We start from the raw sequence: 56,928 nt of genomic DNA on the forward strand, positions 1-56,928 counted from the left end.
TCACACACTGCAGGTGGTTTTGACGGCGGACAGGCAGAATATGTCCGTGTACCCTACGCCGATGTTGGCCCTACTGTCATTCCGCCAGATATGGATCCGGACGATGCTGTACTCTTAACCGACGTGGTACCAACCGGATACCAGGCTGCCGAGATGGGCGGGATTAAGGAGGGTGACACTGTAGTTGTGTTTGGCGCCGGACCTATCGGTATTATGGCGGCAAGATGTGCCTGGTTTTTTGGTCCTTCGCGTGTAATTATCATAGATCATGTCGACTATCGCCTGGAATTTGCGCGCAACTATGCCAAGTGCGAGGCCTATAACTTCAAGGAAATGAACGATCCGGTCGTGTTCCTTAAAAAGATTACCGACTGGTACGGCGCTGATGTTTGTATCGATTGCGTGGGCTGCGAGGCTGAAGGGAACACCTTACAGACCTTCAGCGGCAGGGTGATGCTGATGCAGGCTGGTGCAGGTACGGCTTTGCAGTGGGCGATAAACTCCGTGAAAAAAGGCGGAATTGTCTCTATTGTAGGGGTGTACGGCCCGCCGTTCAACCTTATCCCAATCGGAAACGTGTTGAACAAGGGAATCACGATTCGTGCAAATCAGGCATCCGTTAAACGGCTGTTGCCCCGATTGATCGACCATGTGCAGTCGGGCCGGCTTAATCCCAAAGAACTGATTACCCATCGTATTCCGCTCGAAGAGGTGTCGGACGCCTACCGGCTGTTCTCATCCAAGCTAGATAACTGTATTAAAACCGTGCTGATCCCATCGGCTAAACCTTAAGATTATGGAACCGTTAAACACTAATTACAAAGATATACCAGGTTGGGGAATGGACGCTGATCCGGAGAACGAACCCACCTATCCAATGAAGCATTATACCGGAGACGATCATAACCGGATAAATTATGAGCGCTCTGAGCAGCAACCCGTCGACGTGGAGCTGCTGATGTCTATAGAACGCCCTGCAGTGCCGAGAGTATTCGGAAATACCCTGCCGCCAAGCGGACTAAGCGGTATGATCAGACGCTATGCCTTCCAGCATAGTGAAGACAGGTACAGGCACTGGCTGCCGCTGATACTGGCCGATCGGATAAACGTGGTGGAAGGGCTGGTCGACGATATAAAACGCGGGCACTTCCCTAACATCATTGCCGAACGAGGCTGGAAAGCCGAGTGGAAGCATAACAAAAAAGGTATGGTGGTAAAGATAGCCACTTTCGCTGCCTTGAGTTACATCATCTACTTATCGTGCCGAAAAAGCAGGCGCTAATACGGAACTAAGCAATAAAAAAGCCGGCATGTTGCCGGCTTTTTTATTGCTGTAAAATTATAGCTTAATTGGTGTGGCCTGGGGCCGGACTCATGCCCTGCGGATCATCTCCATTGCCGGAATTGTTCAGGTTCATGGTTTTGCCAATTTTAAGCGCCTCGTTATAGTGTGCGGTAAGTACCGGCAAAGTTTTGGATGCGAACGATTTCACATTTGCGTCCGACAGTCGGGCGCCTTCAGTAAACAGTTTTACCGTGGCCGAATGGTCTTTGATCATCATAAGCATGTACTGCTCATCGAACTTTTTGTCATTCAGACTTTGCATGCCCTTTAGGTGTGCCTGCTTATCCTTAGGTAATGATGTAGGCAGCTGTATGCCTAGTTTGGACGCGATAGTGGCCAGTTCGGCGTTGGCTTTGGTATGATCCCTCACCATCATCTCAGCAAATTTTCTCACCGACTCATTTTTAGAGATGGTTAGTGCCGCTTTGCCTGCTTCAACCTCCATCAACCCGCCTGTAGCGGCAGCATTGATAAAGGTCTTTTCATCGCCGGGCAAATCTATGTCGGCCGTCATAGCCTGCGCACGTTCTGTTGTATCACTGATAGAATCAATCACTTGGGTGGAAGCCGCGTCGCGGTCGCCACGCTCCGCATTTCCGCATGAGTAGGCCATCGCAGCGGCAATAGCCAGCATTGGTAATCTGATAGAGTTTTTCATAGTGTAGTAGTTTTCCTTTAAGCAAACATCAGCAGCGGCCAATTGGTTTTGATGAAAAATTGCTATTATTGCGAACCAGACAAAACCAAATACTAATGCTCAAACCTATTACCTTGCTCTCTCTGCTTTTCGTCTTCATGTATTCGAATTTAGCCTTAAGCCAGCATCTCAGACGACACGACATTGCCAACTTAACCGCTGAAGATTATAAAGGTGCTGCTCCCGAAAGTAACGCAAGAACCGCTTTTACCGACGTGCGGATTTATTATCGGTTAGATTCCATTACGACGCTGGCAGACAATAAGGTTAAGCTTTCATTCATCACGAAGGTGGATCAGAAAAAAGAAAGCAGTTACTTGAACCGCGACAAGTTTAGCAGTCCGCCTCTCGATAAAATGATCAGCCATGAGCAAGGTCATCTGCTCATCGGTTTCATCTGTGCAAACAGGGCAGAAAAGCTTTTCACGTCGAAGGTATGGTCGGCAAACTATAAGGAGGAAATTCGATCAGCTTTTGCGCAATACCTGAGAAATCATTTTCACGCGCTGCAGTCTGACTACGATGAGGCAACCAGTCACGGTTCCGACCTGAAGCGCCAGGAAATCTGGGCGGCACGATTGAACCTGATGTTTGAGGAAACATATAACGGAAGTGTTGAGGATGTGGGCTTGCCGACAGGCGATGCAGCAGTGGCCACAAATGTCGAGTCGCAGCCGGAGTTTCCGGGTGGAGCTCAGGCGCTGTATAAATTTATTGGCGACAGTTACAGCTATCCGAGCGATCTGCGTCCTCGTCCGGAAGGACGCATAGTGGTTCAGTTCGTTGTAGATCAGGATGGCTATGTCGTAGAACCGAGAATACGTGAAAGCCTTCACCCGCGTCTCGATGCAGAGGCGCTTCGGGTGGTAAAACGCATGCCCAGATGGACACCTGGGGTACAGGGGGGAAGGGCGGTGCGTGTCCTGTACAATTTGCCCATCAATCTTAAATAGAACTGGACAAAGGACCCGCCTATAGTGAAAATCTGACATGATCAGGCTGAAAAATTTTCATCATTGCTGAAAAAAATTCATCTCCAGCCGTCGTTTCTGGCTGGGAACAGCATTGGCATGCCTGTTGTAAATTGCTAAGCGGAACTGAGGTTCTGAGTTTAATTAATCAAAGTTTTAATCGTTAATAACATTTAAGGAGGAAAAACCTATGACATTGGTTAAATTTAATCCAGCACAAAAAAACAATGCATTAATGCCAGGCTTTAATGACGTTTTTGACTCAATTTTCAACGACACCTTTTTCTCAGATCGAATGATCAGCCGGGTACCCGCTGTAAACATCAGTGAAAGCCAGGATCATTTCCATATTGAGCTGGCCGCCCCAGGTTTGAGTAAAGGCGATTTTAAGCTGAATCTTGATCGCAACATGCTTAATATTTCGGTTGAGCAGAGCATGGAAAACAAGGATCAGGAAAAGAACTACAGCAAGCGTGAGTACAGCTATAGTTCGTTTGTAAGGTCGTTCACACTTCCTGAAAGCGCCGATCCGAATCAGATAGATGCAAGCTATACAGATGGTATTCTGAAGATCGATATCGCTAAAAGAGAAGAGGCGAAATCCATCGCCCGGCAGATCGAAATTAAGTAAACTGCCGATACAGCATACCATATGTACCAAAAAAGGATGTCGGCCGACATCCTTTTTTTATTTCTATTACCTGTTATGAAAGCCTCTCGGTTATGAACCCTTAGGCACATCATTATCGAGATCGCCATCATCAAGGCCCAGGTCTAAGGCTTCCTGATCGCGGTCAAAGCCTTTTGATGTGTCATTTGCAGCCATTTCAGGATTTGCGGCATCCTCATCGGTTGAGTCGTCGCCTGCCGTTTTGGGATCAGTACCTGAAAGTGCACCGGTCAGGTCGTCATTGCTGCCCATCTCGCTGTTGCTCACCGGCCCGTCTGAAGGCAATGAGCTGTCGTGTTGTTTTTCGTTTTCCATATGATGTTTATTTTAGGGGTGGTTATTCACTATCTGCCTCTGTTTAGCCGGGCGTCATCGAAGTGCTGGTGCTCGTAGAAATCGGAAGGATGCGTATCGTAAACCACCGCTTCGGCATGCGGTAAGGCATCCTCGCCCAGGAAAGCATACCGGATGGCAAGTTCTGCTGCGGGCGACAATACTTTACCCGGTTCATATTCAGGCAGCGACTTTAAAAAAGCTTCAGATACGCCGGGTACGATCACTTCATCATCATCCTCATCCAGATCTACCACGCCGATCGGCATCAGCACAGCTTTTGAACTGGAACTGATTTCCGCCGACAGCCTCACAATCAGGTACCTTACCTTAAGTTCATTGCTGTCGAAGATCAGGTCTTCAACTTCGCCGATATCATTACCATCGGTATCGACCACTTCCCAGCCGGTAATGTCCGATTGATGATCTGCGATTTCAAAATCGCTCCCGCGGAGCGGCTCGAGGTAAGTCGTGCGGTGTTGTTCTTCCATTTCCATTGATATATGTTTGTCATTAAACAACCCGGCAGCATATAGAGTTTTGGCTAAAGTAAGAAGTCGCGCGGCCGACGGTATCTGCCCCTGCTTTTGTCTTAATCGCACCCTCCTAAATCCGTTGATATTTGCGAACTTAGGGATTAAGATCAACCATTTAAAAGTTTGTATATGACAGCAAAAAATCCGTTTGTGTGGACCGAGATCAGCGTTTCTGATCTGGCAAGAGCAAAGAAATTTTACGAAACCGTACTGCAGGTGCAGCTATCTGACCTCCCGGTGCCGGAGAGCATGCAGGCCGAGCCCGGGAGCGACGATTATTTTGAGATGGTAGCCTTTCCCGGCGATATGATGGGGCCAGGCTGCAGCGGTACATTGGTACGTTCTGGTATGAACCGGCCAGGTCCGGGCGGTACTATGGTATATTTTCATAGCGAGGACTGCGACATTGAGACGGGCAGGGTGGAGGCTGCGGGCGGCAAGGTCATCGCCGGAAAGATGTCGCTGGGCGAGTATGGATTTTGTTCCATCTGTGAAGACTCCGAAGGCAATCCCATCGGTTTTCACTCCATGAAATGATGCCTGCCAGCAACAGGTTTCTTCTGGGCACTGTAGATTCCGGCGGTGCCGCTAAAAAGATAAGCCGTAAAACAGGCCACAGCAAAAAACAGTGTATACTGACTGCCGAAAAGTTCGACGCCCATAATGGTGCATGCTAAGGGCGTGTTGGTAGCACCAGAAAACACCGCAATGAAGCCGAGGGCGGCAAAGAGGCTTACTGGTGCGTTTAGTATGGCCGACAAGGTATTTCCGAGTGTAGCCCCGATATAGAACAGCGGGGTTACCTCGCCGCCCTTAAAGCCGCTGCCAAGCGTTATGGAGGTGTAAATCAGTTTCCAAAGCCAGCTCCAGGCATCTGCTCCTCCTGCCTCAAAAGCTGAGGAGACCGTCACAGCCCCGGGATATTCGGCTTCCACGCCCAGCCCCAGATAATCGGGTTTACCAAGCGCAAAACTAAGCGCAATGATGGTAAGTCCACCTAAAACCGGAACCATCCATTGATGCGTAAAGAAACGCCCGAAAAAAGCTTTGACGCCATTGAGCGAGGCAATGAACAACCAGCTTACCAGTCCGAATACTACAGAGGCTGCAATAACTTTCAGGAGCAATAGAAGATCTATCGCGAAATACCTGGCGTAGCTATAATCAGACTGTGCTGCAACGTTGATATGATATGCCGTATGATGGAGCCCCCAGGCCGATACGGTGAGATCGCCAACTATGCTTGCAATGAGCGCCGGAAGCAGCGCATTGTATCGCATCCTGCCCAGTACCAATACCTCAAGCGCAAATACTGCGCCTGTGAGCGGTGTGCCAAACACTGCTCCAAATCCGCCAGCGATACCGGCAGTAAGCATAATTTTGGCGTCGGCCTCATCCAGCCTGAACCATTTGCGGAACATATCTGCAATGCCGCCGCCCATTTGAACAGCAGTGCCTTCCCGTCCGGCAGAGCCGCCAAACAGGTGGGTAAGCACGGTAGTAATCAGAATAATCGGCGCCATGGCTCTTGGAATACCGTCTCCGCCGTCATTGATCTGCGTGATGATGAGGTTGTTTCCCTTCTCGGAGGATTTACCGATGGTTGTGTAGAGCAAATGAATGAGCAGGCCTGCCACTGGTAAAAGAAAAAGCAGCCAGGTATGCTGGAACCGGAACTGCGTTGCCCAATGCAGGAGCCAGAGAAAGAGCGCAACCGAGCTTCCAATGGCAATAGCCGCTGGAACAATAAGCAGTGTCCACCGCAACGCGTACTTCATGATGGCAAGATGTTCAGATCGAAACTTCATATCGGTGAGGCTAAATTAAGCCTAAAATTGCCACTATGAAAATAACATTTTTTAGCTATGTTTATTACTGCCGTTCAGCAGAAAGCAAATGGTAGAAAACCAAATGGCGTATGTATCTGTTTTAGGATGAGTAAATAACCAAATATTTTTTCAATCCTAAAAACCTTCGTATGAAGACCTTAAAACTACGACTGCCAGTTTACCTGGTTGCGGCGCTAGCCTTTGCGTCGTGCAAAAAACAAGACAATCCAGTAGAAAAGTTTAAACCCGAGCGTTTGAGCAATGTATCGGCAGCCGGCGTTGTTCCGCCGGGCTACGGACTTAGTAACTGGATGGGGGCCGTTTCCGACAACACGAGCATCGCCCAGATGTCTATCCCGGGCACGCATGATTCAGGCGCCCGTACCGAGCCCATCGGTGGTACTGCCAAGTGTCAGAATCTCAGTATTGCAGAACAGTTGTCGGCCGGCGTACGCTTCCTCGACATCCGCTGCAGGCATATTGACAATGCTTTTGCCATACACCATGGCGCCATTTATCAGAACCTGAATTTCAATGACGTGCTGAATGCCTGCATCAGTTTTCTTAACAGCAATCCTACCGAAACCATTATTATGAGCGTGAAGGAGGAGCATACACCCTCAAACAATACCCGCAGTTTTGAACAGACCTTTGATAGTTATGTGGCACAGAACAGCTCTAAATGGGATCTTGGTACCGGTATACCTAACCTTGGAACTGTCCGCGGCAAGATTAAATTGCTGAGGAGATTTGGCACCGGAAGCCCTAAAGGAATCGATGCTACGGCCTGGGCTGACAACACCACGTTTAGCATCAACAATTCTGCAGCTAACCTGAAAGTTCAGGATTTCTATAATGTAAACGATGTAAATACAAAATGGACGAGCGTTCAGACACAACTGAACGATGCCCATAATGATACGTCGAACCGTTTATATCTCAATTTCTGTAGCGGATACAAGCCGGGGCTGTTTGGTATTCCAAGCATCACCACGGTATCCAACTTTATAAATCCTAAGGTAAGCACCTTTTTTACCAATAACACGAGTGGAAAATATGGTGTAGTCATTCTGGATTTTGTAGATGCCGCAAGAAGTCAGCTAATCGCGAATACAAATTTCTAACTGCTCGATCTAAATAAAAACGGGCATACGATCACATCGCATGCCCGTTTTTATTGGAGGTACGTTTTTTTAATTGACGTTGTCCTCGTCGGCTACAGCATCTTCCCAGTTTTCCCATTTAGGGGTGTTAGGGTCGTAGCCATCATAACCATAATTCTGACTTAGCTGACCTCGCTTGTTTGCCGTAATAGCGGCGTCGGGTATGGGCCAGTAAAGATTCTTTTTATCCATAGTGTAATTCGGATTGCTGTTGCCCGTTGCGTTAATCTGGATAGGGCCTTTGTTATACAGGCTATAATGATTAATGCGCTGGAACCAATAGCTTCCGCCGGCAGGTGCGGTTCCGCTTTGCTTGTCGAAGTTGTTCAACGAATAGGTATTCCCCCATTCGTCTGGTTTTCCACTACGTGCCAGGCATAAGGAAACGCGGGTCAGCTCCACATTTCTCCATTCTTCCCAATACAATTCACGGGCCCGCTCATTCATAATATCGCCAATGCTTACCGCACCGGTATACAGCTGCGTGCATTTAGCCCGTCGCCTGATGATGTTCAGGTCTTCCGCAATAGATGGGTCGGCCGGGTTTATATAATATTTTGCCTCGGCACGAAGCAGGTAGGCTTCTGCCAGCCGGTAAACATACCAATCGGCGTTTGAGCCGTTCGTAGCGCCACGTAAGCCGTCGGAGCCAGCGATATTGGCTTCGTTAACCGGGTCGTCCAGGAAAAATTTATAGTGCGGCACATCAAACCACCTTCTTATGGTATCACTGCATAGCAATTTACCAGAGGTGGGATGGTACAGTCTCAAAGGTTTGCCAAAGTCTACCGAAGCTTTGTTGTTTACACGGTAATCTTCCATACGCACCCAGTTGCCGCTTTCAGCGCTATGACGCAGATCGGTTGCATCCATTACCCCGTTCACTTTCCATAAGGTATGCGTGCTGAAGTGCGTGGGGCGGAAGGTGGCGATACCGCGACCAAAAGCGCGCATGTAATCGTAAGTCGCATTGTAATCGGACGAATTACGCCTGATGTTCATAAGCGCCTGTTTACCGTCTGTTGTCTGGATACGGTTGTCGAACACGAACGGATAAAGGATTCGCATGGTGAGCATCTGGACAAAAGATTCGGCACTGGCACCCCTGTTGGGCACACCCATGATTACCTCGCGGTTTGCCCCAATCAGTTTGTTCTCTGGCCGGTGCAAGTCCCATACAACGTTTCGCGTAATTTTCCAGGTAAGCGGTTCACCGCCGTCGTTAAAGGTACCGAAGGTATTGGTCATCAGTGAATAACCCGACTGATCGATCAGGATATCGGTCTGTTCTTTTGCTTTTTCGTATTCACCCAAAGCCAGGTAGCATTTAGCAAGCAGCATCCTGCAGGCACCTTTGTTTACCATACCCACCAGGCTCATTGCGCTCTGATCTGGAACCCATTGCACCGCAAGCTCCATGTCTCTGGTAATCATTTTTAGAATGGCTTCCTGTTTTGTGCTGCGATAGTTTTGTTTAGGCACTTCAAGAAGCTTGGTTACCAGCGGCACATCGCCAAACTGAAACGTCAGCGCCATATACCTGAATGCGCGGTGGAAATAAGCCCGGCCTACATACTCATTCTTGGTGTTTTCGTCAAGGCCTTCAACTTTATCTGCATACTGAATGATCGTATTGGCATACATAATCCCTTTATAGGTTTCCTCCCAGAAATACCAGATGCTGTTGGTCCGGTCTATATTCTGATAGGATGTTTCGCTCGTTGGGGTCAGCATGTTGGCCACATCAGCAAGCATATTGCGCTTATCTGTAGCACTAGCAACCATCAGATCCGAAAAAATATATTCCGTTCCCAGGGTAAGCATCTCATTGTGGTCTGTTGCCCAATAGAGCTTCAGATGCCGGTCGCATATGGCCTGGGCCGACATAAGGCCTGATAAGGTGGTAAATGTGGCCGACGGCTCGTAAAATGACAAAGGTTCGGGGTTTAGAAACTCCCGTTTACATCCACTTAGCAGTGTTGCGCTGCCAGCAAAAACGATGAGATATCTTTTAAAGCGATTAATTTTTTGAGTTAACTGTTTCATGTCGGTCGATTAATAGTTAGAAAACGAGATTTAAGCCGAGCGTAAATACACGCGTAGCCCATCCCTGGCCGTTATCGGGGCTTTGCGTTTCAGGATCGCCGTAAGTCCATTCTTTAGTCCAGGTGGCAACATTGCGCACCGTTCCATATACCCTGACACGGTTAAGGTCCCACCTGGATGTCCATTTACTGGGCAGGGTATAAGCAACAGATACATTGTCGAGCCGTACGAAAGACCGATCGTACAAACGCTGCGCCCCGGCTGCGCCAACAGGTCCCTTTGCCTCAATACGTCCGAATTCATTGGTAGGATTTTCTGGGGTCCAGTACGCTTTGCGCGGCAGGTTGATTAAGGCATAGGCCATGCGTCCGCCGTCATCATCATTATTCAGGTATTCGCCAAACAAGCTTTTATGGCCGGTGTATGCATAAATATTAAAGGAAACGCTCAGGTCTTTCCAAAGCGAAAAATCGTTGCGTAGCGACCAGCGGTACGGGGGAGACGTTTCACCCAGAAACTCTTTGTCGTTGTTGTTGTATACAGGCTTAGCTGTACCATCGGCATTGATTTCATCGTCGGCAGTGTAGCTGTTGGCCACCTTCGGATCCCCAGGTACCTGTCCGTATTTCTTGGCTTCCTCCGCCTCGTTTGCCTGCCATATGCCAGTAACACGGTAATCCCAGATGACACCAATAGGACGATCTATGAACCAGCCGTTCGGCTGGTCGTCCATTTCCCTTCTTCCGATAACATTACCGTTGGCGTCGAGCACATCCTCATAGTCGTAATACAAATGGGTAATCTTGTTTTTGTTGTACGAGAACCCGAAGGTGCTGGACCACTCGAAAGCGTTTCTGCGCATATTGACAGTATTAAGTGCAAACTCAATTCCGCTGTTGTCTACCCGCCCCAAGTTTGTTGTGATATTGGTAAAGCCTGTGAAGCTTGGTAAACGCTCTTTCATGATCATATCATGAGTTTTCATATTGTAGTATTCCAGGCTGCCGGTCAACCGATTACCGAGGAATCCGAAATCAAGACCAAAGTTCCATGATGCTGTCTTTTCCCATTGCAGGAAGGGGTTTGCCAGCCTGTCGGCCATCAGGTAGCGGTATAAGACCTGTTCGCCCGCCGAATTTAAATAGCCCTGCATCTTGCCGCCGCCTTCGGACAGGTTGGAAAGCGCTATGTAGGGGTTGGCGAGTGACCGGTTTCCGTTTTCGCCGTATGACACCCGGAGTTTACCGCTGTTCATGATATGGCCCCATTTAAAAAACTTCTCGTTGGTGAATGACCATGCTACGGCCATGGAAGGAAAAACAGCATAGGGATTGGAGGTTCCGAATGCCGAGTAGCCATCCCTCCGCACCGAAGTGGTGATCAGATAACGGTCGTCATAAGAATAAAACAAACGGGCAAGTAAGCCGTCGGCCGATTGCTCACTATCCTCGCTGGAAAAGGTACTGTTTTCTTTACTGCCGTTCTTCGTATTGTGAAACCCGAGCGCGTCGGAAGGCAATATTTTCCTGGCCTCTATCCGATCTCTCCAGAACCTGTTCTGTTCGGCCTCCTGTACCAGGGTAAGGATAACATGGTGCTTCTTTTTAAAGGTATGATCCCAGGCCAGCGTGTTGTTGAGCGACCAGTTCAGACTTTTCGATTGTTCCCGGTTAGCTCCGCGGGTGGCAGGATCGGATCCGGGCAGATTGGCCGACATAAAATACCGGTCGTAAAAGTTTTGATAGCGCGGAGAGAAATTGAAAGAGTAGGTAATCCCCAGTGGCAGTTTAACGTTTGCATTCAAGATCGTGTTGACCACAGTGTATCCCTTCTCAAGTTCAAGATATTGTTTCTGGAAGTCATAGTTATAGCCGCGCTGGCTATACTTTTCATTTAAAGGAAACTGTCCGGGATTACCGGTTTCGTCGTAATAATCCGCAAAGGGACTATTGCGCAGCGACTGGTCGATATCTATGTCCACGTTCCCATCTGAACGGTCCTGAAAGTTCACGTTAGCGCCAAGTTCCAGCCAGTTGTTCACTTTAGCATCAATCTTCATATTGCTGCGTACCGACCGGTAGTCGTCGCTTACCACTACGCCCTGATTGCGCAGATATCCCATAGACAGGTAATAATTGATCCTGTCGCCGGCACCGCTAACGCTCGCGTTATAATCCTGGTTAAAGCCCGTACGGAAAGTTCTGTCGGCCCAGTCTACCGTCTTTCCATCCAGAAAGTTTTGCAGGGCGTTGCCTACCAGGCCGAGGCGTTGTGCCCATATGTTCAGGTCCGACTGGTCTGCCTGGTTTTCGGTATAGCCCCGCCAGGTGTCTAAAGAAATGCTGGACGGGAGCTGGTCCGGTCGCATAAAAAACCCAGGTTGCGAGGCATAAACTCCGGTTTGATAAGCTTCGTAAGCATTGGTTGCCGGGTTAAGTCCATAGGTGTTTTTTGTAAACCAGTCCTGGCGGTGCTGCAGATAGGCTTCCGTATCAAAACGGTCACGGTAATCGCTCAGCCCTGTCGAGCCCACGTTCATCGTCATATTGATCACGGGCTTTCCGGGCTTCCCTTTCTTCGTGGTGATGATGATCACTCCGCTCGCAGCCTTTGCTCCATAAATAGCGGCCGCAGAAGCATCTTTGAGGATGTCTATCTGGGCAATATCATCGGGATTTATTTCTGAAAGCTCGCCATAAAAGATCATACCGTCTAGAATAAGCAATGGACTGTTGTGGCCGCCTTCGTCGTAAACCGATCGCCTGCCGCGAATCTCTATCTCGCCGCCTCCTTTAGCCGAAGGATTATAACCCACCCGCAAACCAGGCGTTCCGCGAAGGATGTCTTGTACGGTCTTCGGGTTTTCATTGGCAATCCGGTCGGGGATAATTTGTGTAACTGAGCCTGTAAGATCCTTTTTTTGCATGGTACCATAGCCCACTACCACAACCTCGTTCAGGTCGCTCGTTGTGCGCACCAGCTTAATGCTGCCCATATCAGGGGCCGCGTTAACTTCCATGAGTTCATAACCTATATAGCTGATCACAAGTTTATCGTCTTCAGCAACATTTTCCATGTAAAAAGCTCCGTTTTGGTCCGTCTTAACTGATCTCCCTTTTCCTTTCAATCCCACCGTAGCGCCAATAAGGGGCTGGTCGTTTTCGTCAACGATCTTCCCCCTTACATTGATAGCCCTGAAGCTGGTTACGAGATTGCGGAGAAAGTTGCTCCCCGATTTCCGGATGGTGATGTTCTTATTCTCGATCACGTAGGTGAGGGGCAGGTCTTTGAGTACAGTTCTTAAGGCTTCATCAACGGTCACATTCCGGAGGTTCAGGTCCTTCAGCTGGTTGTTTGAAATGATTCCCCCTTCATAATAGAAGTCGAAGCCGCTTTGCTTTCTGATTTCCTTAAAGGCAGATTTCAGCGACATACGGTCCTGCGTGATGGTTATCCGCTGGCCTAAGGTAGCGGCACTGACCTGCATTAGGGATGCTAAGATTATAATGGTAATCAGTCGCATAGTTCGCCATAGTTTAAGGTATAACGAGGCCGTTATACCAGGTTTGGTATAAAATCGATACATTTGGTTAATTTGGTTCTAAAGCAGTATGCCTCCGGCGCTGGAAACGTGTTGGCATCCTGTGGTTAACACTTGTAAAATTATAAGTTGTCCAAACGCAGCCAGAAGTGCTTCACTTCTGGTTTGCTTATTTTAGTGCTGTACTCTGAGTATATTTTTCATGCATTTTGGGTAAACAATCTATTTTCCTTTAGCTACATACACCTTTCTTCCCTCGATCTTAAAACTGACCTGCCCTGATGATTCGATGTGCTTTAGAATTTCCGACAGGTTCTTGCTTCTCGAAATCCAGCCACCAGATCTGATGTTTGCAGGTACAGAGGCTTCATAAACGACATCTACGTTGTACCACCGGGCAATCTTGCGCATGGCCAGCCGGAAATCCAATTCATCCAGGTTGAAGTCGCCATTTTTCCAGTCGACCACATTGTCAATATTCACTTCGCTCACACGTAGCGCTTTTCCGTCGTTCAGGGCCTGTTCGCCTGGCTTAAGTACCTGCGTCAACCTGCCCGATCTGACAAGTACAGAGCCTTCTATCAGGGTTGTGGTCACAAGTGCTTCGTTGCCATAGCTGTTCAGGTTAAAATGCGTGCCCAGTACTTCCACCTCTTGTTTGCTCGTCGTAACCACAAATGGGTGGGCAGCATCCCTGGCGATTTCAAAATAACCTTCACCTGTCAGTGAGACCCTTCGTTTGCCGTCTTTGATCAGTCTGGACGAATAGGTTAAGCTCGAAGCTGAATTGAGCCACACATATGAGCCGTCTGGAAGACGCAGCTTATAGGTTTCGCCGTTAGTGGTCGACAACGTATTGGTTCCCTCCCTTTCGCCGGCATTGCCCACGATCTCATAAACAACATCGCCGCTTTCCGACTTTTTAATGATTACACCAGCTTCTTTAGCCACTTCGCCAGTCTTAACATCGCCCAGCCTCACTTTCTTCCCGTTTGCTAGTGTCAGCGTAGCCCCGGTAACACCGGAAGTAATGTCGTTTTGGTAGGCATCACGCTGAGTCTGTTCAGAGCTGTTATTATTCCAAAGGACTACGCCAACAAGCAGGATCCCCACTGCGACGGCTGCTGAAAGACGCGGCCACAGGCCAATCAGGCGGGAACTTTTTTGCGGGCGATCAGCAACGACAGACCCGAAAATTCTATCTCCCGCAGTGCGATCGAGGCTGTGCAGCGTTTCCGGATGTTCATAACTGTGGGAAATTAAATGATCTATTTGCTGGGTATAAGCCGGATTTTGCACATACGAGAGAAATTCGAGGCGTTCTTCCTCATTCAGCTCTTTTGATAGATATTTAGAAAACAACGTAGTCAGTCGTTCGTGGTGTTCGGTCATATATTTGGTTCAGGGTTACACAGCATTAAGTGCTGCCCTATAAACACTGACACTTCAGCTGAGGCCTGGGGTAGGTCGTTCTAAAAATTTTTTAAAAAAAAGATAATCAGTGCGGAACAAACCAGCGCATAATGCCTGAAATGCGTGCGGATGGTTGCCAGCGCCTGCTTCATATGATAGTGAACGGTGGCAGGAGAGATGTTAAGTTTAGCTGCAGCCTCATCATAGCTAAGTCCCTCGAAATGGCACAGCGCGTATACACGGCGCTGCTGTTCGGGCAGTTTGCTTACCACATTGTCCAGAAGTTCCTTCGTTTCGCGGTAATCAAGCGCCTGCTGTGTACCCAGGTCATTTTCCGTTGCACTGAGGCTTATTTGGGTCTTTACCTTCATAACGATTGCCTCGTGGCGCAGCAGGTTGAACGTATGGTTGCGGACAAGTCGGTTAAGATAAGCCCCGAAGTTCCCGATACCGGGCAGTTGCCTGCGGCCCGACCATACCTTCAGGAAAATGTCCTGTACAATCTCCTCGGCATCTGTATCTGAACGCGAAATTTTCAAGGCAAAGGTATACACATACTGCTGATAGTAGTCGAAAAGATCCCGGAAGGCGCGCTCGTTCCCATCGGCAATTTTTGCCAGCAGTTCAGACTCGTTCAACAGGGGTTTGCCGTTCATTGGTTAGATTTGGTTGTGGCGCAGCGCGACCAAGTCAATGATAGAATAAATTTTTCATTTTCCCAGAGATATATAAGTTTTTTTAAACTGCGTATTATAAATGCGTTTTTTTTAGCTTTGGCCATATGAGGATACGAGATTTGCTTTTCATGGCTGTGTTTTCTCTCATTTTATGGAGCTGCGGTGGGCAACCGGCACAGGAGACACAGAAACTTAAGGATGATCTGAAAACTGTTCGCAGCGAAGTGAAAGACCTTCAAACCCTGCTTGTCGAGAAGGAGACAACCATCTATGGTCTGCAAAGACAGGTCGACAGTCTGCAGGCAGATACCTTAAACCTTGGTTTGTACAACCCCGCACTTATCGGCCGCTGGCGTGTTAACATGAAGTGCACAGAAACGAACTGCGACGGATCCGCAGTAGGCGATAGCAAATCGGAGCAATGGCTGATCTCATATACCAAAGAATCTATCATGGTGCAGGTCCTGGACAAAGGTAAGCTCAGCCGCACTTATAAAGGTGTTTTTACCAGCAGGGGCCTTCAACTCGAAGATCCGGCCAATGTGCAGACTGCCACGATTACGGTTGCCATGCTCCCGCCCGTGGCGGGCAAGATGGAGGGGAAGCGTTTTATAACGCAGGCCGACTGCCGCATTGTATATGACGTTAGTGCTGAATTGATGGATAGCAACGACAAACTCTGACGATATGCTGATTTTATCTTCCCTGGAGTTTACTTTGCCGCTAACCAATCCGGTGATTATTTTCTCGCTGGTGCTCTTTATCATTCTCTTTGCGCCTATTCTCTTCAATAAAATACGCATCCCGCACATTATTGGGCTTATCCTGGCTGGTACGCTGGTAGGCCCCTACGGGCTCAACCTGCTGCGCAGGGATAGCAGTATCCTATTGTTCGGTACAGTGGGTTTGCTTTATATCATGTTCCTGGCCGGACTTGAAATAGATCTGGGTGAGTTCAAGAAGAACAAAGGCAAGATCCTTGTATTCGGACTTACTACCTTTCTTATCCCGCTGGGTCTGGGCTCCCTGGCCAGCTATTATGTTCTGAATTTTGATTTTATGGCCTCCCTGCTTCTGGCCAGTATGTTCTCCACACATACCCTTATTGCCTATCCCATCGCAAGTAAGTACGGGATTGTACAGAACCGCGCCGTAACCATGACGGTGGGCGGGACCATGATCACTGATGTGCTTGCCCTTCTTATTCTTGCCGGTGTCGCGGGCAGCAGCAAGGGCGATGTGTCCAGTTTGTTCTGGATCAGACTCGGTGTGTCCTCTTTTGTTTTCGTGGGTATCGTGCTTTTCGTATTTCCGATCATTATCCGTTGGTTCTTTAAGAAGTTCGATGATAGTGTATCACAGTATATTTTTGTGCTTGGGATGGTATTTCTGGCCGCCTTTATGGCCGAAGCAGCGGGTATGGAATCCATTATCGGTGCATTCTTCTCCGGATTGGTGCTCAACAAGTTTGTGCCGCATACTTCACCTTTAATGAACCGGATCGATTTTGTAGGCAATGCGCTGTTTATCCCATTCTTCTTAATCAGCGTAGGAATGCTTGTCGACGTGAGCGTGCTCTTCAAAGGCTGGGGAGCAATGAAGGTTGCCGGCGTGATCATCGTCGTATCTCTGGCGTCCAAATACCTCGCGGCCGTCATCACCGCCAAAGCATTTAAATTGCGGCCGGTGGAGGGTAACCTGATCTTCGGTTTAAGCTCTTCTCACGCGGCAGCTACACTGGCCATCATCCTCGTAGGGTACAACATCATCACTGGCGAGACACCCGCCGGAGAACCCATCCGCCTGCTGAATGAGGATGTGCTGAATGGTACGATCCTTCTTATTTTGGTAAGTTGCGCCGTTAGTTCGTTTGTCGTCGAACGCGCCGCGCGTACCCTGGCACTTGAAGACCCGGCCGAGCCGGTGACCGGGCCCGACCAAAGGGTCCTCGTTTCCCTGTCACACCCCGAGCTGATGGCCGATCTGCTTGATCTTGGTTTCATGCTGCGGCAGAAGGCCCTGACCTCGCCGCTGTATGCGCTCAATGTGATCGACGATAAGCAGTTGCCAAGAATCAGCAAGGCGCAGATCCGTATTCTCGACAGAGCCCTGGTTCATGCCGCTGCGGTTGAGCAGCAGCTTATCCCGATATCGCGGCACGACGCATCTGTAAGCAACGGAATTGTGTACACCGCCAGGGAACATCAGATCAGCGACCTGGTGGTTGGTTTGCATAAGAACGCAAATGCAACAGAGTTTTTCGGACAGACGGTTGAGAGTACTGTGCGGCGTTTCCACGATACCATATATGTGTACAAGGCCGTTCAGCCGCTCAATACGCTTAAGCGGCTTATTGTGCTGGCTCCCCAAAATGCAGAGTCAGAGCCCGGCTTCAGTCACTGGGTTCAGCGCTCCCTCGTCCTGGCTGGCGAAGCGGGCATGAGCATTCTGTTCTACGGATCAAAGCACACGCTGGCCGCAATCAAGTCGGTACTCGCCAAGCAGAAATCGGCCGCCAACGCAGCTTACCATGAGTTTAACAACTGGGAAGACTTCCTGATCTTAGGTAAGACGGTAAAGGCCAACGACCTGATGGTTATTGTGGCAGCGCGGAAACTGACGGCCTCGTACCTCCCGCAGATGCAAAAGCTGCCGCACTATCTTTCGCGTTATTTTGAGCAAAACAGTTTTATCATTCTATATCCAAAGCAATTGCCTACAGGAATAGACCTGGAAGACATACAGCAATCGGACGGATCACTGCTCGAGCCAATTGCACAAAGTAAGCTGATGGGGGCAATAAAGCGATTGTTTAGCCAAAAATAAATTTATTTGCCCAACGATGGGGTATTTTGGGGAATTCTGAGTATTTTCGTAGAAACGCTTGTAAACTCTCAGTTAAATGGCCAAGATAGATTTATTAGAAGACTGCAAATTAAAGGCTCATAATGTTCAAACCGCACTCAGGTCGGTTATTTTTGATGAGTTTGAAAATCCATACCTATTGGAGAACTACCTGGAATGTTTAAGAGAATCGCAGCTCGTCGTAGAAAGGCGGCTTGCAGCAATCAGCGTTCGTGATAACAATATCGAGAAGTAGTTGCCGCAACTGTTCTTTTACCACTCGCTCGTATTCTCAATTCCCGCTGCCCTGGCATCAAATACCGGGTCCTTACCCGCCTTGCGCTGCTGCTGGTAATCTTTGAGTGCCTTCAGTGCAGGTTTGCGCAGCAGCAGAATAGCGATAACGTTTAGCCAGGCCATCATACCCACACCAATATCCCCTAATGTCCATGCGGCTTCTGCGGTTTTAACCGATCCGTAAAAAGTAGAGAACAACAATAACAGGCGCAGGATGTTAATTGCCCATTTATTGCCTTTTTTATCCAGATAACTCAAGTTCGTTTCCGCAATATAGTAATAGGCCATAATGGTCGTAAAAGCAAAAAACAGCAAGGACACAGCCACAAAGCCAGAGCCCAGCGCAGGGAAATGCGAGCTTATCGCTTGTTGTGTATACTCCGCACCGATCTTCGCACCAGGCAGATTTTCCACTAAAAAGCCGCCATCAGGATTAAGCACATTGTATTTTCCGGTAAAGAGGATCATAAAGGCGGTTGCAGTACACACAAATAGGGTATCGATGTAAACCGAAAAGGCCTGCACCAGTCCTTGCTTTGCAGGGTGGCTAACTTCCGCTGCCGCTGCCGCGTGCGGAGCAGTACCCTGTCCGGCCTCATTGGAGTAAATGCCGCGCTTCACACCCCAGGCTACAGCCATACCAAATATGCCGGCAAAGGCTGGTTCCAGATCGAAGGCCGACCGGAAGATCAGACCGATCACCGACGGTATCTCTGCAATGTTCATCAGCATAATCACAACTGCCATTAAAATATAGCCGCCCGCCATAAACGGAACTATGATCTCAGCTACTTTACCGATCCGCTTTACACCGCCAAAAATGATCAGCGCCAGTAAAATGACAACGGCAGCCCCCGTATATGCTACGGGAATATCAAAGGCGTTCTGCATGCTGAGCGCGATACTGTTGCTTTGTACACCCGGAAGGAAAAAGGCCGTACTTAAAACCGTGGCCACCGCAAAGAGAACCGCATACCATTTAAGGCCCAAACCTTTCTCAATATAATAGGACGGTCCCCCGCGGTACTCCCCGTTTTTCACCTGCTTATATATCTGTCCGAGTGTAGCCTCAATAAAAGCAGAAGCAGCACCCAAAAAAGCGATCAGCCACATCCAAAATACCGCGCCCGGCCCTCCCATAGCAATGGCCGTGGCTACGCCGGCAATATTACCGGTACCAATGCGTCCGGAGATGGCTATAGCAAAAGCCTGAAACGAGCTTACCCCTTTGTCTGAGCTTTTTCCATCGAACAACAGGCGCCACATTTCCTTGATGTATCGCACCTGCAGAAACCGGGTTACGATAGAGAAATATATGCCTGTACCCATGCACAGGATAATGAGCGCATTGCTCCAGATTAAGTCGTTAATACTAGTCAGTAGTCCTTCCATGTTTGAATAAATAGTCTGTTTGTCGGAAAACTGTAAAGAAAGGGAAAATCTCAATTATTTCAAGCCACTTGGGGCTAATAACAGAAATATTTTAAAGTCGGTATAATAAAGCGGCCGCGAGGGCGTAATATATACGAGAGCGTTAATTTAGATGGTGGGGAATGTATCGGAATGATCATTCCCCGCTTTTTTTATCTTCAGGATATAACCCAGTCCGTAAACATTTTCAATAGAAACCAGCTCCGATGCTTTAAAAAAACCACGTAATCTTGAAATAAAAACCTCCAGGCTTTTCCCGTTAAAGTAATCGTCGCTGCCCCACAAGGCCATTAAAACATCACTCTTCCTTACTACCCGGTTCGGATGCTTTATCAGATAGTTTAGCAATTCAGATTCTCTGCGCGTCAGCGATACCTCCCTGCCGCCCGGCAGCAAAACAAGCAACTGGTCATGAACGTACGTCACATCACCAAGGTCCGTTTGTTGCAGATCAGCCTCCCCATGATAGCGCGGGGCAGGCGAGAAGGTCTTTAAAATGTTGCTGACCCGAAGCACCAGCTCATCAATTTCAAAAGGCTTCGAAATATAATCAATAGCCCCAAGGTTGAGGCCGCGGAGCCTGTTGCCTTTTTCACTATGAGCCGTCAGAAAGAGAAAGATCTGATGCTGATTTAATTCATGCACCCGCGCGGCCAGATCAAAACCATTCATATCCGGCAGCTGCACATCAATGATGAGTAAACGGTTGGCCATAACATGCTTTCGGTAGTAGCCAAGCGCTTCATGGGCAGTTTGAAACCAAATTACGCTGAAACCCCTCATTTTCAGGAAGCTGGAAACAACAGTTCCCAAGTCAGGTTCATCTTCAATTAAAACGATGTCGTACATCACAATTCGTCTAACAGGTACTTGGGAATATATATCAGGAAAGTAGTGCCCTGGCCGAGCTCGGAATCTAACTTAATGTCCCAGCCATGGATGTCGAGGCATTGCTTTACATAGTACAAGCCCAGGCCCAAACCAGGCAGGGTGCTGTTGCGGGGCAATCTGTAAAATTTATTAAATATCATGTTCCGGGCATTTTGCTCAATACCATTGCCATTGTCGCTGATAACCAGCACAATGTACTCACTATTTTCTTCTATGGTTATTACGGTGCTTCTTTCCGCTTTAGAATTATGCTTAAAGGCGTTGTCGAGCATATTCTGCATCATGGTCGAAAACACGAAGCGATCTATCGGAACCAGAAGTTCAGCCGGATGCCGTTTAAATAACAGCTCGTCGGACGGCCGAAGTTTTAACCTGTAATCCTCCACCAATATGCTGATTGCTTCGTTCAGATCAGTTTCCTCCATGTGAATCTTTTCCTGGAGCATAGATACCTCCAGCATCTGGTTGATGTGCGTATGCAGGCGCCTGGCCTGCCGCTCGATGATCTGGCCCAGCGCTTTCACACGATCGCGATCGGAGAGGACCTCATCCTCATTCAGACTTTTACCTGCCACCATAATGGTCGTAACCGGCGTATTAAATTCATGTTTTATGCTGTTCAGAAAATCCGATTTCATGGCAGCATCTTTTTTCTGGCGCATCCAACTTATATAGGTGTAGTAATTGATGCCAATGATGATCAGGATGCAAAGGACGACGAGCGAAAATGTAGGAAGCATCTGGTAGGCGACCCTGGATGAGCGATTCGGATAGTCGGCAAACAGATAAAAAGTGATTCGGTAATCGTACAGCAGCGAGCCGCTCACGGCCAGGCTGGTCACGCGGTTTTCGGGCGTAGGACTGCCCAGATTGCCATCGATAACAGCCCCGTAGGGCATCTTTTTAAAAATGGTGATGTCACCGATCCGCTGATCAAAATTAATCTCTAAAGCCTGAACAGTCAGCAGATAATGCAAACTAGTGTCTAGTCCGTTTCGCTTTACAATAGAGCGAAAAACACTGTCCATCGTGCTCGCTGCAGTTAGTTTGCTCAATATAATATCGCTGGTTTGCCGGGCAAGTCTCCCGAATTCATTTTTGTTACGGAGATATTCAGCTTTTAGTGCAGGCATTTTATCCTTCAGGATTGAATCTAAGATCCGGCCCCCGCCTGTGTAAACTTTATCGTTAGGAATGCTCTTTCCATATTCGTCGTTGAGCAGCTTCTTCTCCTTCAGGTTGAAATCCCGGTCGAGCAGCGTATACGTATTATAGATTAGCTTTAGCTGTACACCAACAAGGATCAGAAAGCTGATCAGCACCACTATTTTATATATCCGGCCGGTCATTACGATGATATCAATCCCTAAAAATAGCTTAAGTTTTGGTTAGTTGTGTGCCGTTAAGTTTTCATTAAGCATCTGTTACGGATCTGTTCGATAAATTCGTGATACCCAATAGCTAGATTTGACTCAGCTTAAAACCACACATATGATCAAAAGAATTTTCATGGCCTTGACCTTCGTGTTGGCCATTACCCATGCACAACAAGCCCTGTCACAGCAGAAGTCGGCCCCCCGACCTCTTCCCCAGCTTCAGCAGGAATTTGTAGACCTAGGCTTCGGTATGTTTATTCATTACGGCATGCCTACGTTTATGGATCAGGACTGGTCTGACCCAAATGCTGCGCTCTCGCTTTTCAAATCGCCTAAGTTCGATGCTGATCAGTGGGCCAAAGCCGCCAAATCGGCCAACATGACTTATGGCTGTTTAACCACAAAACATCACAGTGGCTTTCCCATCTGGAATACAAAAACCACAGCATACAACGTGATGAACACACCCTTTAAGCGGGATGTGGTTAAAGAATACGCCGACGCGTTCCGGAAAAACGGTCTGAAAGTGATGCTGTACTATTCTATTCTCGACACACATCATGGCATCCGGCCCAATCAGATCACACCGGAGCATATCCAAATGATCAAAGACCAAATCACAGAATTACTGAGCAATTATGGAGAGATCACCGCACTGGTGATAGATGGATGGGATGCACCATGGTCGAGGATTTCGTACGACGACGTCCCTTTCGAAGACATTTACCGCCTGGTGAAATCCCTTCAGCCCAATTGCCTGGTTATGGATCTTAACGCTGCGAAATATCCGGCTGAAGCACTGTTTTATACCGATATCAAATCTTACGAGCAAGGCGCAGGTCAGTTCATCTCCAAAGAGCACAATAAGCTTCCGGCATTGGCTTGTCTGCCTCTGCAGGCCAGCTGGTTCTGGAAAACATCCTTTCCAACCACGCCCGTAAAAGACGTCAACGAGCTTGTCAATAAGTTCATTGTACCTTACAACGGAGCCTACTGCAACTTCATCTTAAATGTTGCGCCAAACAGCGACGGACTGATCGATGAAAACGCCCTGGTAGCATTAAAAGAGATTGGTAAGATCTATCAAAAGCCTGCCGAACTTCCCAAAGTTCCTGCACATGCGGCTCCGATCATATCCAGCAACATCGCGAAGCACGTGAAAAGCAACAGCAGCTGGTCGGACGACATGAACATCATGGATTTCGCAAACGACGACAATTTCGGCAGCAGCTGGGTGTCTAACCGTGAGGTTAAGTCGCCCTGGTACGAGCTAAACTTTGAAAAAGCACAAGCATTTAACATGGTGGTGGTTACTGAGGGCAGACAAGGAGATAGTAACTACCAGTTGCAGTATTATGCAGCGGGACAATGGCATCCGCTCAAAGCAGAGCAAGTTGAAGCCGGTCGTATCACCATCTTCCGTTTTGATCGCGTTTGGGCAGAAAGGTTAAAACTGACGATCAGCGGGTTCAGCAAGCCACCCGTTCTGGCAGAAGTAGGTGTTTATAACGAAAGAAGATAAAATTTGCGCCTGGTTAAAAGCGGTAAATAAAGGCATTGATGTTCATTCCTGCGCCAACAGAAGCGAATACCCCGATGTCGCCCTTGTTGATCCCATAGCCCTCAACCTTACCGTTTTTAACCAGATCAAGCAACGTAGGAACCGTAGCAACTGAACTGTTGCCCAGCCATGCGATGGTCATGGGCACCAGCTTTTCCGGCACCATATCCAGGCCGTATAACCTAAACAACCTTTTCATGATGGCCGCATCCATCTTGTCGTTGGCCTGATGGATGAACACGATGCTGATATCATCCAGACGTAATCCGGCTTTGTCGATCGCTTTTTTAATCACCTGCGGAACATTTGATACGGCAAACTCGTACAATTTCCGGCCCTGCATTTTCATATAGTAGTTTTCGTCCGGAGCGTCTGGTCTGGCGCACCTGCCCATCGTGAGGAGTCCGCCAAACTCGACCGCATGGGTCTGTGTTTTGTGCGACAAAATACCCGCCTCTTCGCGCTCTTCTCCTGCACGGAAAACCACCGCCCCGGCGCCGTCTGCAAATATCATGCTGTCGCGGTCGTGCGGATCGATAATCCTGCTCAGCGTTTCCGCACCTATCACCAGAACCGCTTTGGCATCGCCGCTTCTGATATAGTAATCTGCCTGAATAGCACCCTGCACCCAGCCCGGGCAACCGAAAATCAAATCATAAGCCACGCAATCAGGGTTCTGAATTTCCAGAATCATCTTTATTTTAGAACCCAGCGAGGGTAGCATATCAATCCTGTTGCTCCCCGGCAGCATATCGCCGAAGTTGTGGCAGCATATGATATAGTCAATCGACTCCTTATCCAAGCCCGAATCACTTATCGCCCGCTCAGCCGCTATAGCCCCGATGTGGCTCGTTACCTGATCTTCCGCCGCATACCTTCTCTCCACAATACCGGTTATTTCAGAAAACTTCTGCACCACCTCCGCATTTTCTTTCTCCAGCAATACACCGTTTTCGAAAAAGCTTGCATTCAAAAAATCCTCTCCACTCACCACTTTCTCCGGAATATAACTTCCTGTGCCGGCAATAACCGTCTTCACGCTTCTGTTCATCTACGTTAATAATTTACCGAAAGGTACTTGAAAAATCTGAACTTGAAACCGATAACTTAATTGTTTGGGATATTGTTTTGAAACAAGCCAGATGAATTAAAGCCGGAGCAAGCGGTCTACATCAGCTTCAGTAAGACTTCTGGCCCTTTTTACATTCTGATCAGATATTTTTCCCTCGCGGTTGATGGATATGCTGGCCGGTATTGTCGTCAAGCGGAATGCCTTCATTAACTTGGGGAAATCTTCTTTTTTCGAATAAAGGTTCACCATCTGCAGGCTATACTTTTCTGAATCCCTGATCCAGTGAGATCTGTCGGAGTCAGCACAAATATTGACGACCACCAGTCCTTTATCTTTGTATTTATGATGAAGCTTGTTCTCATAAGGAAATTCGGCCTTACATGGCGCACACCAGACACCCCAAAAATTAATGATCACCACCTTTCCGATAAAATTATCCAGAGAAACGCTGTTTCCGCGTAAGTCGCTAAGTTCGACGTTACGCAAATCAGGCTTAATCAGCGTAGGCTTCAAACGCTCCTGAATGGCAGCGTCCAGCCATAGCTTTCTTGATGGCTCTTTGAAGCTGAACGACTGGATTGTGGAGTTGTATTGCTGCGGGTCATACTGGTACGCCCTGCCAAGGTATATCATTGCGTTGACGTCCGACTTGTCTGTAGTGCCCCATATATATCTGATATTCGGTATCGTTGCGCTATCGGCCCGTCCCGCCGACTTCGCCCGGTTCAAGATATACTCCGGCATAAAGTAAACATATGTGTCGTTCAGGATCATGTCATCCTCCGCATCAATAAATCTTTGTGAACTGTAGTAAGCGCTGTCGACCATTATTTTCTTCTCGCCATACGCCTGTGCAGCGCGCAGCGTGTTACACAACCTTAGATAATGATTGTGCAAAAGCCGTCGACGTTCATGTTTTTTGAACCAGTCGGGCAACGCGCCGGTATACCGGTCTAAAAACCCCATAGGGATGCTGGTCAGCGAATCAGCCTTGGCAGGGAAATCGTTCCAGTGGTTAAGTCGGCCGCTCAGCGAATAATATACAACGCTTTCCATATTATAGTGCCCTAAAAATTGCTGGTAGGCCAGGTAGTACTCATTTTCGCGCGACATAAACCCCGTAAAACTGACTTGCACATTTTTAGATTTATAGTCTTTAATATCACAGAGCAGCGTCTTGCCTGGAGCGTTATAGATTTTGAATCTGCCGTTTATAAAAATCCAATCCGGAAAATGGTACATCAATACGATGCTATCCTTTCGGCCTGGTGGGATAGTGAGCGTTTCCAGCGTTTCAGCATAGGGAAACCAGTTAAAAAACTGATAACTTAACTTTAGCGTGTCGGGCGTGGAGTTAAGCACCACTGTGGTTCCAGTTTCACCTTTTAAGTTCACATAATCTTTGTGAAGCAGCATGCTTGTTTGCGGTCTTGCGCTGATAACACAGCCAGACAAGATCATGAGAGCGAAGAGCCATTTTTTCATAGCGGCATATTTGTTTTATTAAAACTAAGCATTTAGTTTTAATAAAACAAGCCCGCTCACAACACCCCACTACATATCAGATAGGAGAGCAGGGTAGGTCCTTTTTTCGCCTCCGGCTTGGAGTTACAATAAGAATGAATCTTCTCCGCAAATCCATCGCTATTGAACTCATAAACATCGCAGGAGTTAACACTATTTACAAGTCGGCCATCTCGCTTAAAAGTCGCATAACCATAAACAACCACCTTATTTCCCGCTTCCAGAAAGCCATGTTCCCGGAAGTCTGTATCAACGGAGCTAAAGTAGGCAGCAATCTGATGGCAAAACTCCATCACATCATCTTTACCCAGCAGATGTTTATCATCTTCATAAATATGAAACTCTACATTTTCAGCCAAACGCCCGGCCACTTGATCAAATGCACCAGAGGAAAAGAGCCTTGCCACTTCCAGATTGGTGCTCGGGTTTTTAGTTTGCGACATACAGTCAAGATTGATTAACTCAAAGATAGCAGGCACCTAAGCTCGAGAGCAGTGCTTTATAAGACAAAACAAGGGGGCGAAAGCGACATAAATCAATTAGCCTCCTGTTCCGCTGCGCACATTCTTAAGAAACACACTAAAGGCAGCGCCCTTGCCGTGCTCACTATCCACCTTAACCCTTCCGTTTGCTGCGGTTACAATGCTATTGACCAGGTATAGACCAACACCCGAGCCTTCGCCGACAGGCGACAGGCGATTAAACTTTTCAAAAATGATATCCTGATCTGTCTGGCTAATCCCTACGCCGTTATCTGCAACCCGGATAACAATTTCATCACCATGCTGATAAGAACTGATGCGGATTTCTGGCTGACGGTCGGGATGCGCATAATTAAGCGCGTTGTTGACCAGATTGTACAGCACACTGCGAAGCTTGCGCCTCGCAAACATAATCTGAGAAATTTCTATGTCGGTCTCTATACTCGCTCCTGATGCCTGAATTTGCTGCGCCAGGACAAGCCGTACGTCTTCCACAATATTTTCCAGGTCGAGGAGTTCTTCCTCCGGCTGATAACGGTGCTGCTGAAAGCGCGTACGCGTTAAGTCGTCTATTACCTTTTTAAGCTCCTTAACACTGCTTTCTACATTGCCCACCAGCGTCAGATACCTTTCGCCACCATTTTCAGGGACTTTTCGAAGCATTTCTACTGTGAGACCAAGGGCCAGGAGCGGATTCTTAATATCATGGGCAATGGTATCCAGCAGCAGCTCATGTTCATGGTTTAGCCTTTCCTGTTCCTTAAGATCTTTAATTCGCGGCGTAATATCCACAAAAGTGATAATTACCCCATTCGTCCTGTTTTCTTTCCTGATCAGGTAAGGAATGATATTCATCTGATACCACCGGCTGTCGATGGTTTGAATCTCCTTTTCCAGGATCTGACCAGTTCGTATCACCGCCTGTATATTCTCTATAATCGTCGGAAAACGGAAGTTTTCGCTGATCTCATTCATATGCTTCCCCAGCGAATCTTCTTTCAGATTAAACTGCCTCATGGCTGGCGGCGTGTACTTCCGCAACACAAGATTGGCGTCTACGAATATTTGCGGGATGATGGTATTGCTGAAATAGTTCTCCAGCTCCTCGTTGAGCTGTGTGAGCGTGTTGAGTTGATCGTTATCGTTATTCATAGGGATACTTCGCTCTGTTTTCAAAGTTTAGCGAGAGCAAGTTACTGAAAAATTTTTAGTCCAGAATCCAGTCTACATCCGCAATCCCAAACTTCGCCACCGGATCAGCAACCTTTGCCAGTTGCAGGCCACGCAGTTCTGCACCCTGGTAGCTTACTCCCTTTGTGCGTATAACACCTGCCAGCGACTCGTCTTTGTTGATCAGTAATGGGATTTCTGCGCGTATGCCATCACCAAATACTTTAACAGTCACATACTTTTTACCTCCTTCTTCGAAGTAACTATTAATCACATAGGTCATTTCAGAAGCATCTTCTGAAGACAACGAGTTAGTGAGTTTACTGCTATAACGTTCAGGCGAACCCGGCGATTCCAGCAAAATGCTGTGATCTTCGCGATAATTGCTGCAAGAAGCGGCAACCAGGGATAAGGAGATTGTTAAAAGTTTAAGGCGTGTAGTCATGTTTAGATACGTTAAGGTCTATCCAAGATACGTAAAAAACGTTATCGAATACGAAATAATTTGTATATTCACTTGATAATTAACCAAATCTCATGAAATACCTCAGTACGCTTGCACTCCTCTTTTTTGTATTTACTGCAAATGCACAAAACACAACACAGCCAAAAACCGATGTACCGGCGCACATCCAGAAATGGATATCTGAAAAAACGGCTTTTAAAAAATCTAACGCAAGGTCAAAAGCCTTCTTCCTGCGCGACTCCATTAAGATCGTCGGCTACATCAAAGGTTATGATAGAAGCTCGGGGTACGCCAGCGGCATTATCTACCACGCCAATAACATCATAAGGCAAGATTTTCCGACAACGGTACGAATTTATCCTGACGGAAGATTTGAATGCAGCATGCTCGGAATACATCCCATCCGGTCCAATATATATTTAAACAATCATACCATAAATTTTTACGCAGAGCCAGGAACCACGACCGGCCTCATTCTTGATTTCCAGAACCCTCAATATCTTGGCGTCAATAAAGCGATCAACGAACAACTGGCTGCTATTGAGACACCTCGGCCCGACTACAATAAGTTGAACGATTACGTGAAAACCCAGGCTCCCGAAGACTTTAAAAAGGTCCAGCTCCAGAAATGGGAAAAGGCGAGGAGGGTGGCCGACAGCGCCATGAACGCAAAGCGAACCTCAAAGAACGTTAGAAGACTGATCGAAAGCCAGGTTGACCTCGACTACGCCGTGTATTTGTTTGATTACGAAAGCAATCGTAGTTACTATCAGAAACAGGAACCAGATAACGCGATCCTGAAAATGCCTATGCCGGCAGACTATTTCGATTACCTGAATATGATCGATATGGACGATCAGACACTGCTCGTTTCAAACGATTTCTCCACCTTTGTAAACCGCTTCGAATTTTCACCCGCGTTCCAGCGACAGCTTCTACATCAGGCTAACAAATTTGGCTATAAACAACTTGATTCTGCATACCTAGCTAATAATAAGAAAACTAACCTGGTTTACGACATAGCCAAATTGCGGGCGTTAACTTCTAACTTTAGGTTTTACCAATATAAAGAACGAACCTTTGCTGACGAAACAGCGGCCTTATCAAAAGCCATGCGCGACCCCTTCGTACTTAGCGAAATGAACGCCGCCTATGAAAGATATAAGCTAGGTAATGTAGCATACGAACTTCCTAATACCCCTGCAGCGGCCGTGTTTAAAAAGATCATTGGCCCCTCTAAAGGAAAAGTACTCATTGTCGATTTCTGGGCAGAATGGTGCGGACCTTGTCGGGCAGGGATAGAGAGCAGCCTTGCGCTAAGGACCAAGTATAAAGACAATCCGGATTTTGAATATGTGTTTGTAACCGACAGTGAAAGTACCGCGGCGGCATTCTATGAAGATTACACCAAAAAGAACCTGATGACGAATACCCACAGGATCCCGGCCGACGACTACCTGGCCTTGCGGGAACTATTCAAATTTAACGGAATCCCCCGCTACGTACTGGTAACTGCCGATGGAAAAATACAAGACGACAACTTTGCCAGTCATAACATGAAAAGCGAATTCCAGAAGTACTTTCCGGAAAAGTTCCCTATCGATTACTGGAAGTGAGATATGAAACATTTAACACCTGTCTACGCGCTCGTCGTATCATTATTATTTGGCACTACTTGTATGGCCCAAACCGGTTCTCAAAGTGCCTCCGCTACATCTGCAAGAAAAGAAATTGTGGTGTCTGTGGGTTCAGTTGTTATGATCAGCAGTCCACTTGGGGAGGTACCCAAGAAAGGTAAATTGCTTTCAGAGCAAGGAGATGAAATTCCGCTTCGGCGTTTTAACGACTCCATCGCTACGTCTAAATACATGGCCCGATGGGAGCGTAGTTCAGGTGGAGAAATTTATCGCCTTGTTAAAAAGGAAAAAACGCCCTTCAACTACATAGGGAAAACCCTGCCTGTTACTTCGCTAAAAACTTTCGATGGTGAAGACGTCAGCTTTCAAAAAAAGAAGAACAAGCTGACTTACATCAACTTCTGGACGACAACCTGCAAGCCGTGTATCGATGAATTTAAATTGATAGACTCGTTGCGCAGGCAAAACCCGAAAGTAGAGTTCCTGGGTATTGCCTATGAAGACAATGAAGTAGTAAGCCAGTTTGCCAAAAAGGGTCCTTTTCCATTTAAGCCCGTGCTGGATGGAAAGCAAGCCAATGATATGTTTGAAGTAGACGGCTACCCGATGCATATCATCATAGACCGGAACAATAGGATTAGATATGTAGTTGCAGGCTTGCTCGACGACAAGAAGCTGCCTGAGCTGTTCAGGCAGCTGAGGATGTGAGGTAGTTATGAGTAAGTATTTGATTCTTAGTGTCATTGTTTTAGGATTGGTATCACCGCATGCAAGGTTACAAAGCAATATTCAAGGTGTCTTTAGGGTTAGTTCGGCTGAGCATTCTTCTTCAAAGCTTTTTAAGAGCTTTCCGCTGGTTACCCATTTGTCGGTTGAGTATTGGAATGATACCCCCAGAGTGGTGAAGGTGTACCGCCGAAGGCCGAGCGATAAGTTTGAAAAACTTGACGAGCAGTTCCATCTTACCTTTGGTGGTGATAGCTTCCTCTTTCAGAAAAAATACAATAGTATTGAGTTCGCAAATCCTAAAATGCTTCGGGAAAGATATGCGAATAAATCTAAGTGTTTTAGAGAAGGCCTTCCGTATAGACTTACTACAACCATACGGCGCGACTCAAGTACACATGTTTTCGAGTTCTATAAAGCCTCGGGGACACATCACATGAGCGGTCCAGTTCAGCCGCGCCCGGTTCTGAAAGACAACTTGACGAAACTGACCGCCGCGTTGCATCAGATATTACAGGATAATTCTATACAGCCATGCGATTCAAATCTACTGATGACCGGCGTAGTTAAAAAGGATGGAAGCATCAGCGGCCTCCGTGTTGTTGAGGCCAACGAAACTAGCTGTATTAACAGAATTATTAAAATTCTTGAAGCCACGCGGTGGCGACCTAAAATCAGCAATGGTCGGCTAATGGAATGCACGGTTAAAATTTTTGTACAATCTGGCGTAGATCGGGCAGTCAAGATTTCGTATTTTTAAACATGTATTAGTAGAATCAAAGAATTACGTATAAATTATATCTAAATGAATATAATTTGTTTAATTACTTGTTGTATTATATGCATGTGGATATAGCAGGCAATATCCTGTCCACTAAGACCGGGCTTAATCAAAGGCTTATCCACGCTTTGTCCACAAAAGGTATCCCGTTTTGCGAACAAAGCCCGGATTAGTCCCAGACCAGTCCCAGACCAGCTACCCTTGAGGATGGAGCAAACTAGCCGATAACTGTCGTGTATTAGATGCGACTTTAGTCGGAACACTTTATTGATTTCCATTTATTTAGGCGGTTGTGTATATTGGTAACTATTTAAAAACTAGATGCAAGGTTTCGTAATTACCCTTTTTATTCTGTTGATGTTTTTCATTTTGCATGAAACAGGCAAGTATGGCGAAGATACATGGCTCGGATATAGGGGTTCAATTTTGGTAGCACTGCTTTTAACGCCTATTACTGCGTTAATAATGATTTGGTTAATAAAGCGTTGATAGTACTCCAGCCGATAAGGGCGCTTGTATCCAAAGGCAGCTACTTTGTAGTATAATCTATTAGCGCTGCTATCAATACCGCTATCGGCAACAGATAGTTGAAAACAATGATATAAGTCAGTAAGATTATACGAATAGCCAAAGATTTTTGCTGAAAATCGGACACCTTATCAATATCATTTTTTTTAAGATGGACTTTGCTGCTTAAGTAAATAATCAATGCTAGAATCGGCGTCGAACTAACAGCCAAAGCTAAAATCGTTTCTAACTTAAAAACATTGATCGTAATAGCAAGTAAAACGCCAGCAAACACGGCACAGGTCACTCTCAGAAGAAGCGTTGCTGCGTTAGGTCTAGCGTATCTGCCGAACATCTTCCGCTGGGTCAGGATTATTGCGCCTTCGAAAGCATAAAAGAGATAAGTGTTGAGCCGGATCACAGCATTATAAGCACTAAATATCATAAGCACAGCCAAAACGCCACCTTTTCATGGATTGTGTATTATTTAATTCAATATACAATTATGTCGACAAGAATTCAACATTTGCCAGTACTAATTACCCAATTCATAAAGGGCAAGTTGTTACCTGGCGTCCACCAAATGGCAGACTAATGGCAGATTCGTTCGGGACTAATCCACAAAAGGTACCCGGTTTTGCGAAGAAGCCTTTGATTAATCTGCCATTAGCCTAGGATCAGGTACCTGCCAGGGGGCAAGTAAACGAGGCGATAGCCTGTCGTGTATGAGAGCCGACTTTAGTCGGAACAGATTCTTAACATGGCTCCAATATAGGGTTCAAGTTTGGTAGCACTACTTTTAACGCCCATTACTGCGTTAATAGTAAGTTGGTTCGTAAACGCTGATAGTACGGAGCTATTCGAGACGCTTTAAATGTTCAACATCCCTTAACGTAAACGGGCTGTAAACCACACCGAAGGATGCAGCATATTCCTGTATAGACTGCAGGAAGCCTGCTCGTTTTCGTAATTTATCAACTTTCGCAGCATTTCGTATAGGCCAAACAAACATCCGCCATTCGGTTTTTCCAGTGGAACTGTCCGCTACAGCTAGACCTGAAATCTGCGTGCCATAAATTTGCTCTCTACCTTCCTCCATCAACATGCGGTCTACCATCTTGCAATAAAGTTCAAATGAGAGTTGCTTCTGCCTGGCAGCCTTTTGTACGACTTTGATGTAGTTCTTAATCCGGGGTGAATACTGGATAACGTGCCACGCAGCCTCATTCGTGGGCGTGCCTACCAAGCTCCTACCTGGATAGCCATAAGTTTTAATGATGCCATCCACCTCTATAAGATTTGACGAATCCACTTGTTTCATCTCAGCTAGCAGGACCATAAATAAGTCCTTAGATGACCTGCCGAACACGGCGCCAATGGAATCCGCGTTACCTTCTTCGTATAACGCGCTTAGCGCACTTCTATATTTTTGATCCAACACATAAATACTATCTAATTTGCGCTTAACCGTCACATCAATTCCAGACTGTGCGATAGATGAAGAGAAGACACTGAAAAAGAAAATAACTGTTATAAAAACCCGCATACGCAGCTACTTAGTGGTATATTCTATTAGCGCTGCTATCATTATCGTCAATGGCAACAGATAGTTGAAAACAATGATATAAGTCAGCAAGATTATACGAATAGCCAAAGGTTTCTGCTGAAAATCGGACACCTTATCAATATCATTTTTTTTAGAATGGACTTTGCTGCTGAAGTAAATAATCAATGCTAGAATCGGCGTCGAACTAACAGCCAAAGCTAAAATCGTATCTAACTTAAAAACATTGATCGTAATAGCGAGTAAAACGCCAGCAAACACGGCACAGGTCGCTCTCAGAAGAGGCGTTGTTGCGCTATATCTGGCGTATTTCCCGAACATCTTCCGCTGGGTCAGGATTATTGCGCCTTCGAAAGTATAAAAAATATTATTAGTCAAGCGTATCATTCGAAGTGGTCTTACAGATGCCTAAATTCCTCTACATTCAGCCGCCCGGCGTTGTTTCTGTGCTTAAGAGGAACCTTAGCAGCAAAGTAAACGGTGTCGTGTTTTTGACAATCGAGTTTTTCGATCACAAGATCGTAGCGTAGAACACTTCCCTGTAGTACAAGTTTTTGATCTTTTAGGCTGGCACATTGCCTGAAAGCCAGGCGCCCAGCAAGCACGAAGTGTGTTGAGAAATCCACATTAGGCACAACATCAAGACACCCGACCTCTTTATTATAAGCAGCAGCATCCTCGATGATCACGAGTGCTTCCTTGTCCTGGCTTGTATAAATTGCCGAAGTTGGACAGAACCGAACTGGCGAAATCGTCTCATACTCCACAGGGTTGTCAACAACTTGGAGCTCGGTATCAAAATCTTCCCTGCCGCAGGACTGAAAAACTAAAGACGCTAGCGCGAATAAAAGTGGCAGACTGTGCTTCAAAACTTAAAATATGCGTGATTATGAGTTGAATATACGGAAATTATATGTGAAGTCGAAGCAAGCATGAAATAGTATGCCAGTACCCGCAAGCGGAATCACGAATTATATTCCTCCTCTTCTTCCAACAAAAGCCTTGTCACATTTTCCGGATTGTTAAGAAAACCTTTGTAAAGCCGATAGATATCCGTATCCCTATATGGCACCTTCTCAAGGCCACTAGCCGTCAACTGATAAATATCCGCATCGGGATAGGCCAGCACAATAGGAGAGTGGGTGGCAATGATGAATTGCGATCGTTTGTTCACCAGATGATTTATGCGTGCCAGCAGCGCCATTTGCCGGGTTACAGACAGGGCAGACTCGGGTTCGTCCAAAATATACACACCATTTCCGCCAAAGCGGTTCATGAACAAGGCCCAGAAAGATTCGCCGTGCGATTGCTTATGCAAAGATTTGCCGCCGTAAGAGTTAATGATTGGCGCACCGGCTAAAGGCTCAAATGGCTTTTGCTTATCAAGTTCATCGATTTCCGAAGCCACATTGTAAAAGCTCTCTCCGCGCAGAAAAAAGCCATCTTTTGGCTGATGTGCACCCTTGGTAAACTTTAGATAGTTATGCAGATTCGAGTGCGTTGCCTGCGTGCTGAAGTTGAAGTTTCTGGTGCCGCCCTCCGCATTAAAGCCAAGGCCAACCGCGACGGCCTCAAGCAAAGTAGATTTGCCCATACCGTTCTCGCCAATCAGGTAAGTGACTTTCGGATGCAGCCGCAACTCGTTAAAGTTCTCTATTACAGAAATGTCAAATGGATAGCCCTTCGGCAGGGCATCCTTTGCTGCCCGCCTTATCGTTTGAATGTATCCGTTAAAATCAGTCATAAAATCAGTCGAAGTCGGGCTTTAGCGGAATCAGAAATTCATGCCTGATAAGAAAATCCCGAAGCACATTATATCTCATAAGATAGAATTGCGAGATATGAAACTCGCGTTTACCCTCAGCCACGTGAATTACCCGGTTGTCGCGGCCTTTACTGATATGTAAAGCATCCTCTTTTAACAAAGGGCTCCCTCTCTTAATCACAAACCTGTTGGTAAGGGTTCGGACTTCTATTGCTTCATCAGACAGTATTTTTACGACCATCATTTTCTTTACTTCGGTCAATGTTAACCAAAATAGAAATATAGTAAAGGCGGCGGCTGACAGGTGTGGAGTGTAATTACCTGCCGGGATCAGAGGTGCGTATAAATCGGTAAAACCCGCCAAATAACGCAGGTTTAAAATGATGCCAGAACATAGCAATATCAGTACAATCATTAATATAGCTACCCGGTCTATTCTCAGCCCAAACCGCGTTCTCTTTTCATTCAACGACCTTTTCATGGCGAGGTTTCCTCCTCTTCTTCCAGCAAAAGTCTTGTCACATTTTCCGGATTGTCAAGAAAACCTTTGTAAAGCCGATAGATATCCGTATCCCTATACGGCACCTTTTCAAGGCCACTAGCCGTCAACTGATAAATATCCGCATCGGGATAGGCCAGCACAATAGGAGAGTGGGTGGCGATGATGAATTGCGATCGCTTGTTCACCAGGTGATTCATGCGTGCCAGCAGCGCCATTTGCCGGGTTACAGACAGGGCAGACTCCGGCTCGTCCAAAATATAAACACCATTTCCGCCAAAGCGGTTCATAAATAAGGCCCAGAAAGATTCGCCGTGCGATTGCTCGTGCAGTGATTTGTCGCCGTACCACTGATGAATGCCATCGCCGATCCGGTCAATCTCCGAAGCTACATTGTAAAAGCTTTCGCCTCGCAGAAAAAAACCATCTTTTGGCTGATGTGCGCCCTTAGTAAACTTCAGATAGTTATGCAGATTCGAGTGCGTAGCCTGTGTGCTGAAGTTGAAGTTTTTTGTGCCGCCCTCGGCGTTAAAGCCTAGTCCGACCGCAATAGCCTCAAGCAGGGTAGACTTGCCCATACCGTTATCGCCGATCAAGTAAGTAACTTTCGGATGCAGCCTTAACTCCTTGAAGTTTTCAATCACTGGAATATTGAAAGGGTATCCCTCTGGCAGGGCATCCTTTGCTGCCAGCCTTATCGTTTGAATATATCCATTAAAATCTGTCATACGGTAAATAAGCGCTCAATATTGGTGTACCTGTTATGCGTACAAGTTAACACAATTATTGCGGCCCTCACACCTACACTTTACTCAAAAGCTTCTGAAGTACCATTTCCCTGTAAGACTCACCCAACGGGATCTCTTCTCCGGCTATCTTTAAAACAGTATTCCTGATCTCCTGGATATGCTCATGATTAATCAGGTACGAACGGTGCGTTCTTGTAAATTCCGCGGTAGGAAGCAACTGCTCCACAGCTTTCATGCTCATATGGCAGAGGTGGCTCCCCGTCGTAGTTCGCAATAGGATGTAATCCTTAACTGCTTTCACATAAGTGAGGTTTTCATGCTCAATCTTCAGCATTTTTCCTGATACCCGGAAATAAGTGTAGCGTTTCTCAGCCGGAATATGGCCCTCACCAGTCATTAACACCTTGCGGATCGCTCTTAAGAATCGTTCATAGGTAACTGGTTTCAGCAGGTAATCTGCCGCGTCCAGTTCAAACGCGGCATGAGCATATTCCGAGTACGCTGTAGTAAAAACTACCTTGGGCGGATGCTTCAGTGCCGACAAAAATTCAATCCCATTCATCCCGGGCATCTTTACGTCCAGGAACATCAACTGCACAGGTTCGCTATGCAGCAGGTCGAAAGCAGCTAACGCTGTGGCGCAGCTCCCGGCCAAGCTAAGCTCTGGGCATTTGTCTATGTAAGTTTCCAGTACCTCCCTGGCAATGGGTTCATCGTCTACCACGATACAGGCAATCTTCATGCAAAAAGGCTTAGACTCGTAAAATAACTATTTCCATCATTTTTTATGATCAACTCATGACGTCCCGGATAGAGCAATGCCAGCCTCTTTCGCAGATTAGACAGTCCAACACCCCCTTCTGCCGGCTTTGTATTCTGTGCCAGGCTGTTTTCCAGTTCAAGATGAATTTGACCGTCATACACGCATAAAAGTATGCTTACCTTTCCCTGGCTGCTTCCATCACCCAGGCCATGTTTAAAAGCATTCTCTACCAAAGGTAAAAGCAGCAGCGGCTCTATCTGGTAAAGGTCTATATTGCCCTGCGTCTCAAAACTGATGTCCGTTTCCTGCGCATACCTGATCCGTTCAATTTCTACGTAGTTGCTTATAAAGTCGACCTCCTGGCTTAGTGAAATCTGCTCGCCATCGGCCTTATAGATAATGTAACGCATCATCTCAGAAAGCCTGGAGATCATCGGTGCCGTGGCTTCCGACTGCTTTATGGCCATGCCGTATATGTTATTAAGCGTGTTAAAAAAGAAATGCGGCTGTAATTGGGCCCGCAGGTAAACCAGTTCCGAAAGAAGCTTACTGTGTTTTATCTGTTGTATCACTTCCTTTTGCTGTATAGACTTGATTACATACGCGCAGCCTACCATGATCAGGAAACTCGAGTTCATGGCATAAGCGAAATCAATATGGAAACCAATCAGCTTAAACCGGCTCCCAGAAAATTGCTGTTCTCTTACACCAAACCAGTCTGTCTGGCTGGCCAAAAAAGTGACAAGGTATTTATCGTACAGGCTCTTGATTGCCGAGAAAACGATGGCGCTCAGTCCGGCCATCACCCATCGCTCCATCATGATCAGTCTTTTGAGCAACAACCAATAGTACATGATGTAGAGCAGGAAGTTCATAGAAGCATGGTACAGCAGGGCCGGTACATTGGGACTCATTCTCACGGAAGCAGGAAATTTATAGGAATGCTCCAGATTATACAGCACATTTAAACCGATAAATATCACTGCGAAAAAAAAGAGCTCTATACGGGCATACCTGTCAAAACGGTCTCTGAAAAAGCTAAGCATAAACCAAGTTACAAAACTTCATGCGCGTAGCGGGGCGCATTAGGCATAAAATAGATGAATATCCGGATTTTGTAGACGAAGCAGCCCATAAGCCTGCTAGTCTACAAATCGGGCACCTGAGTCTATTTCCACTTTCCCGGTACTTCACCTGGCTCTATTTTTACACCAAAAGAATACCATGAAGATCGCATACTGCATGTTAGTACTGGCTCTGCTATTGGCCAGTTGCACTAAACAAAGAATGTGGGACAGCACCCCATTCCCCACGCCACCCTCGCCCGGCAAAACAACGCTGCTTTTGCCAGAGCACGAACAGGTGGTTGACATTACCGAGCTGCGAGACGGCAAAAGTAAAGTTCATTTTCGATGGGAAGCATCCACCGAGGCCACCGATTATGAATTATACATTAGCGACATATCATCCGACGAAGGCTGGGTGATCAAAACAGACCTTACTGAAACGATGGTAGATCTGCCTGCAGATCGTGCCTACAGTTGGAAGGTATTGTCTAAATCAGGAAATCGCAGCAGCGAAAGCGACAGCCGTACGTTTCGCATCGCTGCTCCGTGGAGTGGCGATGTGACTAACTTCTTCCAACTGATTACTGATTAATGCGTCACTACTTGCTTAATTATAAAAAGCCTGCCCCTGTTTTTTATATACATGCCGTCTGGCAGTTTTTCAACCGCAGTAAAGGTGTAAAAAGCTGTCGAAATTTTGCTGATGCTTGTAAGCCCATTCTCCAGTTCATTCCCTTACAGTTTAAAACTTATACCATTTATCACACCTACAAGAACGGCTCTTGCCGTTGATTCTTGTCCGGGTTTGTACTGAACAAAGCCGTTGACCACCAAATCTCCGGCCTCGTTCATTGTGGTGTAGCGGTATAAATGTATTCCTTCAGATATATGGTCTACCACAAGCACCCTTTTATCTCCGATGCTTTCGATTTTTTGAGAGAAACCTTTGATCTGTTGTTCCATATCCTCGCTGGCAAGTTTTGTTTTTTCTAGAAGCTTAGGATCTCTCTCGATAACCGCTGAGTTTAGGAAAACTAGTATATCACCTGCCATGTAGATTTTACCAGGATTGTTTCCAACTAACCGAGTCAAACTCTCCGCTGCGGCATATCTTTCCTTGACCAGCGAACGAACGCTCGCTTCAGAAGCCTTCAGCATTTTCTTAGGTAGTTGTAAACTGGCACCGCCAGCTAAAGCTATCCGTTGCGCTGAAGCAGTCCAGCTTATAACGGCGAGACCAACAATTAATATGAGATTTTTCATGAATAGGAGCGAAGTCATGAGTACAAGTTATAGAATATGTGCGACACATCTAAAAAATGATTAAATTAAACGAGTTATGCAGAAGGTCTTCCTCTTGTTATTCTTAATCTTCTCCTGGGAGCTGGTATTTAGTCAGGTAAGCGAAAGGGTCGATCACCAGCAGGAAATTGTCATTGATACCATTAAACCAACCAAAAGACCTTTTGATGTGCGGTTGCCCATTATCAAAGCTATGCGAACCACTGCGTTGCTCGATTCGCTAATCAAAGCCCCTGAAGACAATGTCTTTCTTTTATCAGTCGCAGTCTCATTCAATGCTGTGGGATTGGTCGATACCGTTTATTTCTCCGAAAATATGCGTGCAAGGCTAAAGGCTGCTTTAAAACCAAGCGAAAGGATGAAAGCTAGCATAGCTAAAAACCTGTCCGATGTAAAAAGTTATAAGAACGAGGTTATACTGTTCCCAATTCTATTTACGAACGCCCGTCATACCAAGATGGACAAAAATACTTTCGAAGCGGATTTTAAAAGCCTTTGGCCGGTACTTTCGGCCAGAGACCAAAACCGAAAGCTTACGCTATTAGAGCCATATCACCAGTGGGTTAACGCGCATCATTAGTGAGGTTTGAATGAATTATTCTCATGGGCAATTTCATCTTTAAGTTCGAAGTCATCAATTAAAGCTTAAAATACAATCATTCCGTCACTACTTGCTTGACTATAAAAAGCCTTACCTTGTTTTTTATATACATACCGTCCGGCAATTTTTCAACGATGGTGAGCGCATAAAAACTGTCGAAATTTTGCTGATGCTTGTAAAGCCCATTCTCCAGTTCCTTCCAGGATAAATATCTTCCCGTGGGCAAATCCTTCAATTTCACTTCCGGCTGCCGACGATCGATGGGATGATAAAACATCGGATACACATATTCATTCTTCGTTAAACATCTGCAGTGCACCGTGTAGTATCGTTGTCGATTTCCACCAGGAGGACCAGTCATGCCAATGGAAACAACCCTGTTGGCAGGGTTCACATTTATCGTGTCTACGAAATAATAGACCTCTTCCTCTTGGGCCTGAGCCTGAGCATATAAGCTGCTACAAGCGAGCAAAGAGAAGCCGAGAAGAGCAATAAGCGTTTTCATATCACAGATTTGATTGAATCAGGGTGAAATCAGGACTTCAAGTTAAGGAAAATATTCCCGTTGCTACTAAGAAATTGATGCATAACCGTAACGTTCAAAAGCTGTGAGGAGGGTTTACCTTACAGCTCAAGTCTTCTTATGATAGTCTGAAGAATTCGATCAGAAGTCCGCAAGTTTTTTCTTGTCAATAGGCCAATTTGGGTATCAACGTCATTTTATATGGTGGCACAGACATTGTTGCTATTTGATAAATTATGTTATTATAATTATATTTGTGTTCATTTAATCTTTGAGCTATGAAGAGCGTTTCTAAAAATCGGTCAACTAAAGATAAAGCCTCATCTGGGAGTCCTTTTGTTCAGATGATCGAAGATAAAAAACGCATTGTCGAAGCAATCAAAAAAGGCGAAGATGTGTCTAAATTAAAAGGTATAAAATTTGCCTTCCCAATATAGGCTTACCGTAGACGAATCCGGTTACCATTTTAGGACAGATTCTGGTATAAAATATACAGCCTTCTTTACTAATTACAGTCTTTATGATTCAGATGGAAACGATCATATCGTTTATAGCTTTGGTTTTGAACGTGATGGAAGTTATGCCGCTAAAAAGTTTAAGTTCCGGTATGACTATAAAATAAAAAACACTATTATAAAACTCATAGGTGATTTCTTCGATAGGCACGGCGAAAATGCTTTACTATATTTTTGTTATCCCGATGATGCTTATGCCCGGCATCGAAGTATTACGTTTGCCAGGTGGTGTTATGAGGCAGATTGTGATATTGAACATAAATGTGGCTCGGTTAATTATGAGGACAGGCCATTATACGGTGGGATTCCCGTAAAGAAAATGAACCCGCTAAAATCCCTTTTAATGGATTCTTTTGAGAAACACATGAAAGAGCAATTCGGTTATTGAAGCGAAATCAGGACTTCAAGTTAAGGAAATATTCCCGCTGCTACTAAAAAAATACCTACATTCGGCTAACGTTCAAAAGCTCTTTTATGAAAGCACTCTTCTGTAGCCTGCTCATATTAACCTGCCTTGCTGTGTCCACTACAACAGCTCAGGACAGAAGTAACCAAGACAATCCCGAGGCAACAATCTTCGGCTTGTTACCTAAAAAGCATAAATATGATGGCCTTATGTCGAGGACGCGGACAAATTCCGCAGAAGAGCGGAAGAAACTGGCTGCTGAAGAATTAAAGAAAAGCGACTACGGAAGCGCCGTTAAAGACATCAAGACAAATAAACAGGTCTATTTAGCCTACATAAATAAAGAGATTACTACAAATGCAGACAGCCTTAGCAAGCAGTACATCAACTATCAATACATTCCACCTCACGATTCTGGCGCGCGAGACAGGTATGTAATCAGTAAATTGGACTACCTGAGAGCCGTGAAATACAGTCTTTTTGAATATGAAAGCGATGAGCTGCTGGAACTTTATTTGATTCCAGGAGTAAAAATGAAATATCCTAGTCGGGATCAGTTACACTAATGCATAATCTTCTTATAATAAAAGAGGTAATACATCGGATTCATTAGGACAAGTTTTTTCTTACCAATCAATGGTTTTATATCCTCATACAGTCTCGACCAGGCCCAGTATATTCCGTTTGCTGTTACCTCCTGGTGTTCGCCATTCGCTATGAGTACATTGCCCAGAAACAAGGTGTTTTTGTCGGCTTTGAAATGAAGATTTTCCTTTTTTAAAGCCTCTTTTGCCCTATCCATTTGCATAAATTCCGCATCCCTCCGATGTATTGAATTGGAAAAAACAATGGTGTCAATTTTACCATGTTTATCTGTCCCAATCGCGTAGGAAAACATTATAACCGGCTTTATTACACTTTCGCGTTCCAGATAAGATCGGTCTTTAGGAATAATAATTTCGTGTAGCTTTTCCCATAACAAATTAGTTTGTGCCTGCGTTGAGAAGGTGCATAGGACTAAGACCGTTAGTAGATACAGTTTGGATTGGAGCGTTTTCATGACTACAATTTAGCAAGAACACACAAATAGTGCATAAAAACAAATAAAATAGTGCACTACCCCTTTTTTCCAACGAATGCGTCTTTAGGGTATGAACAAATTCTACTCATTGATAGCGCTCCTGCTCTTGCCGCTATCATTCATTCTCAACACCACATCAACCCAGGCACAGACGCCTGAAAATTACAAGACGTTTGGAAACGGTGCAGCAAAAATAGTTACCCGAACATATCAGGCGGGGGAGAAATTGACACTGGAGACACGCTCAAATGCGTTTGACCCCTTTGGAAAGACGTACTTGATAAAAGATAAGCTGGTGCTTAGTCAAAATGAGCTCGAGCTCAAGGGGGGCAAACTTGTAAAAAGGAATGATGATGTGAAAACAGATACTACGATGAGCGGTAGTAACGTACACATCGCTGAAGTGAAAACGTCATCGGTCAAATATCTGATCGACTGGGAATCTAAAATGACCATGATTTACGCTGGCAACGCAAAGAACGACACAATTTACCGGCTACCTCTAAAAGCAAGTTCTGATATCTGCTATAAAATGCTTGCCTTAGCCAATTGGCTCCCGGAAGTTAGACTGAGCGGAGACAATAAAGAAAAAATTGCCGGTTATGTGTGTTCAACCGGAAAAGCGATTGATAAAAACGGAGAGGAGGTCACGTTCTATTACACCACAGACAGCATTGGCTTGGTGTCGCCACTTAACGGATTGGTTTCACCAAAAGAGAAGATAAATATCATGGCGTTTTTTGGTCAGTTACAAACGGACGGTGAAGCAGGTAAGTCTTACATACTCTTTAAGATAGATGACCTGGTGGAAATGACAATTGATGATGAACTTTTCAAAATTCCAGAGCCCGCCCCGGTCAAAGACGTTAGCTCGATGCAGGAATATCTTAATCAGCGGATGCGTAGCAAGTCGTATTAGTTACGAAAGTGCTATTAATTATATTGATGTTCGGTGTGACAGATGTGTTTTAACCACTTCTAAAATCAACACTAATGCATAATCTTCGTAAAATAAAAAAGCGAAATGATCGGATCAATCGGGACTAGTTTCCTTTTGCCGATAAGTGGTGTTATATCATAATAAAGTCTTGGCCAGGCCCAATGTATTGCGCTCGCGGTTAGCTCCTGGTGTTCGCCGTTTGCAATGAGCACACTTCCCATAAGTAAGGAGTTTGTATGGTCTTTTAACACGAAATTTTCCTTTTTTAGATCGGCCTTTAACTTGTCTAACTGCATAAATTCCGCGTCCCTCGGATGGATTGAATTGGAGAATGCAATGGTGTCTATCTTCCCCTGCTCATCGGTTCCAATAGCATAAGAAAACATAATAACCGGCTTTCTTACGCTTTCCTTATTAAGGTATGAAGCATCTTTAGATAAAATAATATCGCGGAGCTTTTTGAATAACGGCTTCAGATCACTCTGCGCCTGTGTTGACAGGGTGGAAAGCACCAAGGCTGTCATTAAAAACCATTTTAACTTCATTTAACTTTAATTATTCAATTACCTGCCGTATAGCGAACCTCACCGCAATTATCCACAATACTAGAAACGGAATAAGCGCAAAAAACAAAAAGAAGTTAACCACAACTAAAGATATTACAAATATCAATGGCAAGAGGAAAAGCAGTGGTAAGTAAAACGACTTGTTCAGGATAAAGGGCAGTATCAATATTCCAATATGAGCGATAATTGTTAATAGCCACATAGCCGTATCAAGTGTTATTCCATCTTTGGCAATCAAGCTGAAACCTGTCAGCTCCCAATCATAAACCATACCCCATTGCCCGTTAATTGGTATGCCGCTTATAAAGCTCAGTATGATTAGCGTAAGAAGTAAGAAAAGTCTTTTTATCATATAAATTGAAACCCATTATTGCCCGCTATTGTAATCAGCGGCTGAATATTATCCATAAACCTGTTTGTTTTTTGGCGTCTATGCTTAATCCTTCAATTTCGACCATGCGCTCTATAGCACGTTGCAACTGATCCTGCTTGCCAAAGCTCACGCTAAAATAGTTGACTGTATACCAGGCGCTAGCGATCATTCTAGAGAAAAGGACCTGCTTGTTTATATGATGATCACCGTCCTCCACTGCTTCAATCAAAGAAATAAACCAATAGAATTTATAGGTGGCTGACGTGTTATTGAAGCACGAAGCCAGTAAATGTATTGGTAATGCAGGATTAGACGGGAGCGAAGTCATCTGCACAAGTTATACAAATATTGGTTTTAGTTTTCAAAATATTGATTACTTTACTCATAATTTGTATAACCAATACATTAAGCGCTCATGGCTGAAATACATTTTGGGTAAGTAGAGGAAATAGCTCCAGCGGATGTGCCGTTGGCAGAATTTTTCATTTCCACCCGTTGACGACACCCGCTCAGCACTAACGTAAAAGTTGTTCGAATCTATTAACGCGAGTACCGTTTCTCCTTCTCTGATTGTAAATTGTATATGGCACTACGCCCCAAATCTCAAACTTTGTATGCTCGGTGAGCTCGATGGGTTTATAATATTTGTTATCCGGCATCAGGAAAACCTGGCAGCCTTTTTTAAAGAAAGAACGGAGTACAAACTCGCCGTTTAACGTGCCCACTACCACATCGCCCGACTGTGCATTTAAGGAGCGGTCGACCACAAGAAGATCATCAGGGAATATACCTGATCCTATCATGCAGTCGCCTTCCACTTTGGCAAAGAACGTGGCTTCTGGGTATCGGGATACATAGTCGTTTAAATCAATCCGAGCCTCCTCGTAGTCAGCGGCTGGACTTTCAAAACCTGCATTCACTTTCTCGGCAAACAGCGGAATAAGGCTTGTAGCAGCCCCTCTCTTGAACAGCGTGATCTCTTTCATAGCACAAATAATTAAGTAGAGGCAAATATACGCTAAATAAATTAGTTTAAATATAAGTATTAACCAATTTTATTAGCATACCAAAAGGCGATATTCTAATAGGTCAAATATGATGTCTGGGATGGAATTTGTCTAGTGCATAACATTTAATCCCCTCAGACATGTGATGACGCGATTAGCTATTCCTTCTGGATACGGAGAACTTTTATAAATTTTTGTTTTTTCATTTTCATCATTATATTTATCAATAAATATTTAGCAAGCGTCTCAATTCCAACAGCCAAGTGATCGAACTTGCATCTTTCAGCCACATCTAATGGACTCCGAACAAATACTTCGTATAAAAAGCGCAATGATTATTTATTCGCTTGAAACAGCCCTGGGCGACTACGTCTTGAATGCAGACGATATCGACTCATTGACGTCTCAAAATATTGATTCAATAGCCACCAGAGAACTGGCTAAGGGAAGAAACGTCGATCGAAACAACATCAATTTTCTTGTTGAGTCAAGCTACCTTGATGAAATTTTTAACCTCGCAATTGACTCAGTTAGAGGCACGTCATATGAGAGTAAAATGCTTACGCTTAAAAATTTCTGTATGTTCATGAATATATTTGACATACGAAATTCGATAAGTCATCCAAACAGAGCTTTTCCAGATGCTTATTGGTTTAGAGCTGCAGCTATTGCAAGTGACCCCCTTATTCTACAACTCGGTCTGGGAGACGTCAGACAAGCATTAAACGCGGCAATATCCGAAAACCTCACATCTCCACCAGAAGAGTGGCTGAATAATGTTAGTTGGGCCATTCCAAATACCCTGCCGCTAACCTTCGACCACGAAATCACCGGACTATTTGGTAGGGACAAAGAAACTAGAGACCTTGAAACTACGTTATCCAAGGCCCGAAATAATTTGATCGCTCTGGTTGCACCTGGTGGAGTGGGAAAGACTGCATTAATACTTCAGTTTCTAAAGGATATCAGTTTAAGTCCAGAATGGAATAGTAAGGTTGATGCTATCGTGTTTTGCACCTTAAAAAACGAGCGATTGACTGCGGATGGTATCGAAGTAATCGAAGCCATAAATGGAATAGATCAAATCAAAAACTCCATTCGCGAAGATCTATCATCACTTTATAGCGATAGGCAGTTCATTGATTTCGAAAGCGCGTGCGAAATACTGGCAAGTGAGAAAATCTTGATTTGCATAGACAATCTGGAAACATTGTTAATTCATTCTCAGCGGGAATTTATAGAATTTAATGAATGTCTACCCCTTCTATGGCGTGTTATAGTAACTAGTCGTATTTCTATTGATTCAGCAACTACCGTCCCGTTATCTACATTAATAAAGAGACACGCGGTGAATCTTAGTAGAAGCTATTTCAAACGTCGGGGAATTAGTGATTTCCGTCAAGAAGATCTAGAACTAATAGCGACAAAGGCCAATAATAATCCACTTGCCATCCGACTGACAATAGACCTTTACCTAAAGGGAGTGGATATTTCTGGCTCAATTAATCGCTCACAAAAAGACATAGCTTCGTTCTCGTACACAAACCTGATTGAGTCCTTATCAAATGATTCAATCGCAATCTTGGAAGCAATATACGTCATAGGCGAGTCTAGTAAATCAGAACTCATTGACCTTTTGGAATTTTCCAATGAACAGATTTCCGAATCGTTAAATGAGTTATCTAAAACCAGTCTCATCGTTCGATCGACTAATGAGACTGGGAATGACCTGTATAACTTAAGTGATTCAATTAGAGACCTTTTATTAATTAACCCTCGAAATATATCCATCCGTAACGAAATTTCACAAAGCATTAAGGACAGAAAAGTCAAGATTCAAGAACAGCTTACACGTAATCATCTTCTTGGGATTAATGAGTTCGATTCTGACTTCATCTCGCAAGATATCGCCGAATCAATTCGTTCTTTGATTATCGATTTAAATAAAGTACTAAATCGACCACATAATAAAAGAAGTCAAACTGAACTGGTGAGGCTAAAGAACCGGTTTAGCGAGCTAATCGCTTATAATTCTACGAATCACGAATTATTATTTCATTTTTCAAGAATTCTTCAAGCTCTTCAAGACGAGGGGAATACTCATAAGATTTTAGAGAAAGCAATTAGTTTTGACCCAGCTAACCCTAGATATTTGATGGCCAAAGCTCTAAACTATTTTCATAAAAAAGATTATCCGAGTGCATTGCCTATTTTTGATAGTTTAATCCAATATGGCTTCAATAGACCAGGAAAATCATCGAAAAAATTTGCGGCGTCCCTTACAAAACTTCATTTTTTGTGTCTGCTGTTCTTAGGCGAGTACAATAAAATTATAAACGAAACAAATCAGTGGACAACAGATACGGATTGGTCTGTAATTATGGGCACGTACAGAGCCTCCGCCTTTAAACGAAGTGTTGAACTAAGCAAACAGCCAGAGGATATTCAAAACGCCTACAATGAAGTAATCACCATTTTTAATGAAATATTTAAAAACCAAAATTATCCTTTAATAGCGTGTACCGAAGCTAATAAAATGTTGAAGGATTTAATCTATATTGGTAGTGACAGGCCTCCGTATTCAGAAAGTTTCTTATATCAATACGTTAAATTTATCGCCGATCATTTCTTCGATATTATTTTGAACCTTAGAGACCAGTCGATTGACTCCTCTGAAAACAAGCTTTTTTTACAAAAACTCTATTCAATCAAGTTTAAAGCTAGCACTAATCCACTCAGAATGTCTCGCTGGTATACCCCAGACAAAGAAGAGGTTTATGATTTGGAACACATCCAAGAACTTAAAGCCGATGGCTATACGATAGTTAAAGTATACAACTTGCCGGAAGGTAACTTTGGTATGTCGTCGTATATGTTCGCAAGAGATTTATCAAATAATCAGTTCTATCTAAACGTACATCAGTTTGAACATGGATGGAGTAAATGGGGCAATATCAAACTTGGTGATAAAGTCGCTATAAAATATGCCGAACTTAAGAAAACATCATCCACTCCGGCGATTGATATTCGGTTAATAGATACTTTCGAGAACGCGGTACCTGAAAGATTGATTTAATTAATAAGGAAACTTAAAATTTGTTTTCATCCATTAAATAATCTGAGTTAGCAGCCGGACGGAAATTCAAGCAAACTAAATTTCCGCCGATATACTGTCATGCTTTTCAACATGCGTAAAGATTTACCTTTGCACCGTATTGTCCGACGTCCGGTTGAGTCAACAAATTCTGAGCAATCATAAAGACGAGTTGGACGTTAACCGCATTACCGAGCGCACTAAAGCAACTGCCGTTGCCTTCAGGTAGAATTATTTCATCAAATGACTGTATCTTCATCGCTTCATAAGGAGTAATATACCTGTCTTCCCACCCTATTATTGGTACTTGCGTACTAACAGTTACCAGAGACGGAAAAAAGTCGGCTTTTTTTACTCTTAATCCAGATGCCCTAAATTGAAGAATATATTGTTTTATATCTCTCACGGAGTCGCCACAGTTCCATTCAAACTTCTGCCAGCTTTTAACCGGGAGTGACTTTAACTTTGGTATTAACGGTTGAAGGTCATTCTTATAGTTTTTATAAAGATTTCGATTATCCAATATCCATCTAACCTTCCATTCTGGATACGCTTTCCGTTTCTTATTCTTAACGGCATAAGAAGGCAGATTCGCAAGTTTTTCAATATATGACATCCCTTTTAATGGAATTCCGAAACTACCCCTATATTTTTCTAATTCTTCATTAGAAAGTTCGGAAATCGGAATGTCTGTCGGGTAGTTTGCGCCGAATTCCATCGACCAAATCGGAAAACCGGGAATCTTCACCTCCGATGGAAATATGTCTAAAAATTCCTGCCACAGAGAAATTACCTCTAATCTTGATGGCTCAACCTTCTTTATATCCCTAGGATAGAGAAAATCCCTAACCGAATGGGTTAATCGCATCTTTTGTGGCCAATCAAAATGATCTAGCTGCTCTAAAGAACCTATTATAAATAACCGTTCTCTATGCTGTGGAATATCAAAGTGATGTGGCGATAGAACGCTTTTTTTTATATGATATCCTAGTTCAGCTAATTTTTCAGAAATATATTTCCAAGTTTTGAAATCATCGTGAGATTCAATATTTCGCACATTTTCCAAAATGAAATACCTCGGACGCTTGTGCATGATTATTTCGACTAAAATGTCAAAGAAACTGCCGTTCCTTATATCTTCTAGACCTTGCATATTCCCGGCCTTAGAAAATGGCTGGCACGGAAACCCAGCACACAGGATATCATGGTCTGGAATAAACTCTGGGGTTATATCTCTTATATTACGGTTCGGCTTTATTCCATAATTTATCTCATATAACTGCGCTAAATGCTCTTTTTTTTCGCTAGCGAAAACACATTCGTGCCCAAGTTTAGACAACGCTTGATGAAAACCTCCTAGGCCAGCAAATAGATCAATAAACTTCATAATGTGGTAGCCCAATTCTTCAAAGTTGAGGTCAATCTCTTCTCTGGAGTGAAATTTCTCATTATTCTCGGCCGATCAAATAAAAGTCCGTTATCACGGGATGCTGAATGGAAATCTACGTCATCGATTACATGTACTACGGACAAGCATGTTATCGGTGGAACTTTAAAATGAATCCAATCTTTCCACCGACTTAGTTTAACAATAACCTTTTTTTCTCTTTTCCAATTCTTACCTATGGTTGCGTCTGTTAAGCAGACTAATTGGTTTCCTCTATCGTCTAAAGCTTTATAAGTGATTATATCAATTCCGCCATCTTTTGTGGCAGCTTTTATTGTGGAATAGTTTCCTTTTGACTCTTTAATAGTTTTTCTTACCACTGAAATCGAAGCCTTTAATCTGGTGGTCGTCACACCCACAGAAGTAATCTTGCTCGTCTTAGTAGAAAAATAGTTTTTCAGGCTAATGTCAGTTATTAACTCGAAAATGTTAGTATTGAAGGCTACGGAATTCCCTCCCTTTACAGCATAATATAGACAATAAAAATAGTGCAGGTTCTCTTCCTTGTCCGGTAAAAGCGAGATTAATTCGTTTTTCTCCAGCTTATAAGGCACGAAAGATCCATACAATCTTAGCCTTCTCGATAGCTCTGCAATAAGATCGTCCAGTCTAAGTCCGCTTTCGGCCGTGTCGAATTCACTGTGCTTCATGAATCCGTCGACAAAACATGTATATTCAATGAAATTGCAATAAGAATTTAGGTTGTCGTCTGAAGAGGTTAAAACGGGCAGCTTCATTTCATCAACTTTCTAACAGATTCTAAACTGGCTTGGTGCTCGGCTAATGAGTTAATGAAATCAGGATGACTCTTATATTTTGGTACCTTAGCTAAAATATTGTCTAATAGCTTGCTAGCTTTTTTTATATTACCAACGACTAAATTTTCCTCTCCGTTCGTTAATTCGTAAGCCCCGTCTAAATCAGCATAAGTTTTTAAATGTTCAACCGCTTCCTTATTTTGAAGTATAGGTTTTAGCAATGAGTTGATTTGCCGCGAATCATTTATTAAACTTCCACTTCCATGCTCGTCCTTTCCAAAGATCCATTCCGTCACATCCCTTAAATTGTCAACATGTGTAGAATCAATTAAATCACCATTGAGATTAATCTTCTTGAACGGGGGTAGACCAATGTAATTCGCTACGCTTGTGTTACCAGCAGCCAGCGAAACTTCTAATAGCGAGAATCTATCCTTAATATGCTTTGTTGAATAGTCTATTACGTGATCGTCAATTTCCTGAAATATCTTAAAATAGATATAATATTTTTTAACGATGTTGCTTTGATCACCTATTCGAGTTTCAAGGATCTGTATTGCTTTTTCAATGTCAGGTGCGGGCAATTCCCGATTGATTGAATTCACTTTATCAAAAATATACTTCGCTTTAGCAAAAGCATCCCATTTTCTGTTGCCGGAAATATGTCGGACACTTAAATAAGTGTCTACGTCCTCCCGTCGTTTATAAATAATCGCGGGAATTTGTCTCAAGCTATCCCTGACAGTTTTAGCTTCTATTTTCGGAAAATTATCATCTACAAAACTATATTTTTTAAGGAGTAATTTAACTGAAGTGGTTCTTCTGTTGCCCTCAATTACTACATAGCTAAAGGAATTGACGTTCGACGAATTTATATTCTCAAAATCCCTCTCATCATCGGGTACTACTATTATTGGTTCCTCTTCGAAATATCCGTTCACAGCTAAAGAACTAGCAAGTTCCTCTATCTGTTCCCTTACATAAATCTTCTCCATTATAACTTCCTGCTTATCCTTAGAACTTTCGCCATACAACCTCGGATTGTACTGGTCGAGGGCTAAGTTTTCAACGTTAATTTTGAATAATCCTTCTTTACGTTCTGCCATGAAGTTTTTTTTCCAAATATAGTTTAACCTGAATATATAATAAGTATAATAATAAAAATTGAGCTTTCATTTACCGCTACAAAATCCTAGCTATTATTTCCGATACCAAACCAAAGAGCCAAATGACTGATAGCTAAAACGCTACTACGAGGCACCATTGCAGATGCGATAGTTTTAAAAATTGTATTGAATTTCATATTTTGCATCATTAACGCAAAATTATGAGAAACCCGAAGTGGCATAGAGACGAGATCATTCTTGCTTTAGATTTGTATTTTAAACTTGATGCTGGGAACGTGCATAGTAAAAACCAGCAAATTTTAGATCTTTCCAAATTCCTTAATAAACTTCCAATACATCCAAATAAACCTGATGATAACAAATTTAGAAACCCGAATGGCGTTAGCCTGAAACTTTCTAACTTCCTTTCAATCGATGGTAATTATGCTGGTAAAGGCATGTCTTCCTCTAGCAAACTCGACAGAGAGATTTTTGAGGAATTCAAAAATGATAGGATAAGACTCTCGCAAATCGCCACTTCTATTAAGGCCGCTGTTACAGACTCTATCTTACGTGAATCAGTTGCGTTAGTCTCAGATGAGCAAGAAGAAAATGTAAAAGAAGGACAAATACTTTATCGACTCCATAAGTTCAGGGAGCGCGATCGAAAAATAATAGAGCGAAAAAAGGCAAGCAGTTTGAAGCGATTCGGTAGACTTGAATGCGAAGTCTGCGAATTTGACTTCTATGAGAAATATGGTACAATGGGGTATGGCTTCATTGAATGCCACCACAAAGTTCCTCTTTATTCTCTAAGTTCTGTCACCGAAACAAGAACTGATGATTTAGCTTTGGTTTGTGCAAATTGCCACCGGATGTTGCACAGAAGCGGCTCTCTCAACTTGGAGACCCTAAAAACCGCGATTGAGTTATTGCGATGTCGATGACTCTAGAAGTAGCCATATAAGCCCAATCCCCATGCAGACAGAAGTTTTTGAAGTTAGCTAGTAAAGCACAGGATTTATGAACCTGCTCCGGAAACAACGTCTTCAGACGGGCTGATGATAATATTACATAATTAGTCTAAATGATATGAGGTCATAAAATACTTATGTACGTTATAACACTGTGAAACGAGGATAGCGGTCTATAAACCTTTCTGCGGTTTTAACATTCCTAAATATTGCAATAAGTTTGTTTGAGGTTCGTTGCCGCCCATTAGGTAAACGGGATGAAGGACCTTTTGGTCAATGACAATAGCACTAATCGTCCTCTGAAGCGTCGTGTAACTCAGAGAAATCTACTAATTGATCTAAACTGACTCCTAATGCCTTTGCAATTTCAACTAGAATAAATGCGGTGGGGTTTGCCCCGTATCTTTCATATCGGTTGATCGTTTGTTTATCCTTGCCATCCATGATGGCTGCTAGTCCTATCTGGTCAAGTCCCTTTTTCTTTCTTAATTGAGCTATGCGTTTTCCAAGCCTCTTTCGAAAAACTCTGACCTCTTCTTTCATGCCGCAAACTCAAGAAATAACAAAAAAAGTGGTCAACAAATTTGTTTACTTAAGACGACTTGATTAAGTTTGTTTATAAGATATTGAAATAGGTATTAAGAGTCTTGCGGTCACATTCTGAAGCCGTTAACGCAAGTCAGCAGTAATACCCACAGCTAATGACGGATATGTTTATATTTGCATACCTAATAGTTGTGGGCTCTGCTGTAAATCCGTGTTAACCTAAGGCTTCAGAAACTTTTAAGTGACCACGGTTGCAGAGCCCACAGTTATGTGAGCTCCGATCAAAGACTCGTATAACTATATACGAGACATGAAAAAGCTAACTGTACACTTCAACCTTCCCCCCGGCTTAAGCCGTTACGCATCATTGTATGCAAAGAAGCCTAAGAATCCCAGCTAAGGCTTATTCACGTTCCCCTCAAACGGTTAATTAGTAATTAACTCATTAATTCATAATTTCTCTCTTACCAAAAAAACTGTATGACCAGATCTGAAGAACCAACAGACTACCTGTTAATTAGAGCTCAATCAAGTAGTGATTTTGACCCCGCCCAATTTGCAATCGTGTATCTAAGCGAACACTACAGGCAAATACTCCGCAAGCGCTTAATGGACGCAACCGGTCTAAAAGACGATGTTCAGCTTGCGAGTATCAATTATTGGGACGACTATGCTGTGTTTTATACCAACTCTCGCAAGATCGGGTCTTTTTTATTGCTTGTAGACGAGGACTGGGCTTTCGTTAATGTTGCAGATGGCGACTTGAAAAGCTTAAGAAAGCCACACAACATTATGCTGGACGGACAACTGATTGTTAGCAAAACTGGTTTTGCTCAATATCACGCAAATACTAAGCATGACCACGAAACTTACTGGACCGAATATTTTTCAATAAAGGAGGCGCTGACCTTATAAACATCTGATCATTACCATCCTATGATTATAATTAATTACATTCGCCTCATCATCAAACCACCAGACTAAAGACTTTTAGGACAGGCGGCACATACTTTTGAGGGGAAGTATGTAGCCGCCTTGTTCTTTTTTATCCCACCTATCAACTAATAATTCATTAAAAAACTGAATATGAAAAAAACGATACTAAGTATTGTAATGGCCGCGCTTTGTCTTTTTTTGGGCGTAAAAGGCCAGAATGCTGCGGTAGAACCTAAGCCTATACGTATCGGTGAAGTGATACCTCCGGTTATCTGGAACGCTCCCTTCAACACGGTAGGAGCGGAGGGTATCGACTCAACGTTGAAGCTCAGTGATTATGCCGACAAGCTGATCATTCTTGACTTCTGGGCTACCTACTGTAAGCCATGTATTGCGTCACTCGACTATCTGTATTCTATACAAGACCAGTTTAAGGGTAGGGTGGTAGTGATACCAGTACAGGTATACAACAATGCCGACGGGGCAATTCCTTTTATGAAAAAAAAGGGCTGGACTTGGAGGTCTATCACCGCAGACACGACGCTAAACAAGGTCATGCTCGCCCATTATCTAACGGGTTTCGGCAGTGCGTGGATAAAGGAAGGGAGGCTCCTGGCGGTTCCTTCCAAAAGATATCTCCATGCCGACACCATTTCCAAGATACTTAAGGGAAGCCCTGTTGCTTTTGAGAACAGAACGGCTTATCGTAAAACTAACCAAACAAACTAAGTATGCATAAACTTTTACTCATTTTAACTTTGCTGGCAGGCTGGCAATCCGGTACTGCACAGGAAAAAGGTAAACAGCAGAAATCAAAGTCTGCTATTGGAGACACCATTGGTAAGGATACGGTCATCCTTAAAGAAGTTGTCATTAATACAGGTTATTACCAGTTGCCAAAAGAGCGGGCTACTGGGTCTTTCGACCATATCAATAATGAACTCATCAGCAGAAGTACAGGCACAAACATCATTTCAAGGCTGGAGGGCATTACCAGCAGTTTAAGTTTCGACCGTCGTAAAAGCACCGGGGAAACGACAAACGCACCAGCGCTTCGCGTACGTGGCCTTTCTACCATAAATTCCAGCGAAGCGCCGCTTATTATCGTTGATAATTTTCCTTTTGAAGGAGATATCAACAACATTAATCCTAATGATGTTGAGAGCGTTACAGTGCTAAAGGACGCTGCAGCTGCTTCCATTTGGGGTGCCAGGGCAGGCAACGGGGTTATCGTAATTACAACTAAGCAGGGCCGCTACAATCAGAAGACTCGGGTTACTTTCAACACCAATTTTACGGTTGGTGATAAGCCGGATCTTTTTTACAATCAGAAATGGTTGCCCTCTACCACAGTTATGTCCATTGAGAAGGAGCTTTTTGACAAGAACACTTATGCTCCGCAGAACGAAACTGCGCTGCCGGCTTACGTGGAACTGTTGATCAGAAAAAAGAACGGCACGATCAGCGAGGCTGATTTTCATAGTGCGGAGATGGCTTTTCAACAGCATGATGTAAGGAGGGATGCGCTTAACAATTTATATCAACATAGTATAAATCAACAGTATGCGCTGAACGTTGCGGGTGGTGCCGATGCTTACCGTTATACGCTTTCAGCGGGTGTCGACAGAAATCGGTCGTACACCGTCGGCAATGGGGGAAACCGTTTAAACCTGAATCTTCAAAACGCTTTCAAACCGCTCGCTAATCTTGAGTTGACGGGAGGACTATGGTATACCAGGCAAAACGCAGAGAACAATGGACTAACGCTAAACCGGCTAGATCCAGAAACAGGTATATCTGTGTCGCCTTATACCATGCTTCAGGATCAGGATGGCAATGCCAGAGCTATTCCATTCCAGCTACGGCAAACCTACACGGAGGCTGCGGTATCTAATGGCTTGCTCGATTGGTCGTATCGTCCTCTCGATGAGGTCAGGATGAGTGACCGTTCATCTGGCGCTACCGAGCTTCGTATGAATGCTGGCGTTAAGTTGAACTTTCTACGCTACTTTACTGGAAATTTAACATATCAGCATATTCAAAGGGATTTTAACTCGGAAAGTCTTTATTCTAAGGATACCTATTATGTTCGGAACCTGGTGAATACCTACACGCAGGCGGATGGCACACGGATCATACCCAATGGAGGGATATTACAATCGGGCGGTAACAATGATGAGTTAACACACTCAGGTAGGCTTCAGTTGAGTTATCAGCAGGATTTGGGCGACACGCATCAACTTACAGCACTCGCTGGTACGGAAGTAAGGCAGCAGGTGGCCAACTATTATCCCGGGAAAACGATTTACAATTATAATCCTGATCTGATGACGGGTACGAGCGCATTAAACTATACTACC

The 56,928-nt window shown here is 44.6% G+C and carries 60 protein-coding genes (2 of these 60 only partly in view); 24 read left to right on the forward strand and 36 right to left on the reverse strand.

Annotated elements, in window-relative coordinates; translation table 11 throughout:
• Together J3P40_RS16865 and J3P40_RS16870 are read left to right on the forward strand one after the other, a co-directional pair.
• On the forward strand, positions 1–792 hold the 3' portion of the coding sequence (locus tag J3P40_RS16865; RefSeq protein ID WP_256007439.1) for a zinc-dependent alcohol dehydrogenase. 351 nt of this gene lie to the left of the window's left edge; 792 of the gene's 1,143 nt are visible here — the last part of the coding sequence; its start codon lies off the left edge, out of view; its stop codon occupies positions 790–792.
• Positions 793–796: 4 nt separating this feature from the next.
• Complete coding sequence (locus J3P40_RS16870; protein WP_256007440.1) at positions 797–1,282, forward strand: hypothetical protein; 486 nt, start codon at positions 797–799, stop codon at positions 1,280–1,282.
• A 64-nt stretch (positions 1,283–1,346) separates the two neighbouring features.
• On the opposite strand, the gene J3P40_RS16875 is transcribed toward J3P40_RS16870, so the two are convergent.
• Entirely contained in the window at positions 1,347–2,003 is a 657-nt protein-coding gene (locus J3P40_RS16875) for a DUF4142 domain-containing protein (RefSeq protein WP_256007442.1), read from the reverse strand.
• A 95-nt stretch (positions 2,004–2,098) separates the two neighbouring features.
• Between J3P40_RS16875 and J3P40_RS16880 the strand changes: the two genes are divergently transcribed.
• Together J3P40_RS16880 and J3P40_RS16885 are read left to right on the forward strand one after the other, a co-directional pair.
• Positions 2,099–2,995 carry an energy transducer TonB gene (locus tag J3P40_RS16880; RefSeq protein ID WP_256007443.1) on the forward strand — a complete coding sequence of 299 codons (897 nt, stop codon included), beginning with the start codon at positions 2,099–2,101 and terminating at the stop codon, positions 2,993–2,995.
• A 208-nt stretch (positions 2,996–3,203) separates the two neighbouring features.
• Complete coding sequence (locus J3P40_RS16885) at positions 3,204–3,644, forward strand: Hsp20/alpha crystallin family protein (protein WP_256007444.1); 441 nt, start codon at positions 3,204–3,206, stop codon at positions 3,642–3,644.
• Positions 3,645–3,734: 90 nt separating this feature from the next.
• Here the strand turns inward: J3P40_RS16885 and J3P40_RS16890 are convergent, their stop codons facing one another.
• Entirely contained in the window at positions 3,735–3,998 is a 264-nt protein-coding gene (locus J3P40_RS16890; protein ID WP_256007445.1) for a hypothetical protein, read from the reverse strand.
• Between the two features lie 29 nt (positions 3,999–4,027).
• Positions 4,028–4,513: a PRC-barrel domain-containing protein gene (locus J3P40_RS16895; protein ID WP_256007446.1), complete on the reverse strand. Its 486-nt coding sequence runs from the start codon at positions 4,511–4,513 to the stop codon at positions 4,028–4,030.
• A gap of 168 nt (positions 4,514–4,681) precedes the next feature.
• Between J3P40_RS16895 and J3P40_RS16900 the strand changes: the two genes are divergently transcribed.
• On the forward strand, positions 4,682–5,089 hold the full coding sequence (locus J3P40_RS16900; protein WP_256007447.1) for a VOC family protein: 408 nt from the start codon (positions 4,682–4,684) through the stop codon (positions 5,087–5,089).
• On the opposite strand, the gene J3P40_RS16905 is transcribed toward J3P40_RS16900, so the two are convergent.
• A complete protein-coding gene (locus tag J3P40_RS16905; RefSeq protein WP_256007448.1) occupies positions 5,074–6,360 on the reverse strand; it encodes a voltage-gated chloride channel family protein in 1,287 nt (428 codons plus the stop codon). The genes J3P40_RS16900 and J3P40_RS16905 overlap by 16 nt on opposite strands.
• A 170-nt stretch (positions 6,361–6,530) precedes the next feature.
• Between J3P40_RS16905 and J3P40_RS16910 the strand changes: the two genes are divergently transcribed.
• Complete coding sequence (locus J3P40_RS16910; protein ID WP_256007449.1) at positions 6,531–7,505, forward strand: phosphatidylinositol-specific phospholipase C; 975 nt, start codon at positions 6,531–6,533, stop codon at positions 7,503–7,505.
• A gap of 69 nt (positions 7,506–7,574) precedes the next feature.
• Here the strand turns inward: J3P40_RS16910 and J3P40_RS16915 are convergent, their stop codons facing one another.
• From J3P40_RS16915 to J3P40_RS16930, 4 genes are all read right to left on the reverse strand, one after another.
• Positions 7,575–9,590, reverse strand: a complete 2,016-nt coding sequence (locus J3P40_RS16915; protein ID WP_256007450.1) for a RagB/SusD family nutrient uptake outer membrane protein — start codon at positions 9,588–9,590, stop codon at positions 7,575–7,577.
• 16 nt (positions 9,591–9,606) lie between these two features.
• Positions 9,607–13,077 carry a SusC/RagA family TonB-linked outer membrane protein gene (locus tag J3P40_RS16920; protein WP_256007451.1) on the reverse strand — a complete coding sequence of 1,157 codons (3,471 nt, stop codon included), beginning with the start codon at positions 13,075–13,077 and terminating at the stop codon, positions 9,607–9,609.
• Positions 13,078–13,353: 276 nt separating this feature from the next.
• The gene (locus J3P40_RS16925; RefSeq protein ID WP_256007452.1) at positions 13,354–14,523 is read right to left on the reverse strand and encodes a FecR family protein; all 1,170 of its coding nucleotides are present in this window, start codon (positions 14,521–14,523) and stop codon (positions 13,354–13,356) included.
• Positions 14,524–14,603: 80 nt separating this feature from the next.
• Positions 14,604–15,200 carry an RNA polymerase sigma-70 factor gene (locus tag J3P40_RS16930; RefSeq protein ID WP_256007453.1) on the reverse strand — a complete coding sequence of 199 codons (597 nt, stop codon included), beginning with the start codon at positions 15,198–15,200 and terminating at the stop codon, positions 14,604–14,606.
• A gap of 125 nt (positions 15,201–15,325) precedes the next feature.
• On the opposite strand from J3P40_RS16930, the gene J3P40_RS16935 reads away from it, so the two are divergent.
• The 3 genes from J3P40_RS16935 (at position 15,326) to J3P40_RS16945 (ending at position 18,321) form a co-directional block, all read left to right on the forward strand.
• Positions 15,326–15,904: a hypothetical protein gene (locus tag J3P40_RS16935; protein ID WP_256007454.1), complete on the forward strand. Its 579-nt coding sequence runs from the start codon at positions 15,326–15,328 to the stop codon at positions 15,902–15,904.
• Between the two features lie 4 nt (positions 15,905–15,908).
• Positions 15,909–18,047, forward strand: coding sequence for a cation:proton antiporter (locus J3P40_RS16940; protein ID WP_256007455.1), 2,139 nt, complete (start codon positions 15,909–15,911; stop codon positions 18,045–18,047).
• Between the two features lie 76 nt (positions 18,048–18,123).
• Positions 18,124–18,321, forward strand: coding sequence for a hypothetical protein (locus tag J3P40_RS16945; protein WP_256007456.1), 198 nt, complete (start codon positions 18,124–18,126; stop codon positions 18,319–18,321).
• A gap of 17 nt (positions 18,322–18,338) precedes the next feature.
• Here the strand turns inward: J3P40_RS16945 and J3P40_RS16950 are convergent, their stop codons facing one another.
• The 3 genes from J3P40_RS16950 to J3P40_RS16960 form a co-directional block, all read right to left on the reverse strand.
• The gene (locus J3P40_RS16950) at positions 18,339–19,754 is read right to left on the reverse strand and encodes an alanine/glycine:cation symporter family protein (protein ID WP_256007457.1); all 1,416 of its coding nucleotides are present in this window, start codon (positions 19,752–19,754) and stop codon (positions 18,339–18,341) included.
• A 147-nt stretch (positions 19,755–19,901) separates the two neighbouring features.
• A complete protein-coding gene (locus J3P40_RS16955) occupies positions 19,902–20,642 on the reverse strand; it encodes a response regulator transcription factor (RefSeq protein ID WP_256007458.1) in 741 nt (246 codons plus the stop codon).
• Positions 20,642–22,033, reverse strand: coding sequence for a sensor histidine kinase (locus tag J3P40_RS16960; protein ID WP_256007459.1), 1,392 nt, complete (start codon positions 22,031–22,033; stop codon positions 20,642–20,644). Before J3P40_RS16960 ends, J3P40_RS16955 begins: the two co-directional genes overlap by 1 nt.
• A 142-nt stretch (positions 22,034–22,175) precedes the next feature.
• Between J3P40_RS16960 and J3P40_RS16965 the strand changes: the two genes are divergently transcribed.
• Positions 22,176–23,582: an alpha-L-fucosidase gene (locus J3P40_RS16965; RefSeq protein WP_256007461.1), complete on the forward strand. Its 1,407-nt coding sequence runs from the start codon at positions 22,176–22,178 to the stop codon at positions 23,580–23,582.
• A gap of 13 nt (positions 23,583–23,595) precedes the next feature.
• Here J3P40_RS16965 and J3P40_RS16970 read toward each other — a convergent pair whose 3' ends face one another.
• From J3P40_RS16970 to J3P40_RS16990, 5 genes are all read right to left on the reverse strand, one after another.
• Entirely contained in the window at positions 23,596–24,672 is a 1,077-nt protein-coding gene (locus tag J3P40_RS16970; RefSeq protein ID WP_256007462.1) for a 3-oxoacyl-ACP synthase III family protein, read from the reverse strand.
• 96 nt (positions 24,673–24,768) lie between these two features.
• A complete protein-coding gene (locus J3P40_RS16975; protein WP_256007463.1) occupies positions 24,769–26,178 on the reverse strand; it encodes a TlpA family protein disulfide reductase in 1,410 nt (469 codons plus the stop codon).
• A 56-nt stretch (positions 26,179–26,234) separates the two neighbouring features.
• The gene (locus tag J3P40_RS16980) at positions 26,235–26,660 is read right to left on the reverse strand and encodes a nuclear transport factor 2 family protein (protein ID WP_256007464.1); all 426 of its coding nucleotides are present in this window, start codon (positions 26,658–26,660) and stop codon (positions 26,235–26,237) included.
• Between the two features lie 96 nt (positions 26,661–26,756).
• A complete protein-coding gene (locus J3P40_RS16985) occupies positions 26,757–27,851 on the reverse strand; it encodes a sensor histidine kinase (RefSeq protein WP_256007465.1) in 1,095 nt (364 codons plus the stop codon).
• 55 nt (positions 27,852–27,906) lie between these two features.
• On the reverse strand, positions 27,907–28,314 hold the full coding sequence (locus J3P40_RS16990; RefSeq protein ID WP_256007466.1) for a hypothetical protein: 408 nt from the start codon (positions 28,312–28,314) through the stop codon (positions 27,907–27,909).
• Between the two features lie 92 nt (positions 28,315–28,406).
• Here J3P40_RS16990 and J3P40_RS16995 point away from each other — a divergent pair, with 92 nt between their 5' ends.
• The 3 genes from J3P40_RS16995 to J3P40_RS17005 are packed head-to-tail and all read left to right on the forward strand — an operon-like array spanning position 28,407 to position 31,458.
• Positions 28,407–29,951 (forward strand): TlpA family protein disulfide reductase, encoded by a 1,545-nt coding sequence (locus tag J3P40_RS16995; protein ID WP_256007467.1) that lies wholly within the window; start codon positions 28,407–28,409, stop codon positions 29,949–29,951.
• A gap of 3 nt (positions 29,952–29,954) precedes the next feature.
• A complete protein-coding gene (locus J3P40_RS17000; RefSeq protein WP_256007468.1) occupies positions 29,955–30,680 on the forward strand; it encodes a TlpA family protein disulfide reductase in 726 nt (241 codons plus the stop codon).
• A gap of 7 nt (positions 30,681–30,687) precedes the next feature.
• On the forward strand, positions 30,688–31,458 hold the full coding sequence (locus J3P40_RS17005) for a hypothetical protein (RefSeq protein ID WP_256007469.1): 771 nt from the start codon (positions 30,688–30,690) through the stop codon (positions 31,456–31,458).
• Between the two features lie 550 nt (positions 31,459–32,008).
• Here the strand turns inward: J3P40_RS17005 and J3P40_RS17010 are convergent.
• From J3P40_RS17010 to J3P40_RS17050, 9 genes are all read right to left on the reverse strand, one after another.
• Positions 32,009–32,431: a hypothetical protein gene (locus J3P40_RS17010; protein WP_256007470.1), complete on the reverse strand. Its 423-nt coding sequence runs from the start codon at positions 32,429–32,431 to the stop codon at positions 32,009–32,011.
• Positions 32,432–32,842: 411 nt separating this feature from the next.
• A complete protein-coding gene (locus J3P40_RS17015) occupies positions 32,843–33,424 on the reverse strand; it encodes a DUF6624 domain-containing protein (protein ID WP_256007472.1) in 582 nt (193 codons plus the stop codon).
• A gap of 114 nt (positions 33,425–33,538) precedes the next feature.
• Positions 33,539–33,937, reverse strand: a complete 399-nt coding sequence (locus J3P40_RS17020) for a hypothetical protein (RefSeq protein WP_256007473.1) — start codon at positions 33,935–33,937, stop codon at positions 33,539–33,541.
• An 11-nt stretch (positions 33,938–33,948) separates the two neighbouring features.
• Positions 33,949–34,419 (reverse strand): hypothetical protein, encoded by a 471-nt coding sequence (locus tag J3P40_RS17025; protein WP_256007474.1) that lies wholly within the window; start codon positions 34,417–34,419, stop codon positions 33,949–33,951.
• 95 nt (positions 34,420–34,514) lie between these two features.
• A complete protein-coding gene (locus J3P40_RS17030; RefSeq protein ID WP_256007475.1) occupies positions 34,515–35,294 on the reverse strand; it encodes an AAA family ATPase in 780 nt (259 codons plus the stop codon).
• Positions 35,295–35,298: 4 nt separating this feature from the next.
• A complete protein-coding gene (locus J3P40_RS17035; protein WP_256007476.1) occupies positions 35,299–35,796 on the reverse strand; it encodes a hypothetical protein in 498 nt (165 codons plus the stop codon).
• Positions 35,793–36,542, reverse strand: a complete 750-nt coding sequence (locus tag J3P40_RS17040; RefSeq protein WP_256007477.1) for an AAA family ATPase — start codon at positions 36,540–36,542, stop codon at positions 35,793–35,795. Before J3P40_RS17040 ends, J3P40_RS17035 begins: the two co-directional genes overlap by 4 nt.
• Before the next feature lie 73 nt (positions 36,543–36,615).
• Entirely contained in the window at positions 36,616–37,305 is a 690-nt protein-coding gene (locus tag J3P40_RS17045; protein ID WP_256007478.1) for a LytR/AlgR family response regulator transcription factor, read from the reverse strand.
• Positions 37,302–38,372 carry a sensor histidine kinase gene (locus tag J3P40_RS17050; protein ID WP_256007479.1) on the reverse strand — a complete coding sequence of 357 codons (1,071 nt, stop codon included), beginning with the start codon at positions 38,370–38,372 and terminating at the stop codon, positions 37,302–37,304. The genes J3P40_RS17045 and J3P40_RS17050 overlap by 4 nt, the downstream gene beginning before the upstream one ends.
• 241 nt (positions 38,373–38,613) lie before the next feature.
• Between J3P40_RS17050 and J3P40_RS17055 the strand changes: the two genes are divergently transcribed.
• A complete protein-coding gene (locus tag J3P40_RS17055) occupies positions 38,614–38,985 on the forward strand; it encodes a hypothetical protein (protein ID WP_256007480.1) in 372 nt (123 codons plus the stop codon).
• A 143-nt stretch (positions 38,986–39,128) separates the two neighbouring features.
• Here J3P40_RS17055 and J3P40_RS17060 read toward each other — a convergent pair whose 3' ends face one another.
• Complete coding sequence (locus tag J3P40_RS17060) at positions 39,129–39,656, reverse strand: hypothetical protein (RefSeq protein ID WP_256007481.1); 528 nt, start codon at positions 39,654–39,656, stop codon at positions 39,129–39,131.
• 76 nt (positions 39,657–39,732) lie between these two features.
• On the opposite strand from J3P40_RS17060, the gene J3P40_RS17065 reads away from it, so the two are divergent.
• A complete protein-coding gene (locus tag J3P40_RS17065) occupies positions 39,733–40,275 on the forward strand; it encodes a hypothetical protein (protein WP_256007482.1) in 543 nt (180 codons plus the stop codon).
• Positions 40,276–40,351: 76 nt separating this feature from the next.
• On the opposite strand, the gene J3P40_RS17070 is transcribed toward J3P40_RS17065, so the two are convergent.
• Entirely contained in the window at positions 40,352–40,801 is a 450-nt protein-coding gene (locus J3P40_RS17070; protein WP_256007483.1) for a hypothetical protein, read from the reverse strand.
• A 296-nt stretch (positions 40,802–41,097) separates the two neighbouring features.
• Between J3P40_RS17070 and J3P40_RS17075 the strand changes: the two genes are divergently transcribed.
• The 3 genes from J3P40_RS17075 (at position 41,098) to J3P40_RS17080 (ending at position 42,306) form a co-directional block, all read left to right on the forward strand.
• A complete protein-coding gene (locus J3P40_RS17075; protein WP_256007484.1) occupies positions 41,098–41,256 on the forward strand; it encodes a hypothetical protein in 159 nt (52 codons plus the stop codon).
• Entirely contained in the window at positions 41,240–41,722 is a 483-nt protein-coding gene (locus J3P40_RS17850; protein ID WP_370687735.1) for a DUF6169 family protein, read from the forward strand. The genes J3P40_RS17075 and J3P40_RS17850 overlap by 17 nt, the downstream gene beginning before the upstream one ends.
• Before the next feature lie 86 nt (positions 41,723–41,808).
• A complete protein-coding gene (locus tag J3P40_RS17080; protein ID WP_256007485.1) occupies positions 41,809–42,306 on the forward strand; it encodes a hypothetical protein in 498 nt (165 codons plus the stop codon).
• Here J3P40_RS17080 and J3P40_RS17085 read toward each other — a convergent pair.
• Entirely contained in the window at positions 42,303–42,542 is a 240-nt protein-coding gene (locus tag J3P40_RS17085; RefSeq protein WP_256007486.1) for a hypothetical protein, read from the reverse strand. The genes J3P40_RS17080 and J3P40_RS17085 overlap by 4 nt on opposite strands.
• Before the next feature lie 349 nt (positions 42,543–42,891).
• On the opposite strand from J3P40_RS17085, the gene J3P40_RS17090 reads away from it, so the two are divergent.
• Complete coding sequence (locus J3P40_RS17090; protein WP_256007487.1) at positions 42,892–43,740, forward strand: hypothetical protein; 849 nt, start codon at positions 42,892–42,894, stop codon at positions 43,738–43,740.
• Positions 43,741–43,811: 71 nt separating this feature from the next.
• Here J3P40_RS17090 and J3P40_RS17095 read toward each other — a convergent pair whose 3' ends face one another.
• The 4 genes from J3P40_RS17095 to J3P40_RS17110 all read right to left on the reverse strand — a co-directional run bounded on the left by J3P40_RS17095 (position 43,812) and on the right by J3P40_RS17110 (position 45,686).
• A complete protein-coding gene (locus tag J3P40_RS17095; protein ID WP_256007488.1) occupies positions 43,812–44,306 on the reverse strand; it encodes a hypothetical protein in 495 nt (164 codons plus the stop codon).
• A gap of 10 nt (positions 44,307–44,316) precedes the next feature.
• Positions 44,317–44,679, reverse strand: a complete 363-nt coding sequence (locus tag J3P40_RS17100) for a hypothetical protein (RefSeq protein WP_256007489.1) — start codon at positions 44,677–44,679, stop codon at positions 44,317–44,319.
• Positions 44,680–44,713: 34 nt separating this feature from the next.
• Positions 44,714–45,028, reverse strand: coding sequence for a hypothetical protein (locus J3P40_RS17105; RefSeq protein WP_256007490.1), 315 nt, complete (start codon positions 45,026–45,028; stop codon positions 44,714–44,716).
• A gap of 187 nt (positions 45,029–45,215) precedes the next feature.
• Entirely contained in the window at positions 45,216–45,686 is a 471-nt protein-coding gene (locus tag J3P40_RS17110) for a LexA family protein (RefSeq protein WP_256007491.1), read from the reverse strand.
• A 352-nt stretch (positions 45,687–46,038) separates the two neighbouring features.
• Here J3P40_RS17110 and J3P40_RS17115 point away from each other — a divergent pair, with 352 nt between their 5' ends.
• The gene (locus J3P40_RS17115; protein ID WP_256007492.1) at positions 46,039–48,783 is read left to right on the forward strand and encodes an ATP-binding protein; all 2,745 of its coding nucleotides are present in this window, start codon (positions 46,039–46,041) and stop codon (positions 48,781–48,783) included.
• 106 nt (positions 48,784–48,889) lie between these two features.
• Here the strand turns inward: J3P40_RS17115 and J3P40_RS17120 are convergent, their stop codons facing one another.
• From J3P40_RS17120 to J3P40_RS17130, 3 genes are all read right to left on the reverse strand, one after another.
• A complete protein-coding gene (locus tag J3P40_RS17120) occupies positions 48,890–50,188 on the reverse strand; it encodes a DNA cytosine methyltransferase (protein ID WP_256007493.1) in 1,299 nt (432 codons plus the stop codon).
• Positions 50,185–50,898: a hypothetical protein gene (locus J3P40_RS17125; RefSeq protein WP_256007494.1), complete on the reverse strand. Its 714-nt coding sequence runs from the start codon at positions 50,896–50,898 to the stop codon at positions 50,185–50,187. The genes J3P40_RS17120 and J3P40_RS17125 overlap by 4 nt, the downstream gene beginning before the upstream one ends.
• 83 nt (positions 50,899–50,981) lie before the next feature.
• Positions 50,982–52,112 (reverse strand): ParB N-terminal domain-containing protein, encoded by a 1,131-nt coding sequence (locus J3P40_RS17130; protein WP_256007495.1) that lies wholly within the window; start codon positions 52,110–52,112, stop codon positions 50,982–50,984.
• A 221-nt stretch (positions 52,113–52,333) separates the two neighbouring features.
• Between J3P40_RS17130 and J3P40_RS17135 the strand changes: the two genes are divergently transcribed.
• Positions 52,334–53,059 (forward strand): HNH endonuclease, encoded by a 726-nt coding sequence (locus tag J3P40_RS17135; RefSeq protein WP_256007496.1) that lies wholly within the window; start codon positions 52,334–52,336, stop codon positions 53,057–53,059.
• Between the two features lie 315 nt (positions 53,060–53,374).
• Here J3P40_RS17135 and J3P40_RS17140 read toward each other — a convergent pair whose 3' ends face one another.
• Complete coding sequence (locus tag J3P40_RS17140) at positions 53,375–53,629, reverse strand: helix-turn-helix domain-containing protein (protein ID WP_256007497.1); 255 nt, start codon at positions 53,627–53,629, stop codon at positions 53,375–53,377.
• A 483-nt stretch (positions 53,630–54,112) separates the two neighbouring features.
• Here J3P40_RS17140 and J3P40_RS17145 point away from each other — a divergent pair, with 483 nt between their 5' ends.
• The 3 genes from J3P40_RS17145 to J3P40_RS17155 all read left to right on the forward strand — a co-directional run.
• The gene (locus J3P40_RS17145) at positions 54,113–54,547 is read left to right on the forward strand and encodes a hypothetical protein (protein WP_256007498.1); all 435 of its coding nucleotides are present in this window, start codon (positions 54,113–54,115) and stop codon (positions 54,545–54,547) included.
• A gap of 171 nt (positions 54,548–54,718) precedes the next feature.
• The gene (locus J3P40_RS17150) at positions 54,719–55,297 is read left to right on the forward strand and encodes a TlpA disulfide reductase family protein (RefSeq protein ID WP_256007499.1); all 579 of its coding nucleotides are present in this window, start codon (positions 54,719–54,721) and stop codon (positions 55,295–55,297) included.
• A 2-nt stretch (positions 55,298–55,299) separates the two neighbouring features.
• Positions 55,300–56,928, forward strand: partial view of a SusC/RagA family TonB-linked outer membrane protein gene (locus J3P40_RS17155; protein WP_256007500.1) — the 5' portion only. The gene runs 1,371 nt beyond the window's last position; the window shows 1,629 of its 3,000 coding nt (coding positions 1–1,629); its start codon is at positions 55,300–55,302; the stop codon falls past the right edge of the window.

The sequence above is a fragment of the Pedobacter deserti genome, from assembly GCF_024436415.1.
Classification (GTDB): domain Bacteria; phylum Bacteroidota; class Bacteroidia; order Sphingobacteriales; family Sphingobacteriaceae; genus Pedobacter; species Pedobacter faecalis.

Coding starts and splice junctions, on each gene's coding strand:
- J3P40_RS17060 (WP_256007481.1), bottom strand. CDS start 39,656: ATGAAAAATCTCATATTAATTGTTGGTCTCGCCGTTATAAGCTGGACT.
- J3P40_RS17030 (WP_256007475.1), bottom strand. CDS start 35,294: ATGACTGATTTTAACGGATACATTCAAACGATAAGGCGGGCAGCAAAG.
- J3P40_RS16970 (WP_256007462.1), bottom strand. CDS start 24,672: ATGAACAGAAGCGTGAAGACGGTTATTGCCGGCACAGGAAGTTATATT.
- J3P40_RS17130 (WP_256007495.1), bottom strand. CDS start 52,112: ATGGCAGAACGTAAAGAAGGATTATTCAAAATTAACGTTGAAAACTTA.
- J3P40_RS17090 (WP_256007487.1), top strand. CDS start 42,892: ATGAACAAATTCTACTCATTGATAGCGCTCCTGCTCTTGCCGCTATCA.
- J3P40_RS17055 (WP_256007480.1), top strand. CDS start 38,614: ATGTGGGACAGCACCCCATTCCCCACGCCACCCTCGCCCGGCAAAACA.
- J3P40_RS16875 (WP_256007442.1), bottom strand. CDS start 2,003: ATGAAAAACTCTATCAGATTACCAATGCTGGCTATTGCCGCTGCGATG.
- J3P40_RS17095 (WP_256007488.1), bottom strand. CDS start 44,306: ATGAAGTTAAAATGGTTTTTAATGACAGCCTTGGTGCTTTCCACCCTG.
- J3P40_RS16950 (WP_256007457.1), bottom strand. CDS start 19,754: ATGGAAGGACTACTGACTAGTATTAACGACTTAATCTGGAGCAATGCG.
- J3P40_RS16900 (WP_256007447.1), top strand. CDS start 4,682: ATGACAGCAAAAAATCCGTTTGTGTGGACCGAGATCAGCGTTTCTGAT.
- J3P40_RS17050 (WP_256007479.1), bottom strand. CDS start 38,372: ATGCTTAGCTTTTTCAGAGACCGTTTTGACAGGTATGCCCGTATAGAG.
- J3P40_RS16890 (WP_256007445.1), bottom strand. CDS start 3,998: ATGGAAAACGAAAAACAACACGACAGCTCATTGCCTTCAGACGGGCCG.
- J3P40_RS17035 (WP_256007476.1), bottom strand. CDS start 35,796: ATGAAAAGGTCGTTGAATGAAAAGAGAACGCGGTTTGGGCTGAGAATA.
- J3P40_RS17080 (WP_256007485.1), top strand. CDS start 41,809: ATGAAAGCACTCTTCTGTAGCCTGCTCATATTAACCTGCCTTGCTGTG.
- J3P40_RS16940 (WP_256007455.1), top strand. CDS start 15,909: ATGCTGATTTTATCTTCCCTGGAGTTTACTTTGCCGCTAACCAATCCG.
- J3P40_RS17010 (WP_256007470.1), bottom strand. CDS start 32,431: ATGATATTTAGTGCTTATAATGCTGTGATCCGGCTCAACACTTATCTC.
- J3P40_RS17005 (WP_256007469.1), top strand. CDS start 30,688: ATGAGTAAGTATTTGATTCTTAGTGTCATTGTTTTAGGATTGGTATCA.
- J3P40_RS17125 (WP_256007494.1), bottom strand. CDS start 50,898: ATGAAGCACAGTGAATTCGACACGGCCGAAAGCGGACTTAGACTGGAC.
- J3P40_RS17040 (WP_256007477.1), bottom strand. CDS start 36,542: ATGACAGATTTTAATGGATATATTCAAACGATAAGGCTGGCAGCAAAG.
- J3P40_RS16880 (WP_256007443.1), top strand. CDS start 2,099: ATGCTCAAACCTATTACCTTGCTCTCTCTGCTTTTCGTCTTCATGTAT.
- J3P40_RS17065 (WP_256007482.1), top strand. CDS start 39,733: ATGCAGAAGGTCTTCCTCTTGTTATTCTTAATCTTCTCCTGGGAGCTG.
- J3P40_RS17085 (WP_256007486.1), bottom strand. CDS start 42,542: ATGGATAGGGCAAAAGAGGCTTTAAAAAAGGAAAATCTTCATTTCAAA.
- J3P40_RS16955 (WP_256007458.1), bottom strand. CDS start 20,642: ATGTACGACATCGTTTTAATTGAAGATGAACCTGACTTGGGAACTGTT.
- J3P40_RS16930 (WP_256007453.1), bottom strand. CDS start 15,200: ATGAACGGCAAACCCCTGTTGAACGAGTCTGAACTGCTGGCAAAAATT.
- J3P40_RS16965 (WP_256007461.1), top strand. CDS start 22,176: ATGATCAAAAGAATTTTCATGGCCTTGACCTTCGTGTTGGCCATTACC.
- J3P40_RS17115 (WP_256007492.1), top strand. CDS start 46,039: ATGATTATTTATTCGCTTGAAACAGCCCTGGGCGACTACGTCTTGAAT.
- J3P40_RS17150 (WP_256007499.1), top strand. CDS start 54,719: ATGAAAAAAACGATACTAAGTATTGTAATGGCCGCGCTTTGTCTTTTT.
- J3P40_RS16925 (WP_256007452.1), bottom strand. CDS start 14,523: ATGACCGAACACCACGAACGACTGACTACGTTGTTTTCTAAATATCTA.
- J3P40_RS16915 (WP_256007450.1), bottom strand. CDS start 9,590: ATGAAACAGTTAACTCAAAAAATTAATCGCTTTAAAAGATATCTCATC.
- J3P40_RS17135 (WP_256007496.1), top strand. CDS start 52,334: ATGAGAAACCCGAAGTGGCATAGAGACGAGATCATTCTTGCTTTAGAT.
- J3P40_RS17070 (WP_256007483.1), bottom strand. CDS start 40,801: ATGAAAACGCTTATTGCTCTTCTCGGCTTCTCTTTGCTCGCTTGTAGC.
- J3P40_RS17045 (WP_256007478.1), bottom strand. CDS start 37,305: ATGAAGATTGCCTGTATCGTGGTAGACGATGAACCCATTGCCAGGGAG.
- J3P40_RS17020 (WP_256007473.1), bottom strand. CDS start 33,937: ATGATACGCTTGACTAATAATATTTTTTATACTTTCGAAGGCGCAATA.
- J3P40_RS17120 (WP_256007493.1), bottom strand. CDS start 50,188: ATGAAGTTTATTGATCTATTTGCTGGCCTAGGAGGTTTTCATCAAGCG.
- J3P40_RS17110 (WP_256007491.1), bottom strand. CDS start 45,686: ATGAAAGAGATCACGCTGTTCAAGAGAGGGGCTGCTACAAGCCTTATT.
- J3P40_RS16905 (WP_256007448.1), bottom strand. CDS start 6,360: ATGAAGTTTCGATCTGAACATCTTGCCATCATGAAGTACGCGTTGCGG.
- J3P40_RS17140 (WP_256007497.1), bottom strand. CDS start 53,629: ATGAAAGAAGAGGTCAGAGTTTTTCGAAAGAGGCTTGGAAAACGCATA.
- J3P40_RS16975 (WP_256007463.1), bottom strand. CDS start 26,178: ATGAAAAAATGGCTCTTCGCTCTCATGATCTTGTCTGGCTGTGTTATC.
- J3P40_RS16920 (WP_256007451.1), bottom strand. CDS start 13,077: ATGCAGGTCAGTGCCGCTACCTTAGGCCAGCGGATAACCATCACGCAG.
- J3P40_RS16995 (WP_256007467.1), top strand. CDS start 28,407: ATGAAATACCTCAGTACGCTTGCACTCCTCTTTTTTGTATTTACTGCA.
- J3P40_RS17105 (WP_256007490.1), bottom strand. CDS start 45,028: ATGACTTCGCTCCCGTCTAATCCTGCATTACCAATACATTTACTGGCT.
- J3P40_RS17100 (WP_256007489.1), bottom strand. CDS start 44,679: ATGATAAAAAGACTTTTCTTACTTCTTACGCTAATCATACTGAGCTTT.
- J3P40_RS16960 (WP_256007459.1), bottom strand. CDS start 22,033: ATGACCGGCCGGATATATAAAATAGTGGTGCTGATCAGCTTTCTGATC.
- J3P40_RS16985 (WP_256007465.1), bottom strand. CDS start 27,851: ATGAATAACGATAACGATCAACTCAACACGCTCACACAGCTCAACGAG.
- J3P40_RS16980 (WP_256007464.1), bottom strand. CDS start 26,660: ATGTCGCAAACTAAAAACCCGAGCACCAATCTGGAAGTGGCAAGGCTC.
- J3P40_RS16935 (WP_256007454.1), top strand. CDS start 15,326: ATGAGGATACGAGATTTGCTTTTCATGGCTGTGTTTTCTCTCATTTTA.
- J3P40_RS16945 (WP_256007456.1), top strand. CDS start 18,124: ATGGCCAAGATAGATTTATTAGAAGACTGCAAATTAAAGGCTCATAAT.
- J3P40_RS17075 (WP_256007484.1), top strand. CDS start 41,098: ATGAAGAGCGTTTCTAAAAATCGGTCAACTAAAGATAAAGCCTCATCT.
- J3P40_RS16885 (WP_256007444.1), top strand. CDS start 3,204: ATGACATTGGTTAAATTTAATCCAGCACAAAAAAACAATGCATTAATG.
- J3P40_RS16990 (WP_256007466.1), bottom strand. CDS start 28,314: ATGACTACACGCCTTAAACTTTTAACAATCTCCTTATCCCTGGTTGCC.
- J3P40_RS16870 (WP_256007440.1), top strand. CDS start 797: ATGGAACCGTTAAACACTAATTACAAAGATATACCAGGTTGGGGAATG.
- J3P40_RS17000 (WP_256007468.1), top strand. CDS start 29,955: ATGAAACATTTAACACCTGTCTACGCGCTCGTCGTATCATTATTATTT.
- J3P40_RS17145 (WP_256007498.1), top strand. CDS start 54,113: ATGACCAGATCTGAAGAACCAACAGACTACCTGTTAATTAGAGCTCAA.
- J3P40_RS16895 (WP_256007446.1), bottom strand. CDS start 4,513: ATGGAAATGGAAGAACAACACCGCACGACTTACCTCGAGCCGCTCCGC.
- J3P40_RS16910 (WP_256007449.1), top strand. CDS start 6,531: ATGAAGACCTTAAAACTACGACTGCCAGTTTACCTGGTTGCGGCGCTA.